This window comes from Micromonospora vulcania (assembly GCF_042658605.1).
In the GTDB taxonomy this organism is placed as follows: Bacteria; Actinomycetota; Actinomycetes; order Mycobacteriales; family Micromonosporaceae; genus Micromonospora; species Micromonospora vulcania.
On record NZ_JBHSQS010000002.1, the window covers coordinates 471,699 to 516,708 of the forward strand.

Genomic DNA, 45,010 nt, shown 5'->3' on the forward strand with positions numbered 1-45,010 from the left:
CGGGTAGTACCAGAGCGTGCCGTCGGGCTTCGTCGCCAACACATCCGCGTGGCCATCACCACTCACATCCGAAACATCGGTCCCCCCGGGCGGAGCGGATTGGTCACCGCAGTTGTTGCTCTTTCGGGTAACGCTGTAATCCGAGTTGTCGTGGGTGATCCCCGACCGTACGCCGTTGAACCACGACTCGATCTTGGCGCCGTCGCGCTGCTGCTCGAAGTGCAGGTGCGGGCCACTCGACTTGCCAGTGCTGCCAACCTTGCCCAACTGCTGACCGATCGTGACCCTCTGGCCAACCGTCACCATCGGTGGTTCCACCATGTGCAGGTAGAGGGTCTGCCAGCCCGACCCATGATCGATCTTCACGTAGTAGCCGCCACCGGTTCCCGGCGGACCGTTCGGGTTCGACGGCGTCCGCCCGCCAAGCGTGCCGTCGATGCCGGACCTGATAACCGTGCCCCCGTAGGATGCGAGGATCGGCCGATACCATGCCTCGCCCCTTGTTGGCGTCATGTCGATGTCGTAGTCGTCGTGACCTTCATAGGTGGCCAGCCGCCAGGTCTCCTGACAGGTGACTGGCAGCTGGAACAGGGGCCGCGGGCCGGCTGCGGTCGCCGGGCTGGCAACAACCACGGTGAACCCGGCACCGGCCGTCACGGCCGAGACGGCTACCGCGGCGAGGCGGCGATGAAGCGGTAGAGCCATGTCACTCCCTCGAACTCCTGACTCCGCCGGCCAGGCGAACTCCTGAACGGCGGAATCAGGGTGCCGCTCCCCGCACACGTCGCGGCGACGCCGCGAAGCCCGTAGGAAAGCCGTACCGGAGAGGCCGCCCACGAGTCGCCTGGGGGACCGGTCGTTGCTCGGCGAGTAGCGATCAAGGCCGATGAGGCGCATTTTAGTACGCTTTGCGAAGTTGGGATCATGAGCACTTGGAACACCGCTATCCTGACCGGTACGTCAGAAATGCAGGAAAGCGTTATACGGGGAGCGCCGAATGGACTTTGCCGACGTATTACGGCAGCATCGCCAGGCTGTCAATTTGAGCCAGCAGGAACTTAGTAAGAAAGCCGGACTCAGTGTCGCCACAATTCGTGATCTGGAACAGCGACGCACCCGGCATCCGCATCCGAGGTCGGTCCGAGCACTTGTCGAGGCACTGCGTCTCACCGGTCAGCAGGCGGCTAGCTTTCAGGAGAGAACTCGTTCAATTCAACCCAGCCGCCTCGACCCGGCAATTCCAGATCCTGAATTGGCGACGTCCTCAGCAACGCCGATCAGGATCGAGGTGCTCGGTCCGCTTGTTCTGAAACGGGGCGCAGCCCTTGTCAGCCTTCAATCCGAAGGGGCGCGGACCGTGGTTGGTCGGCTTGCGCTCAGCCCGGACCGCACCGTCCCGCGCGATCAGCTGATCGATCTTCTTTGGGGAGACCGCCCGCCGCCGGGAGCTGTCCGGCTCCTGCAAGCCTACGTAACGCGCGCCCGGCAGGTCCTCGAACCACTGCGACCGCCGCGCGAGCAGTCAAAAATCCTCATGCTCGTGCCCGGTGGATATCGCCTATCCTCAGCTCCCGGCCAGATTGACGTCGCACAATTTCGGCAACTCGTGCAGGAATCCGCTGACCCCGCTGACCCGACACGGGCGCTGACCCTGATCGAGACCGCTCTCGAACTGTGGCGGGACGACCCACTCTCCGACGTCCCACGGCTCCACGGCCATCCGCTGGTTTCCCGACTGGTCGAGGAAAAGATCGCCGCAACCTTGCTGTTCGCTCGAATCTGTGCAGCCCAGGACGCCCACCAGCGCGCCTTGCCGTTGCTGCGGGCCTTGTCCGAAAGCCACACCCTGCACGAACCCGTGCACCTCCGGCTGATCGCGGCGTTGGCCGAGACCGGTCACCAAGCCGAGGCACTGGCCGCGTATGGCAAGATCCGGGGGAGGCTGGCAGACGATCTGGGCATCGATCCCGGGCCAGAGCTCATCGAGCTGCATCAGCGCGTGCTTCGCCAGGAGGTGGTCCTTTCGCGGCCTGCCGGGGTGCCGCCAGCGCAATCGGCCGTCGAGAGGACCGGTCCCGTGCGGGGCGTGACCGCTCCGCCCCCTCAAGAGTTGCCCGCCGCTTCGGCATGCTTCATCGGTCGGTCGGCCGCGCTGGCGAAACTGAACAGCATCCTGCCGAGCAGCGACGGATTCGCACCAGCAGTGGCCATCGCGGCGATTGTTGGCACTGCTGGTGTGGGTAAGACGGCACTCGCAACACACTGGGCGCTCAAGGTCGTGGACCATTTCCCCGACGGACAACTGTACGTCGATCTGCACGGATATTCCACGGAGCCGCCTATGCAACCGATCGAGGTGCTCGGCGCCCTCCTCCGTTCGCTAGGAATTCGCCCGGACGCGATACCAGCAGACACTGACCGAGCAGCCGCGATGTATCGATCGATATTGGCCAGTCGGCGGGTGCTCGTCGTGCTGGACAATGCCCGCTCGGTGGAGCAGCTGCGTCCGTTGATTCCAGGCGGTGCTGGTTGCCTCGTCCTCGCCACCAGCCGCGATCGACTTACCGGGTTGGTGGCGCGCGAGGGAGCTCATCGCGTCTCGCTAGACGTCCTCACGCCGTATGAATCGCGTCGGCTGCTCAGTCACATGCTCAACGAACAGCGGGTGCTGGCGGAACCGGATGCCGCAGACCAGCTTGCCAATATCTGCGCTCATCTCCCGCTGGCGCTCCGCATCGCGGCGGCATACCTCGCAGACCATCGGCGACAGTCCATTGCCGACTACGTCAGTCTGCTGCAGGTGCCCGATCGACTCGCCACCTTAGGGGTCACGGATGACGCGGGTTCGGCGGTTAGGATCGCCTTCGACCTGTCGTATGCTGCGATTCCCCGCCAATCGCAGCGACTCTTCCAACTGCTCGGTCTAGTTCCCGGCCGGACCTACACGCCGAATGCCGCAGCCGCGCTCTACGGCACCACACAAGCCCACGCAGAACGAATGCTGGATCAGCTCGCGGCGGCCCATCTGGTGGAGGAGTGCGCGCCCGGTCGCTACACTTTCCACGGCCTGCTCCGGCACTACGCACACGAGCGCGCTACCTTATTGGGCGGGGTCGGCGAGACCAGGGCCTTGAACGGTCTACTCAACTGGTATGTGCACGGGGTGGGTGTGGCTGCCAAAATACTCTACCCGCAGCTGCTTCGCCCGGCGGAGCCAACGAATACCTCTATCATCCCGTCGCTTGTTCTTGAAGGCAAAGCCGAGGCTCTGGCGTGGCTGGACGATGAGTGGAATAACCTCCGAGCGGCCATTCAATGCGCCGCAGACCGGGGTAGATGGACGACGGTATGGCTACTAGCCGACGGACTTCGCGGCTATCTGTGGCAGCGGGTCGGTCCGACTAGCTGGCTAAGGGTGTCGCAAATGGGGCTGGCGGCCGCCAAGCATTCGAAGGATCCGGCGGCCGAGGCGGCGATGAACATGAGTCTAGGGCAGGTCTATTGCGTTCTTGGCGGTTCCCGAGCTGCCATCGAACACACCACTCTGGCGATGAGGATCAGCTCTCGGCTCGCCTGGTCGACACGCCGCGTGAGTGCCATTACGAATCTCGGCATAATCTATTCCGAATTTGGGCAGGCGGAGGCCTCGGCAAGACTCCACCGACGAGCTGTAAGGCATTGGCGACGGCAAGGACGGAGGTTGCAGGAGGCTGTCTCTCTGAACAATTTAGGTACAAGTTACCGGTTGATGGGGCGACTTGGGCAGGCCGTGGAGACTCTCGATAGAGGGCTGAGCCTGCTTGAGGAGAACGCACAGACGGGAGCGGCGCGGGCCGCCTTGCTCGAGTCGCTCGGGAGTACCTACCATGATCTCGGCCAGAATCAAAGGGCCTTGGTCGCGTTGTCGCGGTCGCTGACTATTTCACGTGAGTACGGCTACTTGAGACGAGAACTGAACGCTCTCATCGGGATCACCACTATTCGCGTGGCCGGGGGTGATCTTCAGATGGCAGCCAAGCTGGTGGGGGAGGTCGAAATTTTGTTCCAACAGGTGAGGGGGAGTTGTAATGATGGCGAATTCCTCAGCCTGATGGCCGCGCTTAGTGCAGCAGAGGGTGACCAGGAGAAGGCGATTCGCTGCTACGAACGTGCGCTGTCGTTCCGGCCCGCCCTGCGAGCCCATCCGCGGATCGTGGCCAAGCTGGGATTGGCCACCAGTTACGCGCGACTCGGGCATTCGACCGCCGCGAACAGTCACGCCGCCGGAGCCTTGGCGCTTGCCGATCGGAACCGGTACGCGATCCTGAAAGGACTGGCGTTAACCGCTCTCGCCGAGGCTCAGTTGTCCAGCGGCGAGCACGAGGAGGCCAAGGCGTACGCGATTCGCGCGGGTAACAGTCACCGCCGTACTGGGCATCTTCCTGGTGAGGAGCGTGCCCTGTCCGTACTGGCCCGAGTCTCCGCGAGCGGCGACCATCCCTGAGTGTTCGTCGGGATGCATATCCGCGCAATCGGCGGATACGGCGACGCCCGGGGTGTGGATCACCCCGGGCGCCGCTGCGGGTCAGCGGGTCGACGGCACCGTGGCGAACTCGCCGGCTAGCTCCGACTCGACGATCGTCGCGGTGGACGGCCGGCGACCGGCCGACGCCCGCCGGGCGGCCGGGACGGCGAACGACGCGAGCGTGGCCGCGATGGCGATGCCGGTGAGGACCAGAAAGCCCATCGTGAACCCGGCCTCCCGGGGCAGTCCGTTGGCCTGCGGGTTCGCGGTGATCACGCCGCTGACCACGGCGGCGCCGATGGCACCACCGATGGTGCGGATGTTGGCGTTCATACCGGTCGCCACGCCGGTCTGGCTGGCCGGCACGCTGCCCACGATCAGGTTGGCCATCGAGGCGAAGGCCAGCCCGATGCCGAGACCGGCCAGGCCGCCGGCCACGGCGACCTCCCAGCGGGTGTCGTGCGCGGTGGCCAGCATCAGGGAGGCGGCCACGTTGAACGCGGCGCCGGTGGTGAGCTGAGCCTTGGCGCTGAAGCTGGCCTGGAGTCGGCCGGCGACCAGGCCGGCGACGAACATCGCGACCAGCATCGGCAGCATGAGCAGGCCCGCCTCGCTGATGCTGGCGCCGAAGCCGTAGCCGGCGGCGGGCGGAGCCTGCGCGAACTGCGGCAGGAACGCGTACACGGAGAACATCGACGCGCCGTAGAGCAGCGCGACCAGGTTGGTGGTCCAGACGCCGGGCAGGCGCATCATCCGCATGTCGATCAGCGGGTTGTCCGAGCGCAGTTCGGCGACCAGCCAGCCGACCAGCAGCACCACGGCGAGCGCCAGCAGGCCGAGCACCCGGCCGGAGGTCCAGCCCCAGGCCGCGCCCTGGCTGATCGGCAGCAGCAGCGCGACCAGCCAGCCGGAGAGCAGCAGGGTGGCCCGCCAGTCGATCCGACCGGGGGTACGAACCGGCGACTCGGGCACGAACAGGTAAGCGGCGACGGCGGTCAGCCCGACCACGACCATCGGAATCCAGAACAGCCACCGGTAGTCCAGCGCGGCGACGATCGGGCCGGCCAGCACGACGCCCAGGCCACCGCCGGCGGCGACGATCGCCGAGATGGCGGCGACCGCGGACGATACCCGCGCGGCGGGGAACTCGTCGCGGACGATGCCGAACGACAGCGGGAAGACCGCGCCGCCGATGCCCTGCACCACCCGGGCGATGATCAGAACGCCGATGCTCGGCGCGATGGCGGCCAGCAGACAGCCGATGGCCAGCGCGGCGAGCGAGACGACGAGCATCCGACCCTTGCCGACCATGTCGCCGACCCGGCCGAGGATCGGCGTGAAGATCGACGCGGAGAGCAGATAGGCGGTCAGGACCCAGGTCACGGTGTTCTGGGAGGTGTGCATGTCGTGCTGGATGGTCGGCAGCACCGGGGTGATCAGCGACTGGAGCATCGAGAAGAACCCGGCGCCGGCCGCGAGCACGGTGAAGGTGAGCCGACGCGAGCCGCGTCGGGAGGGCAGTGCCATGAGAGAAAACTCCCCTGATTGGTACGGAAGGAGGTTTGTCACCCGTCGTGCGGGGCGGGCGGGCCGTCGGGATCCGGGTCGGGCGGCCACGCGGATCGTGCCGGTCCCGAGGTAAGCTAACCGGAGGCAAGGCTCCGGACATTCCGGAGGGGTGCCTCCATTAAGCTAGCGGAGGGTTGCCTCCGGTTGCAACCAAGGTGAGGTGACGTACGTCATGACCAGCGCGGGTCAGGCGCCTGAGGTCTTCGCACGGCGGCCCAAGCGGGCCGACGCCCGGCGCAACTACGACTCGCTCGTCGCCGCCGCTCGCGAGGCGTTCGCCGAGAGCGGCGCGGCGGCCTCGTTGGAGGAGGTGGCCCGCCGGGCCGGGGTCGGCATCGGCACCCTCTACCGGAACTTCGCCAACCGTCAGGAGCTGTTCGAGGCCGTCTACGTCGAGGAGGTCCGGGCGCTCAGCCTGACCGCCGCCGACCTGGCCGACCTGCCCCCGTGGGACGCCCTGGTCGCCTGGCTGCACCGCTTCGTCGCGTACGTGGCCACCAAGCGGGCGCTGGCCGAGGAGTTGCTGCGCGACTCGGCGATCTTCCAGAACTGCCGGACAGAGATCTACGTCGCCGGTGAGCCGATGCTGCGCCGCGCGCAGGAAGCCGGCGCCGTCCGCGCCGACGTCGACTTCGACGACGTGGTACGGCTGCTCAGTGGCCTCACGATGGCCCAGTTCCCGTCGCCCGAGCAGCGGGACCGGGTGCTCGGCGTCGCCCTGGACGGCCTGCGCCCGCTCGCCGGGAAGGGCTGACCGCTCAGCGGTCGACGAGCAGCAGCCACTCGTCGTCGAGCCGTTCGACCACCGTTCCCGCCGGCCAGAGGTGCCCGCCGTCGGCCGTCGCCCGGGCCTGGTCCACCAGCGGTGGCTGGCCGAACCGCGCGCCGTCGAAGCTGGCCCCACCCTCGAACCGGGCCCGGCCGAAGTTCGCCGGACCGTGGAACTGAGCCTGGTCGAAGACCGACTCCGCGCCGAACATCGTCCAGCGGAACAGGGCCAGGTCCGCGAACCGGGTGGAGTGGAAGCCGGCGGGACCGCCGAACTCGGTGTGCTCCATCGACAGGCCGCCGTGAAAGACGGCCTCCTGGAACGTCGCGGTGTCCTCGAAGCGGGTCGCGTCGAAGCTGGTCGGCTGGTGGAACGCCGCCCGGCGAAATGACGTCGGGCCGGCGAAGCTCGCCCGCTGGCAGGACAGGCCGGCGGTGAACTCGGCCCGGTCGAAGCTGGCCTGGCCGCGGAACCGGGCACCGTCCAGCACGACCGCGGCCTCGGCCGCCAGATCGTCGAAGACCACGTCGTCGAAGACCGCCGCCCCGAGGGCGAGCCGCCCCCGGGCGGTCGTACCGGCGAAGCTGGTCACGCCGGTGAACACCGCCCCGGTGAGGTCAGCGTCGGTCAGCGTGCAGCCGGTGACGTCGAAGTCGACCAGCCGGGCGCCGGTCAGGTCGAGCACCACCTGCGGCCAGTACGCCGAGTCGTCGTCCGCGCGCAGGTGCCGGGTGAGCACCCGCTGCGCGGTGCGCCGGACCTCGGTCTCGCGCGGCTCGTCGTCCGGCGCCGGCATCCGCAGGTACGCGCAGAGCACCGCCACGATCGTCGGCCGCTGGGCCGGATTGTCCTGGCCGAGGCGCTCCAACGCGTGCAGCCCACCGAGGCGTACCGCCGCGCTGTCGTCGCCGAGCAGCTCGACGCCCCGGGTGTAGAGCTCGGTCAACCGGCGCTCGGCCGCGTCGTGCTCGGCCGCGCCGGACTGCCGGTCCTGGTGCCGCTGCGCGGCCTCGGCCACCGATTCGGCGTGCGCCTGCACCCGGTCGCGGTGCGCCTGGTCCCGAGCGGCGACGCTCTCCTGGTGCCGCTGCGCGCGCTCGGTGATCCACTGACGGCGGGCGGCCAACAGCAGCGCCAACGCGCCGCCGGTGCCGGCGACCACGGTCAGGCCGGTGCGGATCGCGTCGATGCGCAGCGTGGCCCGGGTGTCCGGTTGGCTGGCCCGGTCGGCCTCGGTGAGCAGCAGGTCCAGCACCAGCCAGCCGAGGGCGGCGGCGAGCAGCAGGCCGCCCAGGACCAGCCACCACGGCATCACCCGCAGCCGGTGTTCGGTGGGTTCGTCGGCGGCCACGGCCACAGCATGCCATCCGCCGTCCCGCGCCGGGGTGCGCCGGTCGGGGTCGGGTGTCCGGTGTGGAGTGATCCGGGATGCCGGTTTGTACCCCCAGCGGAACAACGGGTTACCGGCGCGTAACAAGTCATTGACGTTTCCAAATTGTTGCGGGCATCATCGGCGCACGGTCGACCGGACACCCCCACCCACCTGCCCGGTTCGCCGGGTGCCTCCCACCGGAGGTGCAGCCATGCTGCTCCGAAAGACCGTCCTCGTCCTGGCCCTCGCCACCGCCGCCGTGCTCACCTCCACCGCCACGGCGAACGCCGCCCCTGCCGAGCCCGCGGCCCCCGCCACGGCGGCCCCGGTCCGCGCGACCGCGGCGGCCAACCCCGTCATCGTGGTCGGCGGGCTCAGCGGTGTCGCCGTCGCGTACGAGCCGATCGCCGCCCGGCTGCGCGCCGACGGGTACCGCACCTTCATCTACCAGCTGCCCGGCCTCGGCCTCGGTGACATCCCCACCTCGGCCCGTGCCCTCGCCACCTACGTCAACCAGGTACGCGCCAGCACCGGCGCCGCCACCGTGGACGTGGTCGCCCACTCCGAGGGTGGCCTGGTCTCCCGCTACTTCCTCAAGCGGCTCGGTGGCACCGCCGCCATCGGCCGGTACGTCAGCCTGGGCACCCCGCAGTACGGCACCTACGTGGCCAACATCGTGGCGTTCCTGGGCCTCGGCAGTTGCGCGGGCATCGTGGCCTGCCAGCAGATGACCATCGGATCGGCGTTCCTCGCCGACCTCAACGACGGTGACGACACACCGGGCGCGGTGCGCTACACCACCATCCGGACCCTGCAGGACGAGTTGGTCCGACCGACCGGGAACGCCGCCGTCAACGACGGCGCGACGAACGTGCTGATCCAGGCGTACTGCCCGCTGCGGGTGGTCGGGCACCTCGGTCTGGTGCTCGACGGCACCGCGTACACCATCGTGCGTGGCGCCCTGGCCGACGGCCCGGTGCGACCCAACTGCCTCGCGCTCTGACCGGTCCGCGTGGGGTGGTCCCGACCGGGACCACCCCGCGCGGCAGCACGACCGTGGGTGTCGGTTGGGCAACGGTCCGGTGAACCGGTGTGGCAGACATCCGATGTGCTCGATAGCCTGCTCCGGCCGTCCACTCCCGACAGTGGACGTGGCCCCGCGAAGGAGTAGCGCGCCATGACCGAGCCGCACGCCGTGCCGCCCGAGAGCACTCCACCCACCGTGCCGCAGCTCGACGTCCGGGCCGCCGAACCGCCGGCCGACCACACGCCGCCGCCCACCGGCGGCCTCGCCGACCGGCCACCCGGCTACCCCAGTGCGTTGGTCTGGCTGCGCGCCGGGATCCTGCGGGACTGGCGGGGCGTGCTCGGCGCCTTCGTCGCCACCTGGCTCTACCTGCCGATCGCGCTGCTCCTGGCGTTCTGGGGCGGCCTCACCTTCGCCGCCGCCGGGCTCTTCGCCGGCGGGTTGGGCACCGACGACCAGGCGCCGTCGGTGCTGCGCGACGCGCCGCTGATCGGCCCGCTGCTGGAGGCGTTCCTGACCCGCTCCGGCGGTGTGCTCGGGGGTGTTCTCGGCTTCGCCGTCGGGTTCCTGATCGGCTTCCTCGCCGTGCTGGTGCTGCCCTGGGTGGGCACCGCCGACGAGCCCTTCGCGCTGGTTACCGGCCTGCTCGGCACGGTCGTCGCGGCGGCGCTGATCGGGGTGCTCTACACGCTCTACCGGGTGCTGCTGGAACCGCGCCTGCTGGTGGTCTCCGGCGCCCGCCAACCCAGCCGCCGCGAGTACGCGCGGCTGCGCCCGGTGCTGGACGACTGCGCCCGACGGCTCGGCCTGCCCACCGTTCCGCGACTGCTCATGGAGGACGACCCGGTCCTGAGCAACGCCCGCACGTACGCGCGGCACGTGGTGGTCACCACCGCCGTGCTGACCGAGCCGGACGACGAGGTCGCCGCGCTGCTGAGCCACGAGCTGGTGCACTGGCGTACCGGGGACGAGATCACCAGCGCCTTCGTCCGCGGTGTCGGCCTGCCGCTGACCCTCGCGCACGCTCTGCCGACCTGGTTGATGCGTACCTTCCCGCACCCGGCCACCAACTTCGTGGTCTTCCTGTTCTTCTGGCCGGTGCTGCTCACCATGCGATACGTGGTGCTGCCGCTGCACGCCCGCGACGTGCGGGCCGCGGAGTACCGGGCCGACCTCGGCGCGGTGGTGACCGGGCACGTCGAGGGGTTGCGGCGGATCCTGGAACGGCGGCTGTCCTTCGAGAGTGGCCGCAGTGGCTGGGACGAGGCGGTCTGTGCCACCCATCCACCGCACGAACTCCGGCTCGACGCGCTGGACCGGGCGTCGGTGGCCGGTGTGCCCGCCGGGGTGAGCGAGCCGGGCCCGGTCACCGCCGAGCGGCTGTTCGGCCGGTCCGGTCCGGTCGGCAGCCGGCGCACCTGGCTGCTCGTGGGCGCCCTCCTGCTGGTCGCCTGCGTCGGCACCGGTGGGCTCGGCATCGTGCAGTGGGCGTTCTTCCGCCCCCAGGCGGCGGTGGGCGGATACTTCGCCGCGCTCGCCGACCGGGACAGCGACGCCGCACTCGGCTTCCTGACCGAGCAGGATCGGGCCACGGTGACCGATCGCAGACTGCTCGCCCAACTGCTGCGCGGCGAGGGCTACAAACCACCGACCGACGTCGAGATCAGCAGGCTGGAGCGTGACGGTGACGACGCCACCGCCGAGGTGGCGTACCGGCTGGCCGGCGAGCGGCGGACCACCACCGTTACCCTGCACCGCGACGACGAGGCCACCGCCGGGCTGTTCCATGGCTGGCAGGTGCTCGGCGGGCTGATCCCGCTCAACGTCGGGGTCGCCGGGCCGGGGGTGCGGCTCAACGGGGTGGAGCTGCCGGGAGCCACCGAGGGCCCCGCGCTGGTGCTGCTGCCGGGCGCGTACACCGCCACCGGTTCGTCCAGCGCGCTCAGCGAGGCGCCGACCGAGACCGTGCCGGTCGGCCCGGGGCAGAGCGAGGCCACCCTGGGGCTGGTTCCGGTGCTCAAGCCGGCGGCGGTGGCGGCGGTCGAGGCCCGCGTACGGACCTGGTTGGACGAGTGCGCCAAGCAGACCGTCGCCGCGCCGCCGGGCTGCCCGTTCCGCTACTACGGTGGTGGCGCTCAGAAGGTCACCTGGAAGATCCTCGAGTACCCGAAGCTCGCCGTCGAGCTGACCGGCCCGGCCACCGCCCAGGTCGGCACGCCGTTCGAGACCCAGGGCAGGGTGCAGGTCAGCGGCACCACCACCTACTTCGGCGGCAGTTCACCGTTCAGCGAGGAGGATGAGTTCACCGTCGCTGGCGTGGCCACCGCCGACGGGGACACGGTCGCCTTCCGCGCCGTCGCCAACTGACCGGGAGAGACCGTGACCGACAGCGACGCCCAGGCCCGACTGCCCGTCCGACTGACCATCAACCCCCGCCACCCCCAGCCGCCGCCGGTCGCCCTGCTCGACTGGATCCACCGCAGCCCGCAGTACCGGCCGGTGGTCCGTCGGGCCGGTGGCGGCGGGGGACGGCCGGGCTTCAGCGACGCCGTGATCATCGCGGTGCTGGCCCAGGGCCTGCTGCCGGGCCTGTTCAACCTGTTGCAGTCCTGGGTGGATCAGCAGCGCACCGAGGCCAGCATCCGGATCCAGGCCGGGGATGCCGAGGTGGAACTCCAGGTGACCGGGCGTACCGACTCGGCCCGGCTGCTGGCCCAGGCCACCGAGGCGCTGCGCGCCGCCCAAGCCACCGAGGCCCAGGCCACCGAGGCCGAGGGACCGCGGCCGGGCGGCACGCCGGAGCCGGGGCCGGGCGCCACCGACTGAACCGGTGGCGCCCGCCTGAACCGGTCAGGCCGCCTTGGCCAGTGCCTCGAACTCGTCGTCGGTGAGCTGCACCTGCGCCGCGGCCACGTTCTCCTCCAGGTGCGCGACGGAGGACGTACCCGGGATCGGCAGCATCACCGGCGACCGGCGCAGCAGCCAGGCCAGCGCGAGCTGCGCGGGCGTCGCGCTGTGGGTGGCGGCGATCGTGTCCAGCGGGCCGCCCGGGCGGGCCAGCTCACCGGTGGCGATCGGGAACCACGGGATGAACGCGAGGTCGTTGCGCTCGCAGTACTCCAACACGTCCTCGGCGTTGCGGTTGGCGAGGTTGTACAGGTTCTGCACCGAGGTGATCGAGGTGATCGCGCGGGACTCCTCGATCTGCGAGACGCTCACCTCGGACAGCCCGATGTGCCGGATCTTGCCCTCCTGCTGCAACAGCGCCAGCTCACCCAGCTGATCGGCGAGCGGCACCTTCGGGTCGATCCGGTGCAGCTGGTAGAGCGGGATGCTGTCCAGGCCGAGGTGACGCAGGCTCAGCTCACACTGCTGCCGCAGGTACTCCGGTCGGCCGACCGCGCGCCAGTCACCCGGGCCGGACCGGGTGAACCCACCCTTGGTCGCGATGACCAGGTCGTCGGCGTACGGGTGCAGGGCCTCGCGGATCAGCAGCTCGGAGACGAACGGGCCGTACGAGTCGGCGGTGTCGATGAACGTCACGCCCAGCTCGACCGCCCGGCGCAGCACCCGGACCGCCTCGGCCGGATCCTTCGGGTCACCCCAGACGCCGGGCCCGGTGAGCTGCATCGCTCCGTAGCCGAGCCGGTCGACGGTGAGGTCGCCTCCGATCCGGTAGGTACCGGAGGCCTTCGCGGGTTGCTTGCTGGCATCGGTCGTCATGCGCGGATCCCCAATCGTGTCGTCGCGGCGGAGGTGAGAACTCCGCCACCTGTTGATCATGCCCCGGAAGTCGGCCGGCGTACCACGAATGGGCCGCGACACGGCAACTCCCCGGACGGAACTGCTGGCGTCCGCCCGGCCCGGTCTGCTACCCCTGATCGAAGCCGGTGCGACCGGTCGGGGGAGGCGCGATGTGGCGACGATCTAAGTCCGACCCGGTGGACCGGCTGCGGGAACGGCTGAACCGGTTCGGCACCACCCAGGCACCTCGGGAGGTGCTCGACTCCGGCGCGCTCCGCGACGCCGACGCCGTCCTGGAGGTGGTGGCGGGCGCACCCCAGCCAGGGCCGCTGCCCGAGCGGGTCGCCGAGGGCATCTTCCTTCTCGCCTGCCTGCACTGGTACCGCTACCAACTGCTGCCCTCCGGCGAGGACGCCGACGACCTTCGCAAGGCGGTCACCCTCAGCGAGACCCTGCTGCACCTCGCACCGCAGCTCGTACCGCCGTCGCTGCTGGCCATGCTGCAGGCCCACCGGCCACCGCCGGAGCGCGGTCGGGTACCCGGCCCCCGGGCCGCCAGTGGGCCGGCGTCCGCGGCCGCTGGCGGTCGGGGCGGGCGTACGCCCGGGGCGGCCGACCCCGAGGCCGGCGCTCTGTTCCTGGAGGCCGTCATGCTGATGGGCGCCGCCGAGCGCAGTCGCGACTACCGGGCGGCGGACCGGGCGGAGTCGCTGCTGCGGCGGGCGGTGGCCGGTGCGCCGCCCGGTACGGCGGAGCGCCTGCACTACCTGTCCGCGCTCGGCAAGGTGCACCGCGACCAGTACCAGCACCTCGGCCGGCGGCAGGCCCTGCCGCCCGCCATCAAGGCGCACCGGGAGAGCCTGGAGTCCACCCCGGTCGGCGACTCGGAACGGCCGGTCCGGCTGTTCAACCTCGGCAACGTGGTCGGCGACCGGTACGACGTCGACAGCGCCCCTGCGGACCTGGACGAGTCGATCACACTGCTGCGCGACGCCGCCCGGGCCGCCGGAGCCAGCCCCGCGCTGCGGGTGATGGCACGGGTGAACCTCGGGCAGCGGCTGCGCGACCGGTGGCGGCTGCGGGACCGCCCACGCGACCTCGACGAGGCGGTCGACGTGTTCGCCGCCGCCCGGTCCGGCGGCGATCCCCGGGCCGCCGCACTGCACGGCACCGCGCTCGCCGAACGTTTCCTGCGCGACGAGGTGCCCGCCGACCTGGACGCGGCGATCGAGGCGTACCGGTCGGCGTTGACCGGGTTCGGCGGGCTCGACCCGGAGTTGTCCGGGACCGCGCAGGCCGGGCTCGCCACCCTGCTCGCCGAGCGGCACCAGGCCGATGGCGTCCCCGCCGACCTCGACGCGGCGATCGAGGCGTACCGGGTGGCGGGGACCGGTGCCGGGCCGGCGTACGGCGGGATGGACCGGGACGAGGTACGCCACACGGTGGGCCGCCTGCTGGTGACCCGCTACCAGCAGCGGCGACGGGCCGATGACATCACCGAGGCGGTGAAACTCCTGCGCGGCGGCGTCGCTGCGGCCCGGGAGCCGGCCCAGCGGGCCCGCCGGCTCGCCGACCTCGGCTCCGCGCTGTCCTGGGGCCGCACCGACCTGGGCGGGGTGACCGCGCTCCGGGCCGCCCGGGCCGCCCTGGCCGAGGCGGAGCAACTGCTGCCCGGTGGCGATCGGTTGCGCTACCAGGTGCTCAACAACCTGGGCAACATCCTGCGCGAGCTGTCCGACCTGGCGGGGGAGCCGGCGTTGCTGGAGCAGGCCGCCCTGGCGGCGCGGGCCGCTGTCGCCGCGGCGGAGGCGGACCCGGAGGCACTGCCGCTGTACCGGTCGAACCTGGGCCTGGTGCTGGCGGCTGTGTTCGGCGTGACCCAGGACCTGGCGACCCTGACCGAGGCGATCCAGGTGCTGGCACTGGTGACCGAGTCCACGCCGCCCGGGCACCCGGACCGGCTGCCGGCGCTGACCAATTACGGCTCCGCGTTGAACCGCCGGGTGGAGCTCTTCCTGGACCACGCGCTGCCGGTCGACAGCGCATCCGTCGACCGCGTCGCGGCCAGCGTCGCGAGAGACGCCGAGGTGGCCGTGACCGCTCTGCGTGAGGCGGCCGAGCTGGCCGAGGAGGAGGCCGACCCGGACGAGTACGTCGAGACGCTCAGCACCCTCGCCCTGGCCTACCTGCTGCGACACCGTCTGCACGACGACCCGGCAGCGCTTAACGAGGGGGTGCGGCTGTTCCAGCGGCTCAGTGAGCGCCAGCCGGCGGTCGACGGGGAGCTGCACCGGCTCCTCACCAACCTGGGCACGGCGCTCCTGCTGCGGTTCCGGGCCGGCCACGACGAAGTCGACGCGGCCGCCATGCTGGCCGCCTACCGGGGTGCGGTCGACGCGCTGCCCGCCGAGCATCCCGCCCGGACCATGTGCCTGAGCAACCTGGCCACCGCCCTGGAGGCGGTCGACGCCCCGGCCGAGGCGACCGCCGTGCTGCGCGCCGCCGCCGCGGTGGAGTCCGCGCCGTCGTTGCTGCGGGCGAACGCGGCCAGCCGGTACGCGGAACTCGCCGCCGAGGCCGGTGACCTGCCGACCGCGCTCGACGGGTACGCCACCGCCATCGAGCTGATCGACCTGGTGGCCTGGCACGGCATGGATCCCGACGACCAGACCCGCCTGCTCGGATTGTTCCGCGGGCTGGCCAGCGACGCGGCGGCGGTCGCCATCGCCCTGGACCGGCCGCGACGTGCCGTTGAGCTGCTCGAATACGGCCGGGCCGTGCTGCTGACCCGGGCCCACGACGCGGGCACCGACCTGGCCGCGCTGCGGGCCAGGGCACCCCGCCTGGCGGATCGGCTCGCCGAGTTGCAGTCCGCCCTGGACGGCTTCGGCCTCCGGCAGCACGTCGGCGACGACCCGGTCCCCCTCGACGGTCAGGATCCGCCGGGCGGCCCGGAGCGGCGGTACGACCTCGCCGTACGACGCCGAGACCTGCTCGCCGAGATCCGCGACCGGCCAGACTTCGCCGACTTCCTACGCCCGCCTCCGTTCGCCGCCCTGGCCCGGTCGGCGGTCGGTGGCCCCGTGGTGCTGGTCAACGTGGCCGACCGGCGCTGCGACGCCCTGGTGGTCGCCGACGGGCAGGTCACCGTGGTGCCGTTGCCCGAGCTGACCATGGCCGACGTGGTCGCGCGAACGGTGGTCTTCCTGACCGCGATCGCGGTGCTCACCGGGGAGGCGACGCCGGACGGCCCGGAGGCGGCCCGGCAACGGCGTCGGGCCGCGGCGCGCACCGAGGTCGGCCAGACCCTGGACTGGCTGTGGCGGGCCGTCGCCGTACCGGTGCTCGACGCGGCTGTCCCGGCGCCGGAGGCCGACGCGGAGCTGCCCCGGTTGTGGTGGTGCCCGACCGGGCTGCTCACCCTGCTGCCGGTGCACGCGGCCGGTCCGCTCGGCGGCGGCGACGGGGTGCTGGACCGGGTGGTGTCGTCGTACACAGCCTCGCTGCGGGCGCTGGCGCACGCCCGGCGCGGCGTCTCGTCCCGGCCCGATCCGGTCGACTCGGCGCTGGTCGTCGGCATGCCGCAGACACCCGGCCGGACCGACCTGCCCGGCGTCGCCCGGGAGGAGGAGATCGTCCGCCGGCACCTGCCCCGGGTCCGTTCGCTGCTCGGCCCGGCGGCCACTCCGGCGGCCGTACTCGCCGCGCTGCCCGACCGGCCGGTGGTCCACCTGTCCTGTCACGGCACGCAGGACCTGCGCGCCCCGACCCGGGGACACCTCGCGCTGGCGGGCGGCCCGCTGCACGTCCGGGACCTGTGGCGGCCCGCCGGCAGCCCGGCCGCGCTGGCCGTCCTGTCCGCCTGCGAGACGGTACGCGGTGGAGCGGTCCTCCCGGACGAGGCGCTCACCCTCGGCACCGCGTTCCAGCTCGCCGGGTTCCGGCACGTCATCGGCGCGCTCTGGTCCATCTCGGACGCGTTGACCGTGCGGCTCTGCACCGACCTGTACGCGGGCCTGACGGTGCCCGGCGGGATCGCACCCGACCGGGCCGCGGTCGCCCTGCACCACGCCGTCCGCCAGCTCCGTGCCGCGCTGCCCGACCGGCCCGACGCCTGGGCGGGGTACGCCCACCTCGGCCCCTGACCCGGGGCCCGTGCCTACCGTTGGCTGACGGCAGCGACGGCGGCGGTCGGATCGGGCCGGGCGGGCGCGTACCAGGTCACGCCCACCGCGGCGACCAGCAGCACGGTGCAGAGCAGCACCAGCCGCACGCCGGTGCGCAGCATCCGGACCGCCGCCAGCGCCTCTTGATGATCTCCCAGGGGCGCCGGTGGGAGCGCCGCCACCGGGATGACCGCCAACGGGCCGTGCGCCGCGCGCAGCAGCGCCAGCGCCCCGCTCACGCCCGCGGCCAACGCGGCGAGCAGCAGGACGCCGACCAGCGCGCCCCAGCCGGGGGCCAGCGTGGTGACGTCGGTGCGGCCGCGGATCAGGCTGAACCCGACCAGTGCCACCAGCAGCCCGCCGAGCCCGTTGCGCCAGGCCACCGCCGCCGCGCGGACCCGATCCAACTCGCCGCGCAGCAACCCGGCCAGCTGCTGCGCGTGGCGCAGGTCGGCGACGGTCGCGGGCGGCCCGGGGCGGAGCCGGATCACGCCTCGACCTCCAGCCGCAGCGTCCAGTACGCGCCGCATCCGCGCAGTCCGTCGGGGCGCGCGGGGTGGTCGGCGTCGCACTCGCAGAGCACCGTCCGGTAGCCGAGGTCCGGGGCCGTCGCCGGCGCCACCCGCCGGTAGAGGTCGTCGACGAGGGTGTTGCTCATCGAGTGGTCACAGCGCGGGCACTGGCCGCTGAGCAGCACCGCGAAGCCGAGCTCCCGCACCGTGAAGCCGGCCGCGGCCCGCGCCGCGTACGCCTCGTCGGTCACCTCGGTGTACGGCAGCGGGCCGGCCGTCGGCTCGTCGTCGCCCATCTGGACCTCCCACCCTGCCCGCCGTCCGGACCGTCCACCGTAGCCGGTCGCGGCTCCCGGTCCCCTCGGCGTGTCGGCCGATCATCAGCGCCCGGCTGGCGCCGTTCCCACCTGGCGCGGCCGGGAGCCCGACCGGGGGCAGTTGCGGCGAGCGGCCGGTGCGGCTGCCGGCGGCGTGCGACGCTGAGCGCGTGCCGCAAACGTCGGCTCGGGCAGCCGGGCCGGTACGTCCCGGCGCGACGGCGGAGGGAGCACCCATGGCGGGAGTGCCGCAGGTCGACTTCGCGCTCGACACGTACGAGTGCATCGTGATCTATCCCGGCGCGGCCGGACGGGCCCTGCCTCCCGAGACCGTGCAGCGGTTGCAGGCCGAGCACACCGAGCACATGCAGGCGTTGCAGCGCAGCGGGATCATCCTGGTCGCCGGGTCGGTGGACGGGCCGGCCCGCAGCCCGGAGCCACCGATCGGCTTCGGGCTGGCCCGCACCGGCAGCGTCGACGACGTGCGCAGCGTGCTGGAGGCCGACCCGGCGGTGCAGGCCGGGCTCTACCGGATCGACGTGCTGACTTTTCTCTGCCCGGCCGGGTCGCTGGAGTTCCCGCTGGCCAAGACCGAGAGCTGACCGGTCGGTGCATCGGCGGCTGTCGTGATGGCGACGGTGGTCGAGCGCCCACCGGTGCTACGGTCGCGCCCACCGAGGACCACCGTCGGGGCGCACCCGGCGCCACCGGCCGGGCCCGGTCGAGGAGTCGCCGTGAGCTCCGCCGCCACCCCCGATGTCGCCTCCGCCGCCGTCCGGCTGCGTGCCCTGCTCGGTGACCGGCTGTACGAACCCGGTGAGCCGGGTTTCGTCGCCGCGACCCGCCTCTGGAACGCCGCCGTGGACCGCGCTCCCGTGCTGGTCGCCCAGTGCCTCGACGCCGACGAGGTGGCCGGCGCGGTCCGGATCGCCGCCCGCTGCCACCTGCCGCTGTCGGTCCGCTCCGGCGGGCACGACTGGGCCGGCCGGGCACTGCGCGACGGCGGCCTGGTGCTCGACCTGACCGGCCTGCGCGCGGTCCGGGTCGACCCGGACGCGGCCACCGTGACCGTGGCCGGCGGGGCCTCCGCCGCCGACCTGCTCACCGCCGCCGGTCCGCACGACCTGGTGGTGCCCACCGGCGTCGTCCGCGACGTGGGCATGGCCGGGCTCACCCTCGCCGGCGGGTACGGGCCACTGTGCGGCCGGTTCGGCCTGGCCCTGGACAACCTGCTCGGCGCCGAGGTGGTCCTCGCCGACGGCCGCCGAGTCACCGCCGATCCCGAGCACGACGCCGAGCTGTACTGGGCGCTGCGTGGTGGCGGCGGCAACGTCGGTGTGGTCACCGAGCTGCGCTACCGGGCGCACCGGCTGCCCACCGTGCTGGCCGGCATGATCATGTTCGCGCTGGCGGAGGCGCCGGCCGTGCTGCGCGGCTACGGCGCGCTGCTCGCCGAGGCCCCGGACGAGTTGACGGTGATGGCCGGTTTCCTGCCCGGCCCGGCCGGCGAACCGGTGATCTTCGTCTGCCCGTTCTACAGCGGCCCGGACCCCGACGCCGGGCTGCCGTGGGTGGCCCGGCTGCGGGCGCTGGGCACCCCGTTGGTCGACCAGGTCGGCCCGCTGCCGTACGCGGACGCGTTGCGGATGTTCGACGGCGGGATGGTCGACGGCAACCACTACCTGCTGCGGACCCGCTGGCTGCCCGCGCTCGCCGGCGGCGCGGTGGACGCGTTGGTCGACGCCGCCCGGCAGGTCAGCTCGCCGTTCTCCGCGCTGGCCCTGCACCACTTCCACGGCGCGGCCAGCCGGGTCCGGCTCGCCGACACGGCGTTCGGCCTGCGCGCCGATCACCTGCTGACCGAGATCATCGCGGTGTGGCCGCCGGGCGGGGAGGTCGAGCCGCACCGGGAGTGGGCCGACCAGACGTCGGCGGCGCTCGCCCCGCACGCCCTGCCCGGTGGCTACCCGAACCTGCTCGGCCCGCACGAGACCGACCGGGTCCGGCTGGCCTACGGCGCGAACTGGGCGCGACTGCGCCGGGCCAAGCGGCATTACGACCCGCGTGACCTGCTCACCGCGGTGCCCACCCTGCCGCCGTCGGCACACCCCGGATGAGCCGCCGCCGGGAGCACCCGGAGGGTCCGTGCCAGCGGAGGCGTACGATTCCCGGCGCGCGGTCGCCGTTGCCCGTCGCCACAACGTTCCCGGTGCGGTTCTGCCGGCCCGACGCGCCACGCGTCGTTGGACACATGTTCCGCTGTCTGCAAGGGGTCGGCCCGCTGTCCGACCTGAAGGAGAGACTAGCCTGATGGGCGTGACACGCCGCGCTAAGATCGTCTGCACTCTGGGCCCCGCCACCTCGTCACCGGAGCGCATCCGGGGTCTCGTCGAGGCTGGCATGAACGTGGCGAGGCTCAACTTCAGCCACGGCAGCCACGCCGACCACGAGGCGGTCTATCGCCTGGTCCGCGAGGCGTCCGAGGCGGCTGGCAAGCCGGTGGCGGTCCTCGCCGACCTCCAGGGCCCCAAGATCCGGCTCGGTCGGTTCGCCGACGGCCCGCACGAGTGGCGCACCGGCGACTCGGTCGTGATCACCGGCGACGACGTCGTCGGCAGCAAGGAGCGGGTCTCCTGTACCTACCGCAAGCTGCCGCAGGAGGTGAAGCCCGGTGACCGCCTGCTGATTGACGACGGCCGCGTCGCCGTCGAGGTCACCGACGTCACCGGCAACGACATCCGCTGCCTGGTCACCGAGGGCGGCCCGGTCTCCAACAACAAGGGCGTCTCGCTGCCCAACGTGGCGGTGAGCGTGCCCGCCATGTCGGAGAAGGACGCGGAGGACCTGCGCTTCTCCCTGGGGCTCGGCGTCGACCTGGTCGCCCTGTCCTTCGTCCGCTCGGCCGAGGACATCAAGCTCGTCCACGGCATCATGGCCGAGGAGGGCGTGTTCCGGCCCGTGCTCGCCAAGGTCGAGAAGCCGGAGGCGGTGGACCACCTGGAGGCCATCGTGCTGGCCTTCGACGGCGTCATGGTCGCCCGTGGCGACCTCGGTGTCGAGATGCCGCTGGACCAGGTCCCGCTGGTGCAGAAGCGCGCCGTGCAGCTGTGCCGGGAAAATGCCAAGCCGGTCATCGTGGCCACCCAGATGCTCGACTCGATGATCGAGAACTCCCGGCCGACCCGCGCCGAGGCCTCGGACGTCGCCAACGCGGTGCTCGACGGCGCGGACGCGGTGATGCTCTCCGGCGAGACCAGCGTCGGCAAGTACCCGGTGCTGACCGTGAGCACCATGGCCAAGATCATCACCACCACCGAGTCCGGCTCGATCGGGGTGCCCCGGCTGCAGCACGACCCGCGTACCCACGGCGGCGCGCTCACCGTGGCCGCCTCGTCGATCGCCCGGGCCATCAACGCCAAGGCGCTGGTCGCCTTCTCGCAGACCGGTGACACCGTCCGGCGGCTCTCCCGGCTGCACTGCGACCTGCCGCTGCTGGCCTTCACCCCGGTCTCCGAGGTACGCAGCCAGCTCGCCCTGACCTGGGGCGTGGAGACCTTCCTGATGCCGTTCGTGCAGCACACCGACGACATGTTCCGACAGGTCGACCAGGCGCTGCTCGGCCTCAACCGGGCCAACCCCGGCGACTACGTGGTGATCGTGGCGGGCAGCCCGCCCGGCACCCCCGGCTCGACCAACACTCTGCGCGTACACCAGCTCGGGTCGTTGGTCGACGCGGCGTCGGCGCGGGCGCTGCAGTGAGCGACGGCCGGGTCGCGGTCGGCCAGGCCGCGGTGGACCAGCTGCTCGAGGTGCTGGATCTCGACCCGGCCGGCGCGATGACCTTCCGGGGGATGAGCCCCCCGGTCGGCCCACAGCGGGTGTACGGCGGCCAGGTCGCCGGTCAGGCCCTGGTCGCCGCCGGCCGTACGGTCGACCCGGAGCGGTTCGTGCACTCGCTGCACGGCTACTTCGTCCGCCCCGGCGACCCGGTCGAACCGATCGAATACCAGGTGGAGAACGTCCGCGACGGCCGGTCCTTCTCGGTCCGCCGCTCGGTCGCGCTCCAGCACGGCAAGCCGATCTTCTTCATGTCGGCGTCGTTCCAGCGGGCCGAGGAGGGGCTGGACCACCAGGCGCCGGCCCCGCCGGACGTGCCCGCACCGCAGGACGTGCCGACGATGACCGACCGGCTCTCCCGCTACCCGGAGCGGCTGGGCATCTGGGGCCAGATCCCGCGGCCGATCGACGTGCGTTACGTCGGCGAACCCGGCTGGGTCCGGCCCGGCGACCGGCCCGCCGACCCGCAGCAGCGCGTCTGGATGCGCATCGACGGCAAGCTGCCGGACGATCCGCTGCTGCACGCCTGCGCGCTCACCTACGCCTCGGACCTCACCCTGCTGGACTCGGTGCTGTCCGTGCACGGCGAGGTGTGGGGCCCGGGCGGCGTGGTCGGCGCGAGCCTCGACCACGCGCTCTGGTTCCACCGGCCGTTCCGTGCCGACGAGTGGTTCCTCTACGACTGCTGGAGCCCGTCGGCGTCCGGTGCGCGCGGGCTGGCCACCGGCCGGATGTTCACCACCGACGGCCGGCAGATCGCCAGCGCCGTCCAGGAGGGTCTGCTGCGCCGCGTCGGCGCCTGAACGGTCGGTCATCCCCGCCCGGCACGCACCCGTTTCGCGGGGCGCGTCCTGGCGGGGATGACTGTCTGTGTCAGGGCTGGTGGATGGCCTCGCCGGCGATCTCGATCTGCACGGTCTTGCCGACCAGCACGCCGCCGCTTTCCAGCAGCACATTCCAGAGCAGGCCGTAGTCCTCGCGGTTGATTTCGGCGGTCGCGCTGAATCCGAAGATGTTCTGCCCGTACGGATCACGACGAGCGCCGCCGAAATTCACCTGAAGGTCGACCGCCCGCGTGATTCCCTTCGCCGTCAACTCACCGGTGAGCACGAATCGCCCGGGTACGGAGTCGGACTGCGGCGGAACATTGAGACTTCTGCCTCGTCCGCCGAGTCGTTGGTTGCGCAGTCGGGCCCAGTAGAAAATCGGGTCCTCATTGCTCTGCCAGTTGATACCCGTGCTTCGATAATCGAGGGTGGGATAGCGCTCCACGTCGAGGAAGTCGGGGCTCATCAGGTGCGTGTCCCGGTCGACGCTCCCGGTCGTGATGCTCGCCGCCTGGATGGTCGCCGTCACCGAGGAGAGCAGCGGGTCCTCCGCTACCTGGATCTGCGCGGTCGCCTCGGCGAACTCACCGCGTACCGGGCTCACCATCATGTGCCGGGACAGGAAACCGATCCGCTTGTGCGCCTGATCGAGGCGATAGGTGCCGGCGACCGGGATGGTCATGCCATCCCAGGTGCGTGTGGCGACATCGGTCATCGTGGTGCCTTCCCCCCGGGCTGGACCCGGGTGTTTATCAATGTGCCGCTGGAGCCCGCGCAAACTCGTACTCCCAGCCCAGCATAGGGACGCTCCGGATCGGCATTTCGGGCCCCACCCAACGGTGGATCATGACGCATTTCACGTGCCCCGCATAAAACCGAGCCGATCGCCTTTTCGTCGATGCGTGGCCGATCGGCCGAGGCCCGCCGCTCTGGCTGGCCAACCAGCGGGCTAACCTTGCCGACATGCGCCTCTCCGCCCGGGTCGACTACGCCCTCCGCGCGGCCGCCGAACTCGCCGCGACGGCCAGTGGCCCCGGCCGAGGCCGACCGGTCACGGCCGACCAGATCGCCCGGGCCCAGGAGATCCCGCCGAAGTTCCTGGAGAGCATCCTGCTCCAGCTGCGCCGGGGCGGCATCGTGCACGCCCAGCGCGGCCCGGAGGGCGGCTACTGGCTGGCCCGCCCGGCCGAGGAGATCTCCCTCGCGGAGGTGATCCGGGTGATCGACGGACCGCTCGCGCACGTCCGTGGGCAGCGCCCCGAGCAACTCGGCTACCACGGTCCGGCCCGCGCGCTCCAGGAGGTCTGGATCGCGCTACGCGCCAGCGAGCGGGAGATCCTGGAGCTGGTCAGCGTCGCCGACGTGGCCGCCGGCACGCTGCCCGGCCGGGTCACCGAACTGGCCGCCGACCCGCGCGCCTGGATCTGACCGCCCCCGCCCCGCCGGGGGTTAGGGGTTCAGCAGGTCCTTCGCCGCATCGGTCAACAAGGTCCACGCCTCGTCGACGTGCCGCTCGGCGGTCTGCGGCGAGCCGACCGCCAGCCGCAGCGTGTACCGGCCGGCGACCCGGGTGTGCGTCAGGTGCACCCGCCCGGTGCGGTTGACCCGGGCCAGCAACTCGGCGTTGGTGTCGTTGTCGGCGCGCAGCCGGAAGCAGACCAGCGCGAAGGGATGCGCCGCGGCCAGCTCGAACCGGTCGTCGGAGCGGACCCGGTCGGCGAACCGGGCCGCCAGCGCCACCCCGGAGCGGATGTGCGCCCGTAGCCCCTGCACCCCGTACCAGCGCAGCACGAACCACAGCTTCAGGGCCCGGAACCGGCGGCCCAGCGGCACCTGCCAGTCCCGGTAGTCGATCACCGCGCCGGACTCGGTGGCCGCGTTGCGCAGGAACTCCGGCATCACGGTGAGCGCCTCGATCAGCTCGCTGCGGTCGGCCACCCAGAACGCGTCGCAGTCGAAGCCGGTGAGCAGCCACTTGTGCGGATCGAAGCAGTACGAGTCGGCGTACTCGAGGCCGGCGTGCGACCAGCGCAGCTCGGGGCAGACCGCGGCCGAGCCCGCGTACGCGGCGTCCACGTGCAACCAGATGCCGTACTCGGCGCAGATCGCCCCGATCTCCGGCAGCGGGTCGATGGCGGTCGTGGACGTGGTGCCGATGGTGGCCACCACGATCGCGGGAACGTCCCCGGCGGCCCGGTCGGCCTCGATCGCCGCGCGCAGCGCGGCCGGTCGCAGCGCCTGAGTGACCGGATCCACCTCGATCGGGCGTACGCCGTCGGTGCCCAGCCCGGCGATCCGCACGGCCTTCTCGATCGAGGAGTGCCCGTGTGCCGAGGTGTACGCGCGATAGCGCCGATCGACGCCGACCTCACGCCAGCGGCCCCCGCTGGCCCGGTGCAGCGCGGCCAGGGTGGCCACCAGGGTCGCCGACGAGGCGGAATCCTGAATCACCCCGCCACCGCGCGACGACGAGCGGAACCGCTGCGGCAGATCCAACAACTGGGCCAACCAGTCCAGCAGCACCGTCTCCAGCTCGGTGCACGCCGGGCTGGTGGCCCACAGCATGCCCTGTACGCCGAGCCCGGAGCTGACCAGGTCGCCGAGCACGCTCGGCCCGGAGGTGTTGGCCGGGAAGTAGCCGAAGAAACCTGGGTGCTGCCAGTGGGTCAGCCCCGGCACGACGACAGCGTCCAGGTCGGCCAGCACCGCCTCGACCGGCTCGCCGACGGTGGGCGGTGCGGCCGGCAGCGCGGCGGCCACCGTGCCCGGCGGATCGGCGGAGACCACCGGTCGCTGCTCCAGGGTGGCCCAGTAGTCGGCGATCCAGTCGACGACGGCGTGGCCGGCACGGCGGAACTCGTCGGGATCCATGTGTGGGGCGTTCATCCGCACGAGTCGATCAGGCATCGATCGTCGGGGCAACCCCTGGCGCCACCCGTGTGGGGTCGCCTAGGGTGGCAGGCACCGGGCCGCAGCCGCGGAATCCGCACAGCTCCGGCCCGGTGCGCCACACCGCGGCATTTCCGACCCGTCCCGACCGGAAATGCCGTACCACCACCGGCACCAACGTTAGGCACCGTCCGGGTCGCGGGGGTGACGCTGACGTGAAGATCGTGTTTCACGCCGTCCGGCGCAGGCCACCCGCCACGTGCTCGGCGATCAACTCGTACGAGCGCACCCGGTCCTGCACGTCATAGACCAGCGTGGTCAGCATCAGCTCGTCCGCGCCGGTGCGTTCCTGCAGGTCGGTCAGCTGCCGACGGACCGTCTCCGGTGAGCCCATCGCCTGCCCGTCACGGCGCTGCAGCACGAACTCCCGCTCGATCTCGGTGTACGGGTACGCCGCCGCCTCCTCGGGCGTCGACAGCGGCTCCGGCCGCCCGGAGCGCAGCTTCAGGAACGACAGCGCGCTCGGCCCGGCCAGCCACTCGGCCCGCTCGTCGGTCTCGGCGCAGACCGCGTTGACCGCCACCATCGCGTACGGCTTGTCCAGCCACCGCGACGGCCGGAAGTTCTGCCGGTACAGCGCGAGCGCCGGCAACGTGTTCTGCGAGCTGAAGTGGTGCGCGAAGGAGAACGGCAGACCGAGCAGGCCGGCCAGTTGGGCGCTGAAACCACTGGAGCCGAGCAGCCACACCGCCGGCTGCTCACCCCGCCCCGGCGTGGCGATGATCTGCCCAGGCCGCTCCCCGCTGAAGTAGTTCATCAGGTCGTCCAGCTCACGCGGGAAGCCCTCGGCCGAGAGGCCCTCCATGGTGCGGCGCAACGCCAGCGCGGTCACCTGGTCGGTGCCCGGCGCCCGGCCGATGCCCAGGTCGATCCGGCCGGGGTGCAACGCCTCCAGCGTCCCGAACTGCTCGGCCACCACCAGCGGCGCGTGATTGGGCAGCATCACCCCGCCCGACCCGAGCCGGATCGTCGAGGTGTTCGCGGCCAGGTGGGCGAGCAGCACGGCGGGCGCGGAACTCGCGATCGCCGGCATGTTGTGGTGCTCCGCCACCCAGAACCGGTGATAGCCGAGTTCCTCGGTGCGCCGGGCCAGCTCGGTGGTGGCCTGCAACGCCGCGCCAGCGGTGGTGCCCTTGGCGACCGGAGCAAGATCAAGAACAGACATCGGTACGGTGATCACACGCTGTGCCAACCCCGCGGCCCGCGTATTCATTCCTGCTCAGCCCACCCCACGGGCCTGCTCGAAGATCAAACTGGTCTGCGTGTGCTGGACCACAGGGTCGACCGCCAGGTGATCCAGCACGAAGTCCCGCAACGCGTCCCCGGACGCGGCCCGCACATGCAGCACGTAGTCCTCCGCGCCGGCGACGTGGAACACCGACACCACCCCGGGCAGCCGTACCGACCGGGCTCGGAACGCGTCCACCGCGGCCCGCTCGTGCGCGGTCAGCCGTACCGAGACCAGCGCCTGCAACGGCAGGCCCAGCGCCGCCGGATCCACCTCGGCGTGGAACCCCCGGATCGCGCCCCGCTCGCGCAGCGCCCGCGTGCGCGTGAGGCAGGTCGACGGCGCGACCCCCACCCGATCAGCGAGAGCGTTGTTCGGCAACCGGCCATCCGCGGCCAGCTCGGCCAGGATCGCGCGGTCCACCTCGTCCAGGGCCGGGTACGGCCGCACATCGTTCGGCTCAGAGGGCATACCGCCATCCTCGCCCGAATCTGTCAGGCAATCCAGGGCCAGCAGCAGAATCATCTTCCGAGCCATTGCCCTTTCGCCGGCAGATGTTCGACGCTACCGGCATGACGACGGTGGACACCCGGGCCGTACACGCCGGCCGCGACGACCTGCGCACCCTCGGCGTGCACGTACCGCCGATCGACCTGTCCACCACCAACCCGCTGCGCTCGGTCGACGACGGCGGAGACTCCTACCAGCAGCTCGCCACCGGCGGTACCCCCGGGCCCGACACCAGCGCCGTCTACCAGCGACTGTGGAACCCGACGGTGGCCCGTTTCGAGACCGCCCTCGCCGAACTCGAAGGCACCGCACAGGCCGTCGCCTTCGCCAGCGGCATGGCCGCCCTCACCGCCACCCTGCTCGCCGCCGCCCGCAACGACCGCCGGCACATCGTCGCCGTCCGACCGCTCTACGGCGGCACCGACCACGTGCTCGCCACCGGGCTGCTCGGCACCACCGTCACCTGGGCCCGCCCCGACGAGGTCGCCGCCGCCATCCGCCCGGACACTGCGCTGGTCATCGTCGAGACACCCGCCAACCCCACCCTCGACCTGGTCGACATCGCCGCCCTCGCCACCGCCGCCGGCGACACACCGCTGCTGGTCGACAACACCGTCGCCACCCCCGTGCTGCAACAACCGGCCCGCCACGGCGCCACCCTCGTGCTGCACAGCGCCACCAAGAGCATCGGTGGACACGGCGACGTCCTCGCCGGCGTCGTCGCCTGCGACGCCGACTGGGCCGCCCGACTGCGCCAGGTCCGCGCCGTCACCGGCGCGATCCTGCACCCGCTCGGCGGCTACCTGCTGCACCGCGGCCTGCAGACCCTGCCGCTTCGCGTTCGCGCCCAGCAGGCCACCGCCGAGAAACTCGCCGGCTGGCTCGCCACCCACCCGGCCGTTCAGCGCGTCCACCACCCCTCGCTGCACGACCCGGCCGCGCTGGTCGGCCGCCAACTCGCCGGCCCCGGCAGCCTGCTCGCCTTCGAGGTACGCGGCGGCGTATCCGCCGCGGCCACCGTGGCCGGCGCCTGCCGGCTCATCACCCACGCGGTGTCCCTGGGCGGCGTGGACACCCTGATCCAGCACCCGGCATCGCTCACCCACCGGCCGGTCGAGGGCGACGCCAAGCCCGCTGGCGGGCTGCTGCGCCTGTCGATCGGGCTGGAGGACACCGAGGACCTGCGCGCCGACCTCGCCCAGGCGCTCGCCGCCCTGGGCTGATCGACCGTCAGGTCAGGTCGGGGCCGGCCAGCACCCGTCGGGGCGAACCCTCCCGCGCGACCCGCAGCATCGCCTGCCCGAGCCGGTCGGTGCTGGTCACGTGGTTGGGAAAGACCCGCCTGAGCACCGGGAACAGCGGACTGACCACCGCGTACAGCGCCCGGTACCAGCCGGTTCGCGATGTCACACCGTGCGTCGGCTGGATGTAACCCGGCCGCGCGGCGTACCCGTTGGGCAGCAACTCCTGCACCTCGTTCTCGGTACGCCCCTTGACCCGCGCCCACATCACCCGGCCCTGGCCGGTCGAGTCGGTGCCGACGCCCGAGACGTAGATGAACGTGACCTGCGGGCTCACCTCGGCGAACAGCCGCGCCGCAGCGAGCGGTTAGTCGTAACTGATCCGCGTGTACGCGGCCTCGTTCATCCCGACCGAGGAGACACCCAGGCAGTAGAAGCACGCGTCCACGCCGGCCAGGTCGTCGCGTACCGCGTCCAACTCGCCGACATCGGCGACCGTGACCTCGCGCAGCTTCGGATGCTGCTGCCCGGTCGGCGCCCGCCCGACGGTCAACACCTCCCGTACGTCCTCGGCGAGCAGGCACTCCCGCAACACGCCCTGGCCGACCATCCCGGTCGCACCGAAAATCACCACGCGCATCAGTTCTCACCCCTGTCGTCGATCGGGTTCCCCGGAAGATCCGTTCCGGGCCGGGGCAGCCGGGCCGACGGTCAGGACTTCGGGCCGACGTGCCGGTCCAGCGCGGCGACGGCCTCGCGCCGCGCCACCGACAGCGAGTTGCGCCGGTTCATCCGCCAGCCGATGCCGAGCAGGTCGAGCGCCCACTGGCAGAGCGCCATGATATCGGTCGACTCGTTGACGAACATGTATCGCGGGTAGACGTACGCCTTGCCCCGGACGGTCACGCGGTTGGCGAACCGGCAGCCGTCGGAGTGGAACAGACCGCGCAGGAAGTCGCCGGGGTGGTGCTGGACGATTTCCCGCTGCCAGTCGGCGAGCACGATCGGACGTTCGTGTTTCTTGCCGGGGCCGTGCTGAGGTAGCAGACATGGCCAGTGGCTGCCGTAACTCTGCACACCCACGCAGCCCTGCTTTTGTACCCGTTGCACCTTCGAGGCGAGCACGTCCTGCATCGCCCTGTCGCACAGCTCGATGAGGTTGGGCCAGGCGTCCGAGCAGTAGATGCGTAGCACCGGCACCCGAGCGGTGGTCACCAGGTGCCCGTCGCCGAGATAGAGACCGAGAAGATAGCTGTAAGCGCGGGGATCTGTCGGACTGTCGACACCCTCTCGGCAGCGGAAGCACCGCAACTGCGTGCCGTGCTGCTTCGGCTCGGGGCGGTCGTTGCACCAGTGCCAGACCGTTCGATACGGCAGGCCGATCTGGCGAGCGGTGTCTGCGACCGTGCCGCCGGCGAGAAAGAGACGCCGTGCGCGGGCTCGGACCTCAGGTGGATGCACGAGAGAATCCTCGAACATCCGTATGACAATTTTGAGTGCCCTCGGTGGGATTCGAACCCACACTGTATGGAGTTTGAAGCCATTGCCTGCTGCCAGTTGGGCTACGAGGGCGCTTCCCTGATTCGGCCCTGACAGGATACCCACTACGCTGAGGGCGGTGACACCCGGCCGGGCGGGTGCCGGGTTAAGACTGGTGGGGGTAGGGCTGGTGGCCGAGACGCCGACGGATGCCGAGCGCAGGCGGGTGCTGATCGCCGAGGACGAGGCGCTGATCCGGCTGGACCTGGCCGAGATGCTGGTCGAAGAGGGCTACGAGGTGGTGGGGGAGGCCGGCGACGGCGAGACCGCCGTCCGGCTCGCCGAGGAGCTGAAGCCCGACCTGGTCATCCTCGACATCAAGATGCCGATCATGGATGGGCTGGCCGCCGCCGAGCGGATCGCCGGCGCCCGGATCGCACCGGTGATCATCCTCACCGCGTTCAGCCAGCGTGACCTGGTGGAGCGGGCGCGGGCGGCGGGCGCGATGGCGTACCTCGTGAAGCCCTTCCAGAAGAGCGACCTGGTCCCGGCGGTGGAGATCGCGCTGTCGCGTTACTCGGAGGTCGCGGCGCTGGAGGCGGAGGTCGCGAGCCTGACCGACCGCCTGGAGATCCGCAAGACGGTGGAGCGGGCCAAGGGCGCGCTGATGACCACGTACGGGATGACCGAACCGCAGGCGTTCAAGTGGATCCAGCGCACGGCGATGGACCACCGGATGACCATGAAGGAGGTCGCCGAGCGGATCCTCGCCGAGACCGCCGGCGGCGAGGTGTCCCAGCCGACCGTCTGACCGGCCGGCGGGGGGTGCGTGCGAGGAATAGCATCGACCCGTGTCCGTACGACGGGTGGTCGCGGTGTTCGGCATCCTCGCGCTGCTGCTCGGCGGCTGCGACGGCTCCGGCACGCCGACCGACGCCCGGTCGACCGGTGCCGGGTCGACGGCGCCCGAGCCGCCTGCGCTTCGGCCGCAGTGGCAGTCGCTGACCCTGCCGGCGCCTCCGGGCGGGGCGGGTCGCCTGCTGCTGCGCGACGCGACGGCCTGTGCGGGCCGGTGGTTCCTGACCGGCGGCGTGGCCGACGCGTCCGGCGGCACCCGTCCGGCGGCGTGGACCAGCGTGGACGGTACGACCTGGACGGTCGTGCCGGTGCTCGCGGATTCCTTCTACGGCCGGCAGAACGTGCTCTCGTCGGTGGCCTGCCGCGAGGGCAAGGCGGCGGTGATCGGCGCAAAGGTCGGCGGCGCGCACGGCTATCCGCGGGTGAGCACCTGGCGGCAGCGGGCCGACGGCGCGCTGGTCGAGGTGCAGGCGTCGTTCGAGACGTACGGCGGGCCGAAGGCGGTGAACGTCTCGGAGTTGGCGGCCGGTCCGAGCGGTTGGTTGATCGTGGGCAACCGTACGGCCGGGGCGGCCTCCTGGGTGTCGCCGCCGCCCGCGGCCGAGTTCGCGCTGGTGGAGGGCGCTCCCGAGTTGGCCAGTGACGCGGTCGGGGTGACCTGGGCGTTCGACGCAGTGGCGGCGCCGCCGGGTTGGTTGGCGGTGGGTGGGCTGTTGCCGGCCGGTCGGATCGACCGTGATCCGGCGGTGTGGTCGTCGCCGGACGGCCGGTCCTGGCGGCGTACGGTGCTGCCGGGTGGCCCGGAGTACGAGGAGTTGCAGCGGGTCGCGCTGGTCGACGGGGTGCCGGTGGCGGTCGGGCTGCGGGGGGCGACGTTCGGCGCGTGGCGGCAGGAGCCGGGGGGCTGGGTTGCCGCCGGCGCGTTCGGGCGGCGGGCCGGCGCCGGGGTGCCCGCGGTGGCGGCGCTGGTCGCTGCCGGGGCGCAGCTGGTCGCCGTGGTCGCCGACGGGTCGCGGTACGCGGTGTGGGTGTCGGCGGATCGCGGTGGGTCGTGGCGGGAGGTCGCGATGCCGCTCGATGTGCCGGCGGGCGCCGATCGGGACGTGGCGCTGGTCGCGGTGGGTGACCGGTGGTGGTTGGCGTCGGACGATGGTGCGCGGGCCGGGCTCTGGTCGGCGGCCGGCGTGGGTGCCTGACCGTCGGGGTGGTTGTGCCGGGAGCCGGTTGGGTTGGGTAGTGCCGGGCTGTTTACGCAGGTCAATGGGCTTATCGGCGGGGTTCGACGTCTCGGGATGGATGCGGGCGACGTCCGACCGGGCGCGGATTTAAGGACCGATCGACGGATTACCTGTTACGGACATCGACCTGATTGCCCACGTCTTCGTAACGGTTTCGCAGACCCCGGCTCCAGGCCTTCCGGGACGGTATGCGGTGTCGGTACGCTCCGCCATCACGAGCCGTTACGCAGGGGCAGTCCCTGCGGGGTGGGTGGAACTGCGGGTCAGCTGCTGTCGCCGTCGCTTCGGGTCAGCCGCGTCCGCATCTGGAGGAGGTCAGGAAGCCGTGAGGCGAAGCTATGTACGGGCGCTGGGTACCGCAGCGCTCGCCGCGACCCTGGTGGTCGCGGCTGGTTGCCAGGATTCCGGTGGCGAGGGTGGCACCGCGTCCGGTGACTGTGGCGGCAAGATCGCGATCTTCGGCGCGTTCACCGGCGACAACGCTGGCCTGGTGATCCCGTCGCTGAACGGCGCGAAGCTGGCCGTCAAGCAGTTCAACGCGGCGAACCCGAACTGCAAGGTCACCATGCAGGAGTTCGACACCCAGGGTGACCCCGCGGTGGCGACCCCGTTCGCGAACCAGATCGCGGGTGACAACTCGTTCCTCGGTGTCATCGGTGGTCACTTCTCCGGTGAGTCGGACGCGACGATGCCGATCTACCAGGCCGCCGGCCTGGCGATGGTCAGCCCGTCGGCGACCCGGACCGACCTGACCCAGAAGGGCAACACGTCCTTCTACCGGGTCGTCGGCAACGACGGCACGCAGGCTGCCGCGGTGGCGACCTACCTGAAGTCGCAGAACGCGACGAAGGTCTTCGCGATCGACGACGGCAGCGCGTACGGCGCGGGCATCACCGAGGAGCTGGGCAAGAACCTGGGCCCGGTGCTGGTGAACAAGGACAAGATCCAGGAGCGGCAGTCGCAGTTCGACGCCACCATCTCCAAGATCAAGGCCGCCCAGGCGGACTACGTCTTCTACGGCGGTTACACCCGTGAGGCCGCCCCGCTGGTGAAGCAGATGCGCGCCGCCAAGATCACGGCCAAGTTCGTCGGTCCGGACGGTCTGTACGACCCGGCGTTCCCGCAGGGCGCCTCCGGTGGCGCCGAGGGCGCCATCATCACCTGCCCGTGCCTCCCGGCCGACAAGGCCGGCGGCACCTTCTCCGCCGACTACCAGAAGGAGTACGGCATCGCGCCGGGCTCCTACGGTGCTGAGGGCTTCGATGGCGCCAAGATCTACCTGGACGCCTTCAAGGACGGCAAGAAGACCCGGGCCGACATCCTGGCGTACGTGAAGGCGTACGACAAGCAGGGCGTGTCGAAGTACATCAAGTTCGACGCCAAGGGTGACGTCGACCCGTCGAAGGTTGTCATCTGGGCCTACCAGATCAAGGGCACGGCGATCGAGCCGCTGCAGGAGCTCAAGCTCAGCTGACGACACGGCACTTGAGTACGGCCGGGGTGTTGAACCCCGGCCGTACTCGATGCAAGGAGACCCCCCGTGAATTTCGACGAACTCATCGGCCACCTCGGCCAGCACACCGTCGACGGGTTGTCCAAGGGCGCGATCTACGCCCTGATCGCCCTCGGCTACACCCTCGTGTACGGCGTGCTGCGTCTGATCAACTTTGCCCACTCCGAGGTCTTCATGGTCGGCACCTTCGCGGTGCTGGGCGTGTGGAGCGCCTTCGGGGTGCAGAACAACCCGCCGATCGGCCAGGCCATCCTGTTCCTGGTCCTCGGTCTGATCGCGGCGGCGGTCGCCTCGGGCGGCACGGCGCTGGCGATCGAGCGGATCGCGTACCGTCCGCTGCGACGCAAGAACGCCCCCCCGCTGATCTTCCTGATCACCGCCATCGGCCTGTCCCTGGTGCTGGTCGAGGTCTTCGGCCTGCTGCTGCCGGACGTGGCCGGCACCGCTCTGCCGAGCCTGTTCGGCCGGCCGCGCCAGATCGTCGGCATGCCGACGATCATCCAGCAGGACACGCTCTTCACCATCGGCAACACCTCGGTCACGAACATCCAGGTGATCGTGTTCGTGGCGGCCGTGGCGATGATGGCCCTGCTGGACTGGTTCATCAACCGCACCCGGTACGGCCGGGGCGTGCGCGCGGTGGCCCAGAACCCGGAGACGGCCGCGCTGATGGGCGTCAACCAGGAGCGCGTGATCATGCTGATCTTCGTGCTCGGCGGCATGATGGCCGGCGCGGCCGCGCTGCTGTGGAGCATGCGGTTCGGTTTCACCCAGAACAGCATCGGCTTCGTGTTGGGCCTCAAGGCCTTCACGGCGGCCGTGCTCGGTGGCATCGGCAACCTGCGTGGCGCACTGGTGGGCGGTCTGTTCCTGGGCATCGTCGAGGTCTACGGCGCCACCCTGTTCACGTCGAGCTGGGAGGACGTGATCGCGTTCGTCGTCCTGATCGTGGTGCTGATGTTCCGCCCCACCGGCCTGTTGGGTGAGTCACTCGGGAGGGCCCGCGCATGATCGACAAGATCCGCACCGCAGACCGTCGCCGGGTCGGCGTGCTGACCTCGGTGGGGGATCGTTGGCGCGCGCTGCCCAAGTGGCAGCAGGCCATCGGCCTCGCCGCGTGCGTCGCCTTCCTGTACTACCTGCCGCTGCTTGGCATCCCCGGCCTGACCTGGCTGCGCACCGACTCGATCGCCGGTGGCAACAACTGGGCGGGTGTGCTGTTCATCTGCGCCATCTACGTGCTGGTGGCGATCGGGTTGAACGTGGTGGTCGGCCTGGCCGGCCTGCTCGACCTGGGCTACATCGGCTTCTTCGCGGTGGGTGCGTACAGCGTGGCGCTGTTCGGCTCGACCAACTCGCCGGTGGTGAAGTGGATCCAGCAGGAGTTCGACCTGCCGAAGACCTGGGCGGTGACCTGGGCGATCTGCCTGCTCCTCGCGATCGTGCTGACGATGATCTTCGGCGTGCTGCTGGGCTGGCCGACGCTGCGGCTGCGCGGTGACTACCTGGCCATCGTCACCCTCGGCTTCGGCGAGATCATCCGGATCGTGGCGCGCAACGCGACCGGCCTGACCAACGGTCCGCAGGGCATCTCGGCCATTCCCGGCCCGGAGGGTCCGCCGTCGGCGCAGAACGAGATCTTCGGGCTGATCGACGCCAAGCCGTGGTACTGGCTGGCCATCACGGTCGTGCTGCTGATGGTCTTCGCGGTTCGTCGGCTGGAGCGCAGCCGGGTCGGTCGGGCCTGGCTCGCCGTCCGCGAGGACGAGGACGCGGCCGCGGTGATGGGTGTCTACCCGTTCAAGTTCAAGCTCTGGGCGTTCGCCATCGGCGCCGCGCTGGGCGGGCTCTCCGGCTTCCTGTTCGCCAGCCGGAACGCGTTCATCGACCCGACCCAGTTCAACGCCAACCTGTCCATCCTCTTCGTCGCGATGGTCGTGGTCGGTGGCTCGGGGAACATGATCGGTGTGTCGCTCGGCGCCGTGCTGCTGGCGTACCTGCCGGAGCGGTTCCGGGAGATTGCCGACTACCGGTGGCTGGCCTTCGGTCTGGCCATGGTGCTGGTGATGATCCTGCGTCCGCAGGGCCTGATCCCGAGCCGGCGGCGGGCCCGCGAGCTGAAGGACCGCGCGGCAGAGGCAGAGGAGGCGCCCGCTCATGTCTGACCAGACCACCAGCACCGCGACGCCGAAGATCCCGACCCAGTCGGGGCCGCGCAAGGTGCTGCTCGAGGTCGACGAGGTCACGCTCCGCTTCGGCGGCGTGGTCGCTCTCGACAAGATTGATTTCCAGATCTACGAGGGCGAGATCCTCGGCCTGATCGGGCCGAACGGCGCCGGCAAGACCACCAGCTTCAACGTGATGACCGGTGTGTACAAGCCGACCTCCGGGGCGGTCCGGTTCGGTGGCCAGCGGGTGACGGGGCGCAAGCCGCACCAGATCAGCAAGCTCGGCATCTCCCGGACGTTCCAGAACATCCGGTTGTTCCCGGAGATGACGGCGCTGGAGAACGTCATGGTCGGGACGGACTCCCGGCACAAGACGAGCGTTCCGGGTGCGCTGTTCCGGCTGCCTCGGCGCAGGCCGAAGCCGCACGAGCTGCCGCAGGTCACCGCCGAGTCCGGTGTGGTCCGTACCTGGCAGGGGGTGCGCCGGTCGTTCGCCAAGGCGTTCGGGCTGTCCCGGCACATCCTGGAGGAGCGGGCCGCGGAGGCCAAGGCGTTGGAGTTGCTGCGGTTCGTCGGTATCGCCGACCGCGCCAACGACGAGGCCCGCAACCTGCCGTACGGCTACCAGCGCCGGTTGGAGATCGCCCGCGCGCTGGCCACCGAGCCGAAGCTGATCTGCCTGGACGAGCCGGCCGCCGGCTTCAACCCGGCGGAGAAGGAAGAGCTGCTCACCCTCATCCGGAACATCCGTGACATGGGCCTGACCGTGCTGCTCATCGAGCACGACATGCGGCTGGTCATGGGAGTCACCGACCGGATCGTGGTGCTCGAGTTCGGTCGGAAGATCGCCGAGGGTGCGCCTGCGGATGTCAGTCGTGACCCGCGGGTCATCGCCGCGTACCTGGGGGAGTCTCCCGATGCTGCTTGAGCTTGAGAACGTCAGCGTTGCCTACGGTCGGATCGAGGCGCTGCACGGCATCAGCCTGAGCGTCAACGAGGGTGAGGTGGTGGCCCTGATCGGTGCGAACGGCGCCGGCAAGACCACCACCATGCGGGCCATCTCCGGCACCCGGGCGCTGGCCACCGGCAAGATCACCTTCAACGGTGAGGACATCAGCAAGCTCCGCGCCGACCTGCGGGTCGTCCGCGGGCTGTGCCAGTCGCCCGAGGGCCGGCAGATCTTCCCCGGCATGACGGTGATGGAGAACCTGGACATGGGGGCGTACACCCGGCGGGACTCCGCCGGCATCGCCGCCGACCTGGACCGGGTGCTGACCCTCTTCCCGCGGTTGGCCGAGCGGCGCAAGCAGGCCGGCGGCACGCTCTCCGGTGGCGAGCAGCAGATGCTCGCCGTCGGGCGGGCGCTGATGAGCCGGCCGAAGCTGCTGCTGCTCGACGAGCCGTCGATGGGTCTGGCGCCGATGGTGATCCGGCAGATCTTCGACATCATCACCGAGATCAACGAGCAGGGCACCACCATCCTGCTGGTGGAGCAGAACGCCCAGCAGGCGCTCTCCCGGGCGCACCGCGGCTACGTGCTGGAGACCGGTCGGATCGTGAAGGAGGGGTCCGGTCAGGACCTGCTGCACGACCCGTCGGTCAAGGAGGCGTACCTCGGCGTGGCCTGAGCCATCCGATCACGAAGCCGGCCGGCGAGGTTTTCCCTCGCCGGCCGGCGCCGTTACGTGCGGGTGGGGCCGCGGCCGGCGGTGATCTTAGCCGGCCGCAGCCGCCAACTCAGTTGACGAAGTAGCTGAGGTACCAACCCCGCGTGCCGCCGCGTCCGGCGCCCTTCGGGTAGGTGGTGAGGGTGCAGTAGTGCGACTGCCACACCGCGCCCGCCGCGTGGCACTTGGCCTCCGTGGTGTATGCCGTGTTTTCGTCGGTCCGCCACACGCCGGCGTGCGCCGGGGTGGCCACGGCGACCACGCCGGTCAGCCCGAGGAACATCAGCGCCAGGGCGCGACCCATCGACTTCTTCATTTTGAAACCCCCGTGTCGAGTGAAGATTGTCGAAACCATAGCGGCAGCGCCGCCCCGCCGCTGCCCCTCCGCGAGGCGGCGGGCGGATCTGTCGGTCGTACGGACTAGAGTCGCTGCCGTGACAGCTACGACACCGCGCCTGCTCCTCGTCGACGGACACTCCCTGGCATACCGGGCGTTCTTCGCCCTGCCGGTGGAAAACTTCTCCACCACGACGGGCCAGCCCACCAACGCGGTGTACGGCTTCACCTCGATGCTGATCAACGTGCTGCGCGACGAGCAGCCCACCCACATCGTGGTGGCCTTCGACGTCTCGCGTCGTTCCTTCCGCACCGACAAGTACGCGGAGTACAAGGCCGGCCGCAGCGAGACCCCGACCGACTTCAAGGGCCAGGTGAGCCTGGTCAAGGAGGTCCTGGCCGCGCTGCAGATCCCGGTGGTCGAAAAGGAGGGCTTCGAGGCCGACGACGTCATCGCGACGCTCGCCTGCCAGGCCCGCGACCAGGGCATGTCGGTGCTGATCAGCAGCGGTGACCGGGACGCGTTCCAGTTGGTTGACGACCAGATCACCGTCCTCTATCCGCGCAAGGGCGTCTCCGACCTGGCCCGGATGGACCCGGCGGCGATCGAGGCGAAGTACGGCGTCGGGCCGCAGCAGTACCGCGACCTGGCCGCGTTGGTCGGTGAGACCAGCGACAACCTGCCCGGGATCCCCGGCGTCGGTCCCAAGACCGCGGCCAAGTGGATCACCACATACGGCGGGGTGGAGGGAGTGATCGCCCGCGCCGACGAGATCAAGGGCAAGGCCGGCGACAGCCTGCGCGAGCGGCTCGCCGACGTGATCCGCAACTACGAGATCAACCGTCTGGTGTCCGATCTGGAGCTCCCGCTGCGCCCGGAGGACACCCGGTGGACCGGTTGGGACCGGGAGGCCGTGCACCAGGTCTTCGACACGCTGGAGTTCCGCATCCTGCGCGACCGGCTCTACCAATATCTGGAGGCGGTCGAGCCGGAGGCCGAGTCCGGCTTCGACCTCACCGGCGAGGTGCTCACCGAGCCGGGCGCGTTGACCGGCTGGCTGGCCGCACACGCCCCGACCGGCACCTCGGTCGGGTTGGCCGTCAAGCTCGACACCGGCCCCAACCGTCGCCACACCGCGTCGGTCACCGGTCTGGCGCTGGCCAGCGCCGGTGGCGCGGCGGCCTGGGTCGACCCGGCCCGACTCGACCCGGCCGACGAGAGCGCGCTGGCCGGTTGGCTGGCCGACGCGCAGCGGCCCAAGGTGCTGCACGACAGCAAGCCGGCCGTGCTGGCCTGCGCCGCGCACGGCTGGGAGTTGGCGGGCATCATCCGCGACACCCAGATCGCCGCCTACCTGGCCCGCCCCGACCAGCGGTCCTACGACCTGACCGACCTGGCGCTGCGCTATCTGCACCGGGAGCTTCGGGTGGACGCGCCGGAGACCGGCCAGCTCACCCTCGACGGGCTGGGCGACGAGGGCGTGGCCGAGCAGAACCTCATGCTCCAGGCCCGGGCCACCCTCGACCTGGCCGACGCGATCGACGCCGAGCTGTCCCGCGACGGCGAGCAGTCCGCCCGGTTGATGGCCGGGGTGGAGCTGCCGCTGATGCGGGTGCTGGCCGGCATGGAGAGCACCGGCATCGCCGCCGACACGCACTATCTGTCCGAGCTGGAGGCCCACTTCGCCGCCGAGGTGAAGGCCGCCGCGCAGGGCGCGTACGAGGCGGTGGGGCGGGAGTTCAACCTCGGCTCGCCCAAGCAGTTGCAGGAGATCCTCTTCACCGAGCTGAGCCTGCCGAAGACCAAGAAGATCAAGACGGGTTACACCACTGACGCCGACGCCCTGCAGTGGCTCTACGCGCAGAACCCGCATCCGGTGCTCGCCCACCTGCTGCGCCACCGGGACGTGGCCAAGCTCAAGTCGACCGTCGACGGGCTGCTCAAGTCGGTCTCCGACGACGGCCGGATCCACACCACCTTCAACCAGACGGTGGCGGCGACCGGGCGGCTCTCCTCCACCGAGCCCAATCTGCAGAACATCCCCATCCGCACCGAAGAGGGTCGGCGGATCCGCCGGGCGTTCGTGGTGAGCGAGGGCTACGAGTGCCTGCTCACCGCCGACTACAGCCAGATCGAGATGCGCATCATGGCGCACCTGTCGTCGGACGACGCGCTGATCGAGGCGTTCAACTCCGGCGCCGACTTCCACGCCGTGACCGCCTCGTCGGTCTTCGGGGTGCCGGTCGACGAGGTAACCCCGGACCAGCGCCGCAAGATCAAGGCGATGAACTACGGCCTGGCGTACGGGCTGAGCGCCTTCGGCCTGTCCCAGCAGCTCTCCATCGGCGCCGAGGAGGCGCGCGGGCTGATGGAGAACTACTTCGCCGGCTTCGGCGGGGTGCGGGACTATCTGCACCAGGTGGTCGCGCGGGCCCGCCAGGACGGCTACACCTCGACCATCCTGGGTCGCCGCCGCTACCTCCCGGATCTGGTCAGCGACAACCGGCAGCGCCGGGACATCGCCGAGCGGATGGCGCTCAACGCCCCGATCCAGGGCTCGGCGGCCGACATCATCAAGGTGGCCATGCTGCACGTCGACACCGCGCTGGGCGAGGCCGGGCTGCGCTCCCGGATGCTGCTGCAGGTGCACGACGAGCTGGTCTTCGAGGTCGCCCCGGGCGAACGGGAGGCGCTGGAGGCGCTGGTCCGGCGGGAGATGGGCGCGGCGTACCCGTTGTCGGTGCCACTCGAGGTGTCGGTGGGCGAGGGTCGGGACTGGAACAGCGCCGATCACTGATTTGCGGTGGGGTGCCGGGGCAGCCCGACCCGCTCCGGGCGGTCAGGCTTGATCCCTGCGCGGGTCGGGCTGCCCCGGCACCCCTGACGTGGTCACCCTGATCACCGCCGTTCGGTGTTGTGATCTCAGGGTGGGGCTGGTCCTGCGGGTCGCCCCGGTCGGGGTTGGTTACTTGAGGGGGTCGTGGCCCCAGTTCATGAGGGACCAGCGCCACCTGGTGTCGCGCACGTTGCCGGAGGGACGTTGGGCCATGTGCCGGCGGACGTAGCCGACGACCTTGCGCATGTGCTTGTAGTCGCCCTCGGTCAGATCGGCCCGCTTGCGACGCAGCAGGTTGATGATCTTCCGGCCGGACTCGTGCCCGACCGACTCGCCGCCGCCGGAACGACCGCCCTTGTGCCAGCCCACCTGCTTCGACTCGTCGCTCTCCAGCCAGCTGGACAGCTCACCGGGCTTCATGTTCACCGCTTCGGTGAACTCCCGGTAGGTGTCCCGCCCGTCGTCACCTCTGCTCATGACGCAACGCCTCCGGGCGGTGGGCCACGTCGTGGCCCGTTCCGTCGCTGTGGACCAGGTACTGCGGGTCGTCCGGGGCCGCGTTGACGGCTCGCCCGCTGATCCGCGTCCGCTCGGTGATCTCCTGCGCGACCACGCCGTACGCCCGGCTGCCGTGGCTCGACCAGGAGACGTGGTCGCCCTTGTGGAACCTCTGCTCGGCCATGTTCCTCGTCTACCCGGCACCGCCGGGGCGAAACGACCGGCGGGCTACGGCGTGATCTCGGAGATCGGCAGCTTGATCTCGAACGGCTCGGTCAGTTCGATCACGTCCTCGCCGTCGGTGATCAGCTCGTACTGCCGCTCCCCGCCGGGACCCACCCGGTCGCCGATCCGGTACGCGTAGACGTGCACCGGATCCTGCTCGATCCGCCAGTAGAACGGGATGCCGGCGGCGGCGTACTCGCCGGGCTTGGCGAACCGGTCGATCCGCCGCGTACCCGGCGAGACGATCTCCACGGCGAGGACGACGTCTGCAGGCCGCAGCATGGATCGGGTGGGATTCATGCCGGCCCGCCGCAGCAGGACGTCCGGCTGTCGGCTGGTGTTGGAACTCAGTCCGACTCCGACTGCCTGGACGACCCGGAGGTCGACCGGCACATGCTGCAGCAGCCAGTGCGCGAGTAGTAACGAGATGTCTTGGTGGCCCAGGGTGGGGGAGGGTGTCACCTGGAGAACTCCGTCGACGAGTTCGACGCGGGGGGCGTCGTCCGGCAGGGCGAGCAGGTCCGCCAGCGTGTAGTCGGCACGCTGCTGCCGCATCGGGTCCGGACACCAGGGGCCAGGTGATGTCGGGATGGGCTCGGCGCTCATGGGGCGAGCCTACCGGCGATCGATGGGATGCGGGTCGGACCGCGCGTGCGACGCGCTCAGGCGGCGGGCCTCTCGGTGACGAAGATGGCGGTGCCGGGGAAGAGCCGCCCGCGCAGCGGGCTCCACTGCCCCCAGATTCCCTCGTGCCCCGCCGGCCACTCCGGCTCCACCAGGTCCAGCAACCGGAAACCGGCCCCGACCAGCTCGCGGATCCGGTCGCCGAGGGTGCGGTGCTGCTCGACGTACGTGGCCACGCCGGATTCGTCCTGCTCCACGTAGGGGGAGCGGTCGAAGTACGAGTGCACGGCGGTCAGCCCGCCCTCGCCCGGATCGTCGAGGAAGATCCAGCGCATCGGGTGGGTCACCGAGAACACCCACCGGCCGCCCGGACGCAGCACCCGGTGCACCTCGGCGAGCAGGGCCGCCGAGTCGTCCACGAACGGGATCGCGCCGAACGCCGTGCAGGCGAGGTCGAACGAGCGGTCGGCGAACGGCAGGGCGAGCGCGTCGGCCTGCACCAGCGGTACGCGTACCCCGGTGCGGTCGGCGGCGTCCACGGCGTGCCGCAACATGCCGGCGGACAGGTCGAAGGCGACCGGCCGGGCACCCTGGGTGGCCAGCCAGCGGGCGGCGGACGCGGCGCCGCAGCCCACCTCCAGCACCCGTCGCCCGGCCAGGTCGCCGAGCAGTCGGGCATCGGCCTCGCGCAGCCCCTCCGGGCACCAGACGAAGTCCACGTCGCCGAGGAACGCGCCGTGCTCGGCCTGGTAGTCGTCGGCGTCGCCGTCCCACCAGCCCCGGTTGGCCCGCCGGGCCTCGGCGTCACCGACCCGGCGCCGGGTCACCCGGCTGTCGTCATCCACCCGCTCACGCTAGGCCCCGCCGTGGCCCTCGCGGGCAGTGGGCCACAGCGACCCGCCGGGCCCGGCCGTGTCCCTCGTTCGGTGGTGCCGCTGGTGCCGCTGTGACGCACGAGACAACGGGGGTGGTTTCCGGGCGATTGTTCGGCTTTCGCAGGTCATCGCGCGGCGAGGAGACGGGAGGGCTTGCACGCTGTGGTAATGCGCACGGTAGGCTAGACGATGCGCTCGCGGATCGTGTGTCTCGGCAGGGAGCAGGTGCGCGGTCGACGGAGCACATCATGATCCCACTAGGCGATCGTTCGGTGTGCCCGGCGACGGATCCGCTGGCGCGAACAGGTCACTGCGACACCAGCCTGCTGTGACAACCCATCCGACCGGAGCAACCGCCCACATGACGAGCAGCATCGAGGCCCCCTCGAGCGCCACCCGGGTCACCCACGACGATCTCGGTTCCGAGGAGGCTTTCCTCGCCGCGATCGACGAGACCATCAAGTACTTCAACGACGGCGACATTGTCGAAGGCACCGTCGTCAAGGTCGATCGGGACGAGGTCCTGCTCGACATCGGCTACAAGACCGAGGGTGTCATCCCCTCTCGGGAGTTGTCGATCAAGCACGACGTGGACCCCGCCGAGGTTGTGACGGTTGGTGACCACATCGAGGCCCTGGTCCTCCAGAAGGAGGACAAGGAGGGTCGTCTGATCCTCTCCAAGAAGCGGGCGCAGTACGAGCGGGCCTGGGGCACGATCGAGAAGATCAAGGATGAGGACGGGGTCGTCCGCGGCTCGGTCATCGAGGTGGTCAAGGGCGGCCTCATCCTCGACATCGGGCTGCGCGGCTTCCTGCCCGCGTCCCTGGTCGAGATGCGGCGGGTGCGCGACCTGCAGCCGTACGTCGGGCGGGAGCTCGAAGCCAAGATCATCGAGCTGGACAAGAACCGCAACAACGTGGTCCTGTCCCGCCGGGCCTGGCTGGAGCAGACGCAGTCCGAGGTGCGCACCGAGTTCCTCAACAAGCTGCAGAAGGGCCAGGTCCGCAAGGGCGTCGTGTCCTCGATCGTCAACTTCGGCGCCTTCGTGGACCTCGGCGGCGTCGACGGTCTGGTGCACGTCTCCGAGCTGTCCTGGAAGCACATCGACCACCCGTCCGAGGTCGTCGAGGTCGGCCAGGAGGTCGAGGTCGAGGTCCTGGACGTCGACCTGGACCGCGAGCGTGTCTCGCTGTCGCTGAAGGCGACCCAGGAGGACCCGTGGCGGCAGTTCGCCCGCACCCACGCGATCCAGCAGATCGTGCCGGGTAAGGTCACCAAGCTGGTGCCGTTCGGTGCGTTCGTCCGGGTGGACGACGGCATCGAGGGCCTGGTCCACATCTCCGAGCTGGCCGAGCGCCACGTGGAGATCCCGGAGCAGGTCGTCCAGGTCGGCTCCGAGGTCATGGTCAAGGTCATCGACATCGACCTCGAGCGTCGCCGGATCTCGCTGTCGCTCAAGCAGGCCAACGAGGGCTTCGTCGAGGGCGAGGAGCACTTCGACCCGACCCTCTACGGCATGGCCGCGACGTACGACACCGAGGGCAACTACATCTACCCGGAGGGCTTCGACCCGGAGACGGGCGAGTGGCTCGAGGGGTACGACAAGCAGCGCGAGACCTGGGAGAACCAGTACGCCGAGGCTCGTCAGCGCTGGGAGGCCCACACCAAGCAGGTGCAGACCTCTCGCGCCGCCGACGCCGAGGCCGCTGCCAACCCGGCTCCGCCGGTCGCCGCTGCTGGCGGCACCACCTCCTCGTCCAGCCCGGCCCCGAGCCGGCAGGCCGAGGAGCCGGCCGGCACCCTGGCCACCGACGAGGCGCTCGCCGCACTGCGGGAGAAGCTCGCCGGCGGTAAGTGACCCGCTGAACGACGACGGGCCCCGTCTCCGCGATCTTCGGATCGTCGGGGGCGGGGCCTTCGCCGTGCCCCGAGCAGGCCGCCGCCGCGCCGCGCACAGCCGCCGCCGCCCGCAAGATCGCGCGCAAGATCGCGCACGATCCAGGATGTAGTGGGGTCGACGCCGCCGCGAGGCCACTAAAACCAGGATCGTGCGCGGTCGGGTCCGGGTTGGGCGCGGGGCGCGGCGGGGCGGGGCGCGGGGGCAGCGGGGCGGGGGCGGA

The 45,010-nt window shown here is 71.0% G+C and carries 38 protein-coding genes, 1 tRNA gene and 1 pseudogene; 21 read left to right on the top strand and 19 right to left on the bottom strand.

Going from position 1 to position 45,010, the window contains the following annotated elements; genetic code table 11:
• A partial coding sequence (locus ACFQGL_RS04775; protein WP_377505853.1) for a M23 family metallopeptidase occupies window positions 1-705 on the bottom strand: 705 nt, incomplete at its 3' end.
• 292 nt (window positions 706-997) lie between these two features.
• On the opposite strand from ACFQGL_RS04775, the gene ACFQGL_RS04780 reads away from it, so the two are divergent.
• Window positions 998-4,483, top strand: a complete 3,486-nt coding sequence (locus tag ACFQGL_RS04780; protein ID WP_377505856.1) for a BTAD domain-containing putative transcriptional regulator — start codon at window positions 998-1,000, stop codon at window positions 4,481-4,483.
• An 81-nt stretch (window positions 4,484-4,564) separates the two neighbouring features.
• Here ACFQGL_RS04780 and ACFQGL_RS04785 read toward each other — a convergent pair whose 3' ends face one another.
• Complete coding sequence (locus ACFQGL_RS04785) at window positions 4,565-6,031, bottom strand: MFS transporter (protein WP_377505859.1); 1,467 nt, start codon at window positions 6,029-6,031, stop codon at window positions 4,565-4,567.
• 214 nt (window positions 6,032-6,245) lie between these two features.
• On the opposite strand from ACFQGL_RS04785, the gene ACFQGL_RS04790 reads away from it, so the two are divergent.
• Window positions 6,246-6,827: a TetR/AcrR family transcriptional regulator gene (locus ACFQGL_RS04790; RefSeq protein ID WP_377505862.1), complete on the top strand. Its 582-nt coding sequence runs from the start codon at window positions 6,246-6,248 to the stop codon at window positions 6,825-6,827.
• Window positions 6,828-6,831: 4 nt separating this feature from the next.
• On the opposite strand, the gene ACFQGL_RS04795 is transcribed toward ACFQGL_RS04790, so the two are convergent.
• Window positions 6,832-8,193: a pentapeptide repeat-containing protein gene (locus tag ACFQGL_RS04795; RefSeq protein WP_377505866.1), complete on the bottom strand. Its 1,362-nt coding sequence runs from the start codon at window positions 8,191-8,193 to the stop codon at window positions 6,832-6,834.
• A 232-nt stretch (window positions 8,194-8,425) separates the two neighbouring features.
• Between ACFQGL_RS04795 and ACFQGL_RS04800 the strand changes: the two genes are divergently transcribed.
• From ACFQGL_RS04800 to ACFQGL_RS04810, 3 genes are all read left to right on the top strand, one after another.
• Window positions 8,426-9,217 carry an esterase/lipase family protein gene (locus ACFQGL_RS04800; protein ID WP_377505869.1) on the top strand — a complete coding sequence of 264 codons (792 nt, stop codon included), beginning with the start codon at window positions 8,426-8,428 and terminating at the stop codon, window positions 9,215-9,217.
• A gap of 174 nt (window positions 9,218-9,391) precedes the next feature.
• Window positions 9,392-11,608, top strand: a complete 2,217-nt coding sequence (locus tag ACFQGL_RS04805) for a M48 family metalloprotease (RefSeq protein WP_377505873.1) — start codon at window positions 9,392-9,394, stop codon at window positions 11,606-11,608.
• Between the two features lie 12 nt (window positions 11,609-11,620).
• Entirely contained in the window at window positions 11,621-12,067 is a 447-nt protein-coding gene (locus tag ACFQGL_RS04810) for an effector-associated constant component EACC1 (RefSeq protein WP_377505876.1), read from the top strand.
• 24 nt (window positions 12,068-12,091) lie between these two features.
• Here the strand turns inward: ACFQGL_RS04810 and ACFQGL_RS04815 are convergent, their stop codons facing one another.
• Window positions 12,092-12,964 carry an aldo/keto reductase gene (locus tag ACFQGL_RS04815; RefSeq protein WP_377505879.1) on the bottom strand — a complete coding sequence of 291 codons (873 nt, stop codon included), beginning with the start codon at window positions 12,962-12,964 and terminating at the stop codon, window positions 12,092-12,094.
• Between the two features lie 191 nt (window positions 12,965-13,155).
• Between ACFQGL_RS04815 and ACFQGL_RS04820 the strand changes: the two genes are divergently transcribed.
• On the top strand, window positions 13,156-17,130 hold the full coding sequence (locus tag ACFQGL_RS04820) for a CHAT domain-containing protein (RefSeq protein WP_377505882.1): 3,975 nt from the start codon (window positions 13,156-13,158) through the stop codon (window positions 17,128-17,130).
• Window positions 17,131-17,144: 14 nt separating this feature from the next.
• On the opposite strand, the gene ACFQGL_RS04825 is transcribed toward ACFQGL_RS04820, so the two are convergent.
• Window positions 17,145-17,642, bottom strand: a complete 498-nt coding sequence (locus tag ACFQGL_RS04825) for a hypothetical protein (protein WP_377505885.1) — start codon at window positions 17,640-17,642, stop codon at window positions 17,145-17,147.
• Window positions 17,639-17,959 carry a hypothetical protein gene (locus tag ACFQGL_RS04830; RefSeq protein WP_377505888.1) on the bottom strand — a complete coding sequence of 107 codons (321 nt, stop codon included), beginning with the start codon at window positions 17,957-17,959 and terminating at the stop codon, window positions 17,639-17,641. The genes ACFQGL_RS04825 and ACFQGL_RS04830 overlap by 4 nt, the downstream gene beginning before the upstream one ends.
• Window positions 17,960-18,216: 257 nt before the next feature.
• Between ACFQGL_RS04830 and ACFQGL_RS04835 the strand changes: the two genes are divergently transcribed.
• The 4 genes from ACFQGL_RS04835 to ACFQGL_RS04850 all read left to right on the top strand — a co-directional run bounded on the left by ACFQGL_RS04835 (window position 18,217) and on the right by ACFQGL_RS04850 (window position 22,620).
• On the top strand, window positions 18,217-18,582 hold the full coding sequence (locus ACFQGL_RS04835) for a YciI family protein (RefSeq protein ID WP_377505891.1): 366 nt from the start codon (window positions 18,217-18,219) through the stop codon (window positions 18,580-18,582).
• A gap of 132 nt (window positions 18,583-18,714) precedes the next feature.
• A complete protein-coding gene (locus tag ACFQGL_RS04840) occupies window positions 18,715-20,097 on the top strand; it encodes an FAD-binding oxidoreductase (protein ID WP_377505895.1) in 1,383 nt (460 codons plus the stop codon).
• A gap of 193 nt (window positions 20,098-20,290) precedes the next feature.
• Window positions 20,291-21,739 (top strand): pyruvate kinase, encoded by a 1,449-nt coding sequence (pyk, locus tag ACFQGL_RS04845; RefSeq protein WP_377505898.1) that lies wholly within the window; start codon window positions 20,291-20,293, stop codon window positions 21,737-21,739.
• Window positions 21,736-22,620: an acyl-CoA thioesterase gene (locus tag ACFQGL_RS04850; RefSeq protein ID WP_377505901.1), complete on the top strand. Its 885-nt coding sequence runs from the start codon at window positions 21,736-21,738 to the stop codon at window positions 22,618-22,620. The genes pyk and ACFQGL_RS04850 overlap by 4 nt, the downstream gene beginning before the upstream one ends.
• A 70-nt stretch (window positions 22,621-22,690) precedes the next feature.
• Here the strand turns inward: ACFQGL_RS04850 and ACFQGL_RS04855 are convergent, their stop codons facing one another.
• Window positions 22,691-23,359, bottom strand: a complete 669-nt coding sequence (locus ACFQGL_RS04855; protein ID WP_377505904.1) for a YceI family protein — start codon at window positions 23,357-23,359, stop codon at window positions 22,691-22,693.
• A gap of 248 nt (window positions 23,360-23,607) precedes the next feature.
• Between ACFQGL_RS04855 and ACFQGL_RS04860 the strand changes: the two genes are divergently transcribed.
• Window positions 23,608-24,072 (top strand): RrF2 family transcriptional regulator, encoded by a 465-nt coding sequence (locus ACFQGL_RS04860; RefSeq protein ID WP_124770783.1) that lies wholly within the window; start codon window positions 23,608-23,610, stop codon window positions 24,070-24,072.
• 21 nt (window positions 24,073-24,093) lie between these two features.
• Here the strand turns inward: ACFQGL_RS04860 and ACFQGL_RS04865 are convergent, their stop codons facing one another.
• The 3 genes from ACFQGL_RS04865 to ACFQGL_RS04875 form a co-directional block, all read right to left on the bottom strand.
• A complete protein-coding gene (locus ACFQGL_RS04865) occupies window positions 24,094-25,530 on the bottom strand; it encodes a pyridoxal-dependent decarboxylase (RefSeq protein ID WP_377505908.1) in 1,437 nt (478 codons plus the stop codon).
• A gap of 232 nt (window positions 25,531-25,762) precedes the next feature.
• Window positions 25,763-26,758, bottom strand: coding sequence for an LLM class flavin-dependent oxidoreductase (locus ACFQGL_RS04870; RefSeq protein ID WP_377505911.1), 996 nt, complete (start codon window positions 26,756-26,758; stop codon window positions 25,763-25,765).
• A 54-nt stretch (window positions 26,759-26,812) separates the two neighbouring features.
• Window positions 26,813-27,292 (bottom strand): Lrp/AsnC family transcriptional regulator, encoded by a 480-nt coding sequence (locus ACFQGL_RS04875; protein WP_377505914.1) that lies wholly within the window; start codon window positions 27,290-27,292, stop codon window positions 26,813-26,815.
• A gap of 83 nt (window positions 27,293-27,375) precedes the next feature.
• On the opposite strand from ACFQGL_RS04875, the gene ACFQGL_RS04880 reads away from it, so the two are divergent.
• On the top strand, window positions 27,376-28,554 hold the full coding sequence (locus ACFQGL_RS04880) for a trans-sulfuration enzyme family protein (protein WP_377505917.1): 1,179 nt from the start codon (window positions 27,376-27,378) through the stop codon (window positions 28,552-28,554).
• A 7-nt stretch (window positions 28,555-28,561) separates the two neighbouring features.
• Here the strand turns inward: ACFQGL_RS04880 and ACFQGL_RS04885 are convergent, their stop codons facing one another.
• The 4 genes from ACFQGL_RS04885 to ACFQGL_RS04900 form a co-directional block, all read right to left on the bottom strand.
• The gene (locus tag ACFQGL_RS04885) at window positions 28,562-28,909 is read right to left on the bottom strand and encodes a Rossmann-fold NAD(P)-binding domain-containing protein (protein WP_377505919.1); all 348 of its coding nucleotides are present in this window, start codon (window positions 28,907-28,909) and stop codon (window positions 28,562-28,564) included.
• A 30-nt stretch (window positions 28,910-28,939) separates the two neighbouring features.
• Complete coding sequence (locus ACFQGL_RS04890; protein ID WP_377505922.1) at window positions 28,940-29,212, bottom strand: NAD-dependent epimerase/dehydratase family protein; 273 nt, start codon at window positions 29,210-29,212, stop codon at window positions 28,940-28,942.
• Window positions 29,213-29,283: 71 nt separating this feature from the next.
• The gene (locus ACFQGL_RS04895) at window positions 29,284-30,033 is read right to left on the bottom strand and encodes a terminase gpP N-terminus-related DNA-binding protein (protein WP_377505925.1); all 750 of its coding nucleotides are present in this window, start codon (window positions 30,031-30,033) and stop codon (window positions 29,284-29,286) included.
• Between the two features lie 36 nt (window positions 30,034-30,069).
• A tRNA-Leu gene (locus ACFQGL_RS04900) sits at window positions 30,070-30,144 on the bottom strand.
• Window positions 30,145-30,241: 97 nt separating this feature from the next.
• Between ACFQGL_RS04900 and ACFQGL_RS04905 the strand changes: the two genes are divergently transcribed.
• The 7 genes from ACFQGL_RS04905 to ACFQGL_RS04935 all read left to right on the top strand — a co-directional run bounded on the left by ACFQGL_RS04905 (window position 30,242) and on the right by ACFQGL_RS04935 (window position 37,456).
• Complete coding sequence (locus tag ACFQGL_RS04905; protein ID WP_377506041.1) at window positions 30,242-30,862, top strand: ANTAR domain-containing response regulator; 621 nt, start codon at window positions 30,242-30,244, stop codon at window positions 30,860-30,862.
• Window positions 30,863-30,902: 40 nt separating this feature from the next.
• On the top strand, window positions 30,903-32,105 hold the full coding sequence (locus tag ACFQGL_RS04910) for a hypothetical protein (protein WP_377505928.1): 1,203 nt from the start codon (window positions 30,903-30,905) through the stop codon (window positions 32,103-32,105).
• Between the two features lie 367 nt (window positions 32,106-32,472).
• The gene (locus ACFQGL_RS04915; RefSeq protein WP_377505931.1) at window positions 32,473-33,621 is read left to right on the top strand and encodes a branched-chain amino acid ABC transporter substrate-binding protein; all 1,149 of its coding nucleotides are present in this window, start codon (window positions 32,473-32,475) and stop codon (window positions 33,619-33,621) included.
• Between the two features lie 66 nt (window positions 33,622-33,687).
• Window positions 33,688-34,671 carry a branched-chain amino acid ABC transporter permease gene (locus ACFQGL_RS04920; protein ID WP_377505934.1) on the top strand — a complete coding sequence of 328 codons (984 nt, stop codon included), beginning with the start codon at window positions 33,688-33,690 and terminating at the stop codon, window positions 34,669-34,671.
• On the top strand, window positions 34,668-35,825 hold the full coding sequence (locus tag ACFQGL_RS04925; protein WP_377505937.1) for a branched-chain amino acid ABC transporter permease: 1,158 nt from the start codon (window positions 34,668-34,670) through the stop codon (window positions 35,823-35,825). Before ACFQGL_RS04920 ends, ACFQGL_RS04925 begins: the two co-directional genes overlap by 4 nt.
• Window positions 35,818-36,756 carry an ABC transporter ATP-binding protein gene (locus ACFQGL_RS04930; protein ID WP_377505940.1) on the top strand — a complete coding sequence of 313 codons (939 nt, stop codon included), beginning with the start codon at window positions 35,818-35,820 and terminating at the stop codon, window positions 36,754-36,756. The genes ACFQGL_RS04925 and ACFQGL_RS04930 overlap by 8 nt, the downstream gene beginning before the upstream one ends.
• Entirely contained in the window at window positions 36,746-37,456 is a 711-nt protein-coding gene (locus tag ACFQGL_RS04935) for an ABC transporter ATP-binding protein (protein ID WP_377505943.1), read from the top strand. The genes ACFQGL_RS04930 and ACFQGL_RS04935 overlap by 11 nt, the downstream gene beginning before the upstream one ends.
• A gap of 109 nt (window positions 37,457-37,565) precedes the next feature.
• On the opposite strand, the gene ACFQGL_RS04940 is transcribed toward ACFQGL_RS04935, so the two are convergent.
• Window positions 37,566-37,811 (bottom strand): hypothetical protein, encoded by a 246-nt coding sequence (locus tag ACFQGL_RS04940; protein WP_377505947.1) that lies wholly within the window; start codon window positions 37,809-37,811, stop codon window positions 37,566-37,568.
• A 118-nt stretch (window positions 37,812-37,929) separates the two neighbouring features.
• Between ACFQGL_RS04940 and polA the strand changes: the two genes are divergently transcribed.
• Window positions 37,930-40,629: a DNA polymerase I gene (polA, locus tag ACFQGL_RS04945; protein WP_377505950.1), complete on the top strand. Its 2,700-nt coding sequence runs from the start codon at window positions 37,930-37,932 to the stop codon at window positions 40,627-40,629.
• Between the two features lie 171 nt (window positions 40,630-40,800).
• Here polA and ACFQGL_RS04950 read toward each other — a convergent pair.
• The 4 genes and pseudogenes from ACFQGL_RS04950 to ACFQGL_RS04965 form a co-directional block, all read right to left on the bottom strand.
• A pseudogene (locus ACFQGL_RS04950) lies at window positions 40,801-41,145 on the bottom strand (DUF3140 domain-containing protein); the annotation flags it as partial.
• Entirely contained in the window at window positions 41,132-41,350 is a 219-nt protein-coding gene (locus tag ACFQGL_RS04955) for a hypervirulence associated TUDOR domain-containing protein (RefSeq protein WP_377505953.1), read from the bottom strand. The gene ACFQGL_RS04955 and the pseudogene ACFQGL_RS04950, both read right to left, overlap by 14 nt.
• Before the next feature lie 44 nt (window positions 41,351-41,394).
• Window positions 41,395-41,946 carry a Uma2 family endonuclease gene (locus tag ACFQGL_RS04960; RefSeq protein WP_377506044.1) on the bottom strand — a complete coding sequence of 184 codons (552 nt, stop codon included), beginning with the start codon at window positions 41,944-41,946 and terminating at the stop codon, window positions 41,395-41,397.
• Between the two features lie 107 nt (window positions 41,947-42,053).
• Window positions 42,054-42,860: a class I SAM-dependent methyltransferase gene (locus ACFQGL_RS04965; protein WP_377505956.1), complete on the bottom strand. Its 807-nt coding sequence runs from the start codon at window positions 42,858-42,860 to the stop codon at window positions 42,054-42,056.
• A 391-nt stretch (window positions 42,861-43,251) separates the two neighbouring features.
• Between ACFQGL_RS04965 and rpsA the strand changes: the two genes are divergently transcribed.
• Window positions 43,252-44,748 carry a 30S ribosomal protein S1 gene (gene rpsA / locus ACFQGL_RS04970; RefSeq protein WP_377505959.1) on the top strand — a complete coding sequence of 499 codons (1,497 nt, stop codon included), beginning with the start codon at window positions 43,252-43,254 and terminating at the stop codon, window positions 44,746-44,748.
• The last annotated feature ends 262 nt before the right edge of the window (window positions 44,749-45,010 follow it).

Excerpts from the sequence above, each read along its gene's own strand:
- ACFQGL_RS04790 (WP_377505862.1), top strand. The coding sequence starts at position 6,246 with ATGACCAGCGCGGGTCAGGCGCCTGAGGTCTTCGCACGGCGGCCCAAG.
- ACFQGL_RS04805 (WP_377505873.1), top strand. The coding sequence starts at position 9,392 with ATGACCGAGCCGCACGCCGTGCCGCCCGAGAGCACTCCACCCACCGTG.
- ACFQGL_RS04955 (WP_377505953.1), bottom strand. The coding sequence starts at position 41,350 with ATGGCCGAGCAGAGGTTCCACAAGGGCGACCACGTCTCCTGGTCGAGC.
- ACFQGL_RS04925 (WP_377505937.1), top strand. The coding sequence starts at position 34,668 with ATGATCGACAAGATCCGCACCGCAGACCGTCGCCGGGTCGGCGTGCTG.
- ACFQGL_RS04930 (WP_377505940.1), top strand. The coding sequence starts at position 35,818 with ATGTCTGACCAGACCACCAGCACCGCGACGCCGAAGATCCCGACCCAG.
- ACFQGL_RS04940 (WP_377505947.1), bottom strand. The coding sequence starts at position 37,811 with ATGAAGAAGTCGATGGGTCGCGCCCTGGCGCTGATGTTCCTCGGGCTG.
- ACFQGL_RS04855 (WP_377505904.1), bottom strand. The coding sequence starts at position 23,359 with ATGACCGATGTCGCCACACGCACCTGGGATGGCATGACCATCCCGGTC.
- ACFQGL_RS04785 (WP_377505859.1), bottom strand. The coding sequence starts at position 6,031 with ATGGCACTGCCCTCCCGACGCGGCTCGCGTCGGCTCACCTTCACCGTG.
- ACFQGL_RS04890 (WP_377505922.1), bottom strand. The coding sequence starts at position 29,212 with ATGCGCGTGGTGATTTTCGGTGCGACCGGGATGGTCGGCCAGGGCGTG.
- rpsA (WP_377505959.1), top strand. The coding sequence starts at position 43,252 with ATGACGAGCAGCATCGAGGCCCCCTCGAGCGCCACCCGGGTCACCCAC.
- ACFQGL_RS04815 (WP_377505879.1), bottom strand. The coding sequence starts at position 12,964 with ATGACGACCGATGCCAGCAAGCAACCCGCGAAGGCCTCCGGTACCTAC.
- ACFQGL_RS04835 (WP_377505891.1), top strand. The coding sequence starts at position 18,217 with ATGGCGGGAGTGCCGCAGGTCGACTTCGCGCTCGACACGTACGAGTGC.
- ACFQGL_RS04935 (WP_377505943.1), top strand. The coding sequence starts at position 36,746 with ATGCTGCTTGAGCTTGAGAACGTCAGCGTTGCCTACGGTCGGATCGAG.
- ACFQGL_RS04860 (WP_124770783.1), top strand. The coding sequence starts at position 23,608 with ATGCGCCTCTCCGCCCGGGTCGACTACGCCCTCCGCGCGGCCGCCGAA.
- ACFQGL_RS04880 (WP_377505917.1), top strand. The coding sequence starts at position 27,376 with ATGTTCGACGCTACCGGCATGACGACGGTGGACACCCGGGCCGTACAC.
- ACFQGL_RS04960 (WP_377506044.1), bottom strand. The coding sequence starts at position 41,946 with ATGCGGCAGCAGCGTGCCGACTACACGCTGGCGGACCTGCTCGCCCTG.
- ACFQGL_RS04820 (WP_377505882.1), top strand. The coding sequence starts at position 13,156 with ATGTGGCGACGATCTAAGTCCGACCCGGTGGACCGGCTGCGGGAACGG.
- ACFQGL_RS04800 (WP_377505869.1), top strand. The coding sequence starts at position 8,426 with ATGCTGCTCCGAAAGACCGTCCTCGTCCTGGCCCTCGCCACCGCCGCC.
- pyk (WP_377505898.1), top strand. The coding sequence starts at position 20,291 with ATGGGCGTGACACGCCGCGCTAAGATCGTCTGCACTCTGGGCCCCGCC.
- ACFQGL_RS04865 (WP_377505908.1), bottom strand. The coding sequence starts at position 25,530 with ATGAACGCCCCACACATGGATCCCGACGAGTTCCGCCGTGCCGGCCAC.
- ACFQGL_RS04875 (WP_377505914.1), bottom strand. The coding sequence starts at position 27,292 with ATGCCCTCTGAGCCGAACGATGTGCGGCCGTACCCGGCCCTGGACGAG.
- ACFQGL_RS04870 (WP_377505911.1), bottom strand. The coding sequence starts at position 26,758 with ATGTCTGTTCTTGATCTTGCTCCGGTCGCCAAGGGCACCACCGCTGGC.
- ACFQGL_RS04780 (WP_377505856.1), top strand. The coding sequence starts at position 998 with ATGGACTTTGCCGACGTATTACGGCAGCATCGCCAGGCTGTCAATTTG.
- ACFQGL_RS04830 (WP_377505888.1), bottom strand. The coding sequence starts at position 17,959 with ATGGGCGACGACGAGCCGACGGCCGGCCCGCTGCCGTACACCGAGGTG.